Origin of the sequence: Atlanticothrix silvestris CENA357, from assembly GCF_016056295.1 — a bacterium.
Taxonomy (GTDB): Bacteria; Cyanobacteriota; Cyanobacteriia; order Cyanobacteriales; family Nostocaceae; genus Atlanticothrix; species Atlanticothrix silvestris.
In genome coordinates, this window is the sequence record NZ_JAECZB010000049.1 from 1 (window position 1) to 57,671 (window position 57,671).

General features: G+C 41.9%; 45 protein-coding genes, 1 tRNA gene and 1 pseudogene (1 of these 47 running past the window's edge). 26 read left to right on the forward strand and 21 right to left on the reverse strand.

The genetic code is table 11. The features are described from left to right. Both I8751_RS15775 and I8751_RS15780 read left to right on the forward strand, forming a co-directional pair. A pseudogene (locus tag I8751_RS15775) lies at positions 1–497 on the forward strand (photosystem II q(b) protein); the annotation flags it as partial. 65 nt (positions 498–562) lie between these two features. Next, positions 563–1,129 carry a GrpB family protein gene (locus I8751_RS15780; RefSeq protein ID WP_318780335.1) on the forward strand — a complete coding sequence of 189 codons (567 nt, stop codon included), beginning with the start codon at positions 563–565 and terminating at the stop codon, positions 1,127–1,129. 64 nt (positions 1,130–1,193) lie between these two features. On the opposite strand, the gene I8751_RS15785 is transcribed toward I8751_RS15780, so the two are convergent. From I8751_RS15785 to I8751_RS15800, 4 genes are all read right to left on the reverse strand, one after another. Beyond that, a complete protein-coding gene (locus I8751_RS15785; protein WP_214440240.1) occupies positions 1,194–2,171 on the reverse strand; it encodes a metal ABC transporter solute-binding protein, Zn/Mn family in 978 nt (325 codons plus the stop codon). 583 nt (positions 2,172–2,754) lie between these two features. Then, positions 2,755–3,027, reverse strand: coding sequence for a hypothetical protein (locus tag I8751_RS15790; RefSeq protein WP_214440096.1), 273 nt, complete (start codon positions 3,025–3,027; stop codon positions 2,755–2,757). Positions 3,028–3,107: 80 nt separating this feature from the next. Continuing rightward, positions 3,108–4,169: a WD40 repeat domain-containing protein gene (locus I8751_RS15795; protein WP_214440097.1), complete on the reverse strand. Its 1,062-nt coding sequence runs from the start codon at positions 4,167–4,169 to the stop codon at positions 3,108–3,110. 95 nt (positions 4,170–4,264) lie between these two features. Continuing rightward, positions 4,265–5,236 (reverse strand): CobW family GTP-binding protein, encoded by a 972-nt coding sequence (locus tag I8751_RS15800; protein ID WP_214440098.1) that lies wholly within the window; start codon positions 5,234–5,236, stop codon positions 4,265–4,267. Positions 5,237–5,421: 185 nt separating this feature from the next. Between I8751_RS15800 and crtD the strand changes: the two genes are divergently transcribed. The 12 genes from crtD to I8751_RS15860 all read left to right on the forward strand — a co-directional run bounded on the left by crtD (position 5,422) and on the right by I8751_RS15860 (position 22,008). After that, positions 5,422–6,933: a C-3',4' desaturase CrtD gene (crtD, locus tag I8751_RS15805; RefSeq protein ID WP_214440099.1), complete on the forward strand. Its 1,512-nt coding sequence runs from the start codon at positions 5,422–5,424 to the stop codon at positions 6,931–6,933. A gap of 234 nt (positions 6,934–7,167) precedes the next feature. Then, the gene (locus I8751_RS15810) at positions 7,168–7,941 is read left to right on the forward strand and encodes a ZIP family metal transporter (RefSeq protein ID WP_214440100.1); all 774 of its coding nucleotides are present in this window, start codon (positions 7,168–7,170) and stop codon (positions 7,939–7,941) included. Between the two features lie 52 nt (positions 7,942–7,993). Continuing rightward, on the forward strand, positions 7,994–8,389 hold the full coding sequence (locus tag I8751_RS15815) for a VOC family protein (protein WP_214440101.1): 396 nt from the start codon (positions 7,994–7,996) through the stop codon (positions 8,387–8,389). A gap of 25 nt (positions 8,390–8,414) precedes the next feature. Then, positions 8,415–9,131, forward strand: a complete 717-nt coding sequence (locus I8751_RS15820) for an SDR family oxidoreductase (RefSeq protein WP_214440102.1) — start codon at positions 8,415–8,417, stop codon at positions 9,129–9,131. 565 nt (positions 9,132–9,696) lie between these two features. Beyond that, positions 9,697–11,154, forward strand: a complete 1,458-nt coding sequence (locus tag I8751_RS15825; RefSeq protein WP_214440103.1) for a protein adenylyltransferase SelO — start codon at positions 9,697–9,699, stop codon at positions 11,152–11,154. A 577-nt stretch (positions 11,155–11,731) separates the two neighbouring features. Continuing rightward, positions 11,732–16,426: a PAS domain-containing protein gene (locus I8751_RS15830; RefSeq protein WP_225894185.1), complete on the forward strand. Its 4,695-nt coding sequence runs from the start codon at positions 11,732–11,734 to the stop codon at positions 16,424–16,426. Further along, positions 16,423–17,394, forward strand: a complete 972-nt coding sequence (locus tag I8751_RS15835) for a response regulator (protein WP_214440105.1) — start codon at positions 16,423–16,425, stop codon at positions 17,392–17,394. The genes I8751_RS15830 and I8751_RS15835 overlap by 4 nt, the downstream gene beginning before the upstream one ends. 576 nt (positions 17,395–17,970) lie before the next feature. Next, complete coding sequence (locus tag I8751_RS15840; protein WP_214440106.1) at positions 17,971–18,279, forward strand: RNA recognition motif domain-containing protein; 309 nt, start codon at positions 17,971–17,973, stop codon at positions 18,277–18,279. 114 nt (positions 18,280–18,393) lie between these two features. After that, entirely contained in the window at positions 18,394–18,582 is a 189-nt protein-coding gene (rpsU, locus tag I8751_RS15845; protein ID WP_214440107.1) for a 30S ribosomal protein S21, read from the forward strand. Positions 18,583–18,841: 259 nt separating this feature from the next. Continuing rightward, positions 18,842–19,078 carry a hypothetical protein gene (locus I8751_RS15850; RefSeq protein ID WP_214440250.1) on the forward strand — a complete coding sequence of 79 codons (237 nt, stop codon included), beginning with the start codon at positions 18,842–18,844 and terminating at the stop codon, positions 19,076–19,078. A gap of 647 nt (positions 19,079–19,725) precedes the next feature. Then, positions 19,726–21,141, forward strand: a complete 1,416-nt coding sequence (locus I8751_RS15855) for a sensor histidine kinase (protein WP_214440108.1) — start codon at positions 19,726–19,728, stop codon at positions 21,139–21,141. Between the two features lie 75 nt (positions 21,142–21,216). After that, complete coding sequence (locus tag I8751_RS15860) at positions 21,217–22,008, forward strand: response regulator transcription factor (RefSeq protein ID WP_214440109.1); 792 nt, start codon at positions 21,217–21,219, stop codon at positions 22,006–22,008. A gap of 228 nt (positions 22,009–22,236) precedes the next feature. On the opposite strand, the gene I8751_RS15870 is transcribed toward I8751_RS15860, so the two are convergent. Together I8751_RS15870 and I8751_RS15875 are read right to left on the reverse strand one after the other, a co-directional pair. Then, complete coding sequence (locus I8751_RS15870; RefSeq protein ID WP_214440110.1) at positions 22,237–23,430, reverse strand: S8 family peptidase; 1,194 nt, start codon at positions 23,428–23,430, stop codon at positions 22,237–22,239. A 251-nt stretch (positions 23,431–23,681) separates the two neighbouring features. Then, entirely contained in the window at positions 23,682–24,098 is a 417-nt protein-coding gene (locus tag I8751_RS15875) for a Nif11-like leader peptide family natural product precursor (RefSeq protein WP_214440111.1), read from the reverse strand. Between the two features lie 887 nt (positions 24,099–24,985). On the opposite strand from I8751_RS15875, the gene I8751_RS15880 reads away from it, so the two are divergent. The 7 genes from I8751_RS15880 (at position 24,986) to I8751_RS15910 (ending at position 36,585) form a co-directional block, all read left to right on the forward strand. Beyond that, on the forward strand, positions 24,986–26,554 hold the full coding sequence (locus I8751_RS15880) for a cache domain-containing protein (protein WP_225894186.1): 1,569 nt from the start codon (positions 24,986–24,988) through the stop codon (positions 26,552–26,554). A gap of 56 nt (positions 26,555–26,610) precedes the next feature. Next, a complete protein-coding gene (locus I8751_RS15885; protein ID WP_214440112.1) occupies positions 26,611–27,423 on the forward strand; it encodes a MinD/ParA family ATP-binding protein in 813 nt (270 codons plus the stop codon). Beyond that, positions 27,420–28,592: a DUF7005 family protein gene (locus tag I8751_RS15890; RefSeq protein ID WP_214440113.1), complete on the forward strand. Its 1,173-nt coding sequence runs from the start codon at positions 27,420–27,422 to the stop codon at positions 28,590–28,592. Before I8751_RS15885 ends, I8751_RS15890 begins: the two co-directional genes overlap by 4 nt. A 39-nt stretch (positions 28,593–28,631) precedes the next feature. Continuing rightward, positions 28,632–29,714 (forward strand): cyclic nucleotide-binding domain-containing protein, encoded by a 1,083-nt coding sequence (locus I8751_RS15895; RefSeq protein ID WP_214440114.1) that lies wholly within the window; start codon positions 28,632–28,634, stop codon positions 29,712–29,714. A 280-nt stretch (positions 29,715–29,994) separates the two neighbouring features. Further along, positions 29,995–31,440, forward strand: a complete 1,446-nt coding sequence (locus tag I8751_RS15900) for an NHLP bacteriocin system secretion protein (RefSeq protein ID WP_214440115.1) — start codon at positions 29,995–29,997, stop codon at positions 31,438–31,440. Further along, the gene (locus I8751_RS15905) at positions 31,427–33,667 is read left to right on the forward strand and encodes an NHLP family bacteriocin export ABC transporter peptidase/permease/ATPase subunit (protein ID WP_214440116.1); all 2,241 of its coding nucleotides are present in this window, start codon (positions 31,427–31,429) and stop codon (positions 33,665–33,667) included. The genes I8751_RS15900 and I8751_RS15905 overlap by 14 nt, the downstream gene beginning before the upstream one ends. 2 nt (positions 33,668–33,669) lie before the next feature. Next, positions 33,670–36,585 (forward strand): NHLP bacteriocin export ABC transporter permease/ATPase subunit, encoded by a 2,916-nt coding sequence (locus I8751_RS15910; RefSeq protein WP_214440117.1) that lies wholly within the window; start codon positions 33,670–33,672, stop codon positions 36,583–36,585. Between the two features lie 299 nt (positions 36,586–36,884). Here the strand turns inward: I8751_RS15910 and I8751_RS15915 are convergent. The 3 genes from I8751_RS15915 to I8751_RS15925 all read right to left on the reverse strand — a co-directional run bounded on the left by I8751_RS15915 (position 36,885) and on the right by I8751_RS15925 (position 38,650). Beyond that, positions 36,885–36,957 (reverse strand) — tRNA-Ala (locus tag I8751_RS15915). Between the two features lie 65 nt (positions 36,958–37,022). Then, positions 37,023–37,751 (reverse strand): HAD family hydrolase, encoded by a 729-nt coding sequence (locus I8751_RS15920; RefSeq protein WP_214440118.1) that lies wholly within the window; start codon positions 37,749–37,751, stop codon positions 37,023–37,025. Beyond that, positions 37,748–38,650, reverse strand: a complete 903-nt coding sequence (locus I8751_RS15925) for a class I SAM-dependent methyltransferase (protein ID WP_214440119.1) — start codon at positions 38,648–38,650, stop codon at positions 37,748–37,750. The genes I8751_RS15920 and I8751_RS15925 overlap by 4 nt, the downstream gene beginning before the upstream one ends. Before the next feature lie 278 nt (positions 38,651–38,928). Here I8751_RS15925 and I8751_RS15930 point away from each other — a divergent pair, with 278 nt between their 5' ends. After that, on the forward strand, positions 38,929–41,082 hold the full coding sequence (locus I8751_RS15930; RefSeq protein ID WP_214440120.1) for an RtcB family protein: 2,154 nt from the start codon (positions 38,929–38,931) through the stop codon (positions 41,080–41,082). Positions 41,083–41,161: 79 nt separating this feature from the next. Here the strand turns inward: I8751_RS15930 and I8751_RS15935 are convergent, their stop codons facing one another. Then, positions 41,162–41,335, reverse strand: coding sequence for a hypothetical protein (locus I8751_RS15935; RefSeq protein WP_214440251.1), 174 nt, complete (start codon positions 41,333–41,335; stop codon positions 41,162–41,164). Positions 41,336–41,344: 9 nt separating this feature from the next. Next, on the reverse strand, positions 41,345–41,857 hold the full coding sequence (locus tag I8751_RS15940) for a MarR family winged helix-turn-helix transcriptional regulator (RefSeq protein WP_214440121.1): 513 nt from the start codon (positions 41,855–41,857) through the stop codon (positions 41,345–41,347). Positions 41,858–41,940: 83 nt separating this feature from the next. Here I8751_RS15940 and I8751_RS15945 point away from each other — a divergent pair, with 83 nt between their 5' ends. Together I8751_RS15945 and I8751_RS15950 are read left to right on the forward strand one after the other, a co-directional pair. Further along, entirely contained in the window at positions 41,941–42,411 is a 471-nt protein-coding gene (locus tag I8751_RS15945) for a GNAT family N-acetyltransferase (protein ID WP_214440242.1), read from the forward strand. 20 nt (positions 42,412–42,431) lie between these two features. Continuing rightward, positions 42,432–42,593 carry a hypothetical protein gene (locus tag I8751_RS15950; RefSeq protein ID WP_214440122.1) on the forward strand — a complete coding sequence of 54 codons (162 nt, stop codon included), beginning with the start codon at positions 42,432–42,434 and terminating at the stop codon, positions 42,591–42,593. A 60-nt stretch (positions 42,594–42,653) separates the two neighbouring features. On the opposite strand, the gene I8751_RS15955 is transcribed toward I8751_RS15950, so the two are convergent. The 4 genes from I8751_RS15955 to I8751_RS15965 form a co-directional block, all read right to left on the reverse strand. After that, positions 42,654–43,670, reverse strand: a complete 1,017-nt coding sequence (locus tag I8751_RS15955) for a hypothetical protein (RefSeq protein WP_214440123.1) — start codon at positions 43,668–43,670, stop codon at positions 42,654–42,656. A 10-nt stretch (positions 43,671–43,680) separates the two neighbouring features. After that, complete coding sequence (locus I8751_RS29675) at positions 43,681–43,926, reverse strand: hypothetical protein (RefSeq protein ID WP_225894187.1); 246 nt, start codon at positions 43,924–43,926, stop codon at positions 43,681–43,683. A gap of 513 nt (positions 43,927–44,439) precedes the next feature. Further along, positions 44,440–46,323, reverse strand: coding sequence for a molecular chaperone DnaK (gene dnaK / locus I8751_RS15960; protein ID WP_214440124.1), 1,884 nt, complete (start codon positions 46,321–46,323; stop codon positions 44,440–44,442). Positions 46,324–46,495: 172 nt separating this feature from the next. Next, positions 46,496–46,963, reverse strand: a complete 468-nt coding sequence (locus I8751_RS15965; RefSeq protein WP_214440125.1) for an Hsp20/alpha crystallin family protein — start codon at positions 46,961–46,963, stop codon at positions 46,496–46,498. A gap of 380 nt (positions 46,964–47,343) precedes the next feature. On the opposite strand from I8751_RS15965, the gene I8751_RS15970 reads away from it, so the two are divergent. Further along, on the forward strand, positions 47,344–51,306 hold the full coding sequence (locus I8751_RS15970; RefSeq protein WP_214440126.1) for a PAS domain S-box protein: 3,963 nt from the start codon (positions 47,344–47,346) through the stop codon (positions 51,304–51,306). A gap of 41 nt (positions 51,307–51,347) precedes the next feature. On the opposite strand, the gene I8751_RS15975 is transcribed toward I8751_RS15970, so the two are convergent. Next, positions 51,348–51,746, reverse strand: a complete 399-nt coding sequence (locus tag I8751_RS15975; protein ID WP_214440127.1) for a hypothetical protein — start codon at positions 51,744–51,746, stop codon at positions 51,348–51,350. Positions 51,747–52,737: 991 nt separating this feature from the next. Between I8751_RS15975 and I8751_RS15980 the strand changes: the two genes are divergently transcribed. After that, on the forward strand, positions 52,738–53,985 hold the full coding sequence (locus I8751_RS15980) for an HhoA/HhoB/HtrA family serine endopeptidase (RefSeq protein ID WP_214440128.1): 1,248 nt from the start codon (positions 52,738–52,740) through the stop codon (positions 53,983–53,985). A 185-nt stretch (positions 53,986–54,170) separates the two neighbouring features. Here the strand turns inward: I8751_RS15980 and I8751_RS15985 are convergent, their stop codons facing one another. The 5 genes from I8751_RS15985 to I8751_RS16005 all read right to left on the reverse strand — a co-directional run. After that, positions 54,171–54,542: a TSUP family transporter gene (locus tag I8751_RS15985; protein ID WP_214440129.1), complete on the reverse strand. Its 372-nt coding sequence runs from the start codon at positions 54,540–54,542 to the stop codon at positions 54,171–54,173. Positions 54,543–54,566: 24 nt separating this feature from the next. Further along, positions 54,567–55,532, reverse strand: coding sequence for an acetamidase/formamidase family protein (locus I8751_RS15990; RefSeq protein WP_214440130.1), 966 nt, complete (start codon positions 55,530–55,532; stop codon positions 54,567–54,569). 89 nt (positions 55,533–55,621) lie between these two features. After that, positions 55,622–56,290: an AIM24 family protein gene (locus I8751_RS15995; RefSeq protein WP_214440131.1), complete on the reverse strand. Its 669-nt coding sequence runs from the start codon at positions 56,288–56,290 to the stop codon at positions 55,622–55,624. Positions 56,291–56,415: 125 nt separating this feature from the next. After that, positions 56,416–57,012, reverse strand: a complete 597-nt coding sequence (gene ureG / locus I8751_RS16000) for an urease accessory protein UreG (RefSeq protein WP_214440132.1) — start codon at positions 57,010–57,012, stop codon at positions 56,416–56,418. Positions 57,013–57,209: 197 nt separating this feature from the next. Next, a protein-coding gene (locus I8751_RS16005) for an urease accessory protein UreF (RefSeq protein ID WP_214440133.1) crosses the window boundary here: on the reverse strand, positions 57,210–57,671 show its 3' portion. It continues 228 nt past the right edge of the window; 462 of the gene's 690 nt are visible here — the last part of the coding sequence; its start codon lies off the right edge, out of view; the stop codon is at positions 57,210–57,212.

A 57,671-nucleotide genomic window follows, 5' to 3' on the forward strand; every position in this document is an offset into this window, starting at 1 on the left:
CCTTCCACATGTTGGGTGTAGCTGGTGTATTTGGTGGTAGCTTGTTCTCTGCAATGCACGGTTCTCTTGTAACATCTTCTCTAGTACGTGAAACAACCGAAAGCGAATCACAAAACTACGGTTACAAATTCGGTCAAGAAGAAGAAACCTACAACATCGTAGCTGCTCACGGTTACTTCGGTCGTCTAATCTTCCAATACGCTTCCTTCAACAACAGCCGTTCACTGCACTTCTTCCTAGCTGCTTGGCCTGTCATCGGCATCTGGTTCACAGCCTTGGGTGTAAGCACAATGGCATTCAACCTCAACGGTTTCAACTTCAACCAGTCTGTGATTGATTCTCAAGGTCGCGTCATCGCTACCTGGGCTGATGTCATCAACCGCGCTAACCTGGGTATGGAAGTAATGCACGAGCGTAACGCTCACAACTTCCCTCTCGACTTGGCTGCTGGTGATGTTGCTCCTGTTGCTCTAACCGCACCTGCCATCAACGGTTAATTCTCAAGTATTAAAACTGAATAAAAAAACGCCTCCCAGTTCTGGGGGGCGTTTTTTATGGGTATGTGGTAATTTTCTGTATAATTGCTACTTGGATTGCACAGATCATCATACCCATGAAAGTAGAAGTTGTGCCCCACGACCCGACATGGCGTGGCAAATTTGAGATTGAATCGAAGCTTGTGGCGTTAACGCTAGGTGAGAATGTAATTGCTATTCACCATATTGGCAGCACAGCAATTCCCAATATTTATGCCAAGCCGATCATTGATATTTTGGTCGAGGTAAAAGACATCGCTTTGGTAGATCAGTGTAATACTGCGATCGCAACGTTAGGTTACGAAGTCATGGGTGAGTTTGGCATCCCCGGTCGTCGATACTTTCGTAAAGACAACGAAATAGGTACAAGAACGCATCATGTTCATATCTTCGCCGTGAACTCACCAGATATAAAACGACATTTGGCGTTTCGAGATTATATGATTGCCCATCCGGAAGATGCACAGAAATACAGCGAATTGAAACGTCAGTTAGCAAACCACTATCCCCACAATATAGATAAATATATGGATGGGAAAGATGGTTTGATCAAGGAGATGGAGACAAAGGCATTGGAATGGTGGCGATACTAGAACCTTGATTGGAGAATTTGGTTAGGGATTCAGACGCACTACCAAATTCTCTAACTCACTTGAACTACTGACTATCTTTCGGTTCAAACATCAAGTACGTACCTCCCAGCCCTTCTACAATTGTGCGGGTATTGGCAATCATCATTTTCTGATAGGTGTCTGCTTCGCTTCCTGGTTCACCCAGTCCATCAGTCAGCAATTCTCTTTCGGAAACTTTCACTTGCGCTTCTCTGACTACAGATTGCACCAAATTAGAGTTCATTGTCGTCTCTGCAAAAATTGTCGGTACTTTAGATTGTTGAAGGTTTTTAACCAAGTTTTTCACTCGTGTATTTGTTGGTTTTTCGTTAGTGCTAAAACCTACTAATGAAATACCGTATGCTTTGGTGTAATAACCTAGTGCATTATAAGTTGTTACTAATTTGGGTTGCTTGATGGGAATGCTGGCAATTCTTGACTTGATCCAACTATCCATCTGGGTTAGTTCATTTTTAATTTGCCTGGCATTGTCGCTATAAGCAGGTGCATTGCTAGGTTCTAATTTTCCTAGGTTGCTACTAATTATCTCTACCATCTTGATAGCATTCTTGGGATTGTGCCAAATGTAAGGGTCAGTTACCTTTTGACCCTTTTTCTGAAACTGTTGTGGCTTGGGAACTGCTAGTTGACCAACAGCTATTTTGGGCGCAGAGTTTTTAGTTGCTTTAATTATTTTTATCAGCCCTGGTTCCAAATTATAGCCATTGTAGAGAATGAGATTTGCTTGGTCAATGGCTTGGCGGTCTTCTGGTTTTGGCTGATATAAATGAGGATCTGTACTAGGAGAAATTAAACAAGCGAGGTTAATTGTATTGCCCGCAACCTGTTTAGTTAAGTCACACAGCACACTTGTAGTTGCTACAACTTGAGGTAAATTTTCGTTTACTGTGGTGGTTTGAGTAAAAGAGGTGCTGGTTGCTTGATTTACACACCCCATAAATCCTATCGTCAAGGCAATAAAGCTAGCTCGTAAGGAATTATGTGATGGTGATTTTTCTGACATCATCAACTCCTGCTGGGTATACAAAAAAGATAATGGCGATCGCTAAAGAATTGGTAAGATGCTAAAGTTTTCAGACCGGGGGTACAAGCACAATCATGGGTGATGCTTCCGGTGAGTGATGTAATGCAAATCTCCTCACTGTCTGCTGAAGCATCAGCAATTACGCTAAAAGTCGCAAATATAACGACATGCTCAGGTGGTTAAATTGTGGAATGTAGTGAGGATGGGGCGTATTGCTCATACAGGGTGATTTCGCAAACCAAGTCGTGAACCTAAAGCAATTGTAGCGGTGGTTTTGCGAGGTGTGGACATCTGGTTGTGACGAAATTGGCAAATTGAGTGTTTTTTCGGAGAATAGCAGAGTTTATTGTAAAAGAGACTAGGGGCTAGGAATTAGAGGCTAGAGTGGTATATTCCATCTTTATGAAAATCGGTATACAAGACTAAGTTATGCTTTTTAGACCTGGGGACTGAAGATTTTAACCTCAACTAAATAAGAAGCTTCTTCTCGTTTGAGCATTCTCTCAATTAATAAAGGCACAGCTGTGCTGTGCCCCTAAAATATCTATAAATCGTAACTTTATCAAAAGCCGACAGATGGTAACTTGCCTTGTAGAATCTGAGATTTAGCCTGAACGCAACTAGCACAATTGCAACCAACTTGATCCATTATGGGATTAGATGCTTGAGATAACTTTGGTATCACCAAGTCGGTAGTTTGTTGCGTAGATACTACCGCAATTATTTGTGTAGCAGTTGCAGATTGAAAACTAGATGCTTTTGCCGGATTGGCGACTAGTAATATAGATGCGAGAATTACAGGACAGGCAAGCAAGATCAGTTTGGCTATGTTCATAATTAACACTATAGGTAGTAGTATTGATACAGCATAGCCAATTTTATCGGCTACCTTCAACCTTGATTATTAAGTGTTGGTTAAGTACGCCCAAATCCTTGTCCCCGTAAAACTTTTGACCAAATCAATAATTCACCCTTATCACCGCCTGCGGCAAGCAACCTGCCTTGGGGATGCCAAGCTAGGCTAGAAAACCCTGTTGAAACACCTGTAAGAATTTGCGATACTTGCTTGGCTCCCTTCCATAAACACAACCAGCCATCAGCAGCAGCAGAAGCGAGAAGAAAACTTTTGGGTGCAAAGGCGATCGCAGATATCACATCCACATGATTAGTTAAAACTTGTGCTTCCCAACCTAAAGAGTCATCCTGCAACTTTTCCCACACTACAATGCCTTCAACGCTAGAAGAAGCTAGCAGAGGCGCACCAAGTTTAGTGTTAGCTTCTGACCACGCAAGTTGGCGAATTTTACCAGGAAAGCCACGCATCACCCAAGGATCGGGGTTGTTCCATTCTAAAACGGTGACGCTACGATCCATATTGCCAGAAGCCAAAAATTTGCCATCGGGCGACCAAGCCATCGCAACACTGACACTTCGCATATCTAGGGTGTATGGTTCTTCATCCCAGTTTTGAGCGTGCCAAATCTTGATTCCCTTATAACCGCCAATAGCTAAGTATTGTCCATCGCTACGCCAATCAATACCCAATACCGATGAATTGTCGAAATTTAGCGTTACGACAATCTCACGAGTATCGGCATCCCAGACTTGGACATAACGCCCCAAACTGAAAGCTAGTTGGTTACTGGTGTGACTCCAGGCTAGCTTGTCTACCCATGCTGGGGCATTTTCTAAAGTGGCGATTAATTCAGTTTCCTGCCAAATTTTTACCTGTCCATCCTGGCCACCAACGGCTAAAAACTTGCCATCTGGGGAAAAAGCCAGACAGTCTACCGATTTACCGTTACCAGTTTGTAAGATTGTGAAGTCGCCATCATTCCACAGTACAACTTCCCCAGCGGCGGAAGTTGCTCCTAAGATTGTATTTTGTGGCGACCAGGCGATCGCGGTCACATAATCTGAAAGCGTCCCTGAATAGTGTTCTTCAAATTCCTTGGATTGGTTGATTGTGGATTTCATATTTGTTAGGTACTGGTTACTGGGTATTAGGAAATAGGGATTGGGACAATTCTTTTCTATTCCCTGTCCCCTGTTCCCTGTTCCCTGTTCCCTGTTTAAGCTAGACAAGCAAGAAAATCTTGTTTGAGTTTGGCTTCATCAAGATTACGACCAATAAAGACCAGTTCGTTTTTAGGAGTTTCGGTTGGTTTCCAAGGGCGATCGGGTCTACCATCAAATATCATGTGTACCCCTTGGAACACAAATCGATTATCTTCTCCAGCGATATTTAATATGCCTTTCATCCGAAAGATATCTGGGCCTTGAGTACGCAATAATTCAGACAACCAAGCGTTTAATTTTTCTCCATCAACTGCGCCTGCTTCTACTAAAGCTACAGAAAAGACACTTTCGTCGTGTACGTGAGCATCTTCACCTAAGAAATTTGGATCAATTTCTAAAGCGCGGTCTAAATCAAAAGCTTTTACACCCAAAAGCGCGTCCATTTCTAGTTCCGAGTTGTGGGTACGATAAATTTTAGCCATAGCATTCATCGCCCGAATCCGCTTTTCTAATTCATCTAACTCTGCTGGAGCTACTAAATCAGTTTTATTAAGTAAAATTACATCGGCAAAAGCAATTTGCTCTTGTGCTTCGTCTGCCTCCCAATGCTGCCAAATATGTTTGGCATCTACAACTGTTACTACCGCATCTAAAGATAGTTTTCCTTGTAAATCTTCATCGACAAAGAATGTCTGAATTACTGGTGCAGGATCGGCTAGTCCAGTAGTTTCAATTACTAAATGGTCAAACTTATAACGCCGCTTCATCAAATTATTGATAATGCGAATTAAGTCACCACGTACTGTACAACAGATGCAACCGTTGTTCATTTCAAAAATCTCTTCATCTGCATCAATAACCAATTGATTATCAATGCCCACTTCCCCAAATTCATTAACAATCACAGCAACTTTCTTGCCATGTTCGTAGGTGAGGATGTGATTGAGTAGGGTTGTTTTTCCTGCCCCCAAATAGCCAGTCAGAACAGTAACGGGAACTGAATTTGTAATTACGTCAGCTACCATACTCTAAATTCCTCTTAATCTCACCGTATGGATAATCATTATCACCTATCATAGTCTTTTTATGATTGTGGCGGTTTTCAGCCAGCATTCTTGTAAGTTTTTTCTCCAGATCTCAATTCAATTTCCCATCAATTACCCTGTAGAATTATGAATAGCAATATTAATATTTGTAAATTTAAGTCTCAATGCTTAATATTTCTATTGACAAAAGCCAAACCCGTATCGTCGTTATTGGTGCAGGAATAGGCGGACTCACTGCTGGGGCATTATTAGCTCGTAGAGGTTACAGTGTCTTAATCCTAGACCAAGCCCTTGTACCGGGAGGCTGTGCTTCCACGTTTAAACGGCAAGGATTTACCTTTGATGTAGGAGCAACTCAGGTGGCTGGGTTGGAACCAGGAGGTATTCATCATCGCATTTTCTCAGAATTGGCAATAGATTTACCAGAAGCAACTCCTTGTGATCCTGCTTGTGCAGTTTATTTACCTGGAGAAAGTACACCCATTAATGTCTGGCGTGACCCAAAGAAATGGCAAGAAGAACGGCAAAGGCAGTTTCCTGGTAGCGAACCGTTTTGGCAGTTAATGGCAACATTATTTAATGCCAGTTGGGAATTTCAAGGACGCGACCCCGTATTACCGCCGCGTAATTTGTGGGATTTAGGGCAGTTAATCCAAGCAGTACGTCCCAGTACATTTATTACCGCACCCTTTACCTTATTTACTGTAGGAGATGCCTTACGGTTATGTGGATTGGGAAATGATTACCGATTGAGAACTTTTTTAGATTTACAACTGAAGTTGTATTCCCAAGTGAATGCAGATGAAACTGCATTACTTTATGCCGCAACGGCTTTAAGCGTATCCCAATTGCCCCAAGGGTTATTTCACCTCCAGGGTAGTATGCAAGTACTAAGCGATCGCCTTGTACAAGCCTTAGAAAGAGACGGTGGCAAATTGTCTATGCGCCACACAGTCGAGCAAATCAAAGTAGAAAATGGCAAAGCTACTGCTGTAGTAATTAGAAATCAGAAAACTGGTGAAGTTTGGACACAAACCGCTGATCATATAGTTGCTAACGTCACTGTGCAAAATTTAACGCAACTATTAGGAGAACAAGCGACCTTTGGCTATAAAAATCGAGTGGAAAAATTACCCCAAGCATCAGGTGCGTTTGTGGTGTATTTGGGTGTAGATGCCAGCGCTATTCCCCTTGATTGTCCACCCCACCTACAATTTATGTACGATGCCAACGGCCCCATTGGCGAAAATAATTCCCTATTTGTCTCTGTCAGCCATGCTGGTGATGGTCGCGCCCCAGATGGTAAAGCTACAATTATCGCTTCTTCCTTTGTTGATCCTGCACCGTGGTGGCACGAAGATTATGAAGGACTCAAACAAAAGTATACCCAAGAGGCGATCGCTCGTCTTAACCAATACTTTTATTTGAAACCAGAAACAATTATTCATCAAGAAGCCGCAACACCACGCACCTTTGCTCGTTACACAGCTCGCGATCGCGGTATAGTTGGCGGCATTGGCCAAAGAATACCAACCTTCGGCCCCTTTGGTTTTGCCAATCGTACACCCATAAATCATCTGTGGTTAGTTGGTGACTCCACACATCCAGGGGAAGGTACTGCTGGGGTAAGTTATTCGGCGCTGACAGTAGTTAGACAAATTGAGGCTAGGGGTTAGGGGCTAGGGGTTAGAGGTTAGGGGTTAGTATGTCAAGTAATAATTGACGAATAGATTTGCTGTAAAGACGGCGATTTATCGCGTCTCTCCAACCGTCAAAATGAAAAGCGCTGTATCTTACTTAATTCAGTTGCAGATCAAAAAACCTGCAATTTATTCTTCAAATCACTTGTAACTCATAGTCATTTCGACTATGATTTATTTAAATAAATCTTTAGATAAACAACTCCAGCGATGGAAAGCCTTGTCATTGGTGTAATCGCCAGTTTAGGAGCAGGACTTGCCACAGTCATCGGTGCCTTACCGGTTTTACTGCCAATAAATCTCACACAGCGAGTGCAGGGAATTATGCTGGGGTTTGGTGGAGGAGTGATGTTAGCGGCAACATCATTTTCATTAATATTACCCGGTACAGAGGCAGCGATCGCCCAAGGTTATTCTCAAGCTAATGCCGCTTTAATAATGGTGGCAGGGATTTTATTAGGTGGACTATTTTTACAACTAGCCCATCGGTTTATGCCCCATGAACACTTTTTTAAAGGTAAAGAAAGCTGTCATGGCAATAACCTCAAACGAATTTGGCTATTTATTGCTGCAATTACTATTCACAACTTTCCGGAAGGATTAGCCGTAGGAGTTAATTTTGGCAATAACAATATTACTGATGGAATTCCTCTAGCTTTAGGAATCGGCTTACAAAACATCCCAGAAGGTTTAGTAGTTGCTTTATCTTTAGTGGCTGAGAAATATTCAGCAGGTTATGCTGTGTGGATTTCGCTACTTACAGGTTTAGTCGAGCCAATTGGTGGTTTGATTGGTGCAGGTGTGGTGAGTATAGCTAATTTTGTTTTGCCTTGGGCTATGGCATTTGCAGCAGGGGCGATGTTATTTGTAATTAGTGATGAAATTATTCCCGAATCCCATCGCAAAGGCTTAGAAAAAGAAGGAACTATTGGTGTAATGATTGGTTTTGTTGTCATGATGTTTTTAGATATTGCTTTGGGGTAAAAAGTTTTGACTTTTGAACGTTAAATTATTTCTTAATTACAAGGAGAGAAATATGAACTTTATTCGCTTTGAACACATCAACCTTGCTTGCCAAGACATTGAAGTCAGCAAGAAATTCTACCAAACAATTTTCCCTGATTGGTATGTACGCGCTGAAGGTGTATTTAATGGAGATCGCTGGATGCATTTTGGCAACGACCAATTTTATCTGACTTTGAATAACCATCCTGAACAACAGCGAGTGCATCAAGCATACGAAAGTATTGGTATTAATCACGTTGGTTTTGTAATTAAAGATGGCGAAGCTATGACCAAGTTGCTTGATGCTGAGGGCATCGAGTATTACACAATGACAGCATCTGAAACTAAACATAGAATTTATATCAATGACCCAGATGGTAATGAGATTGAGTTAGTTGAATATCATCCAGAATACGCACTTAAGTAATTGATTAGTAATAAGGAAAAACTTTATGAGTACAACTCAAAAAGTTGCAGTCGTCACTGGTGGAAATCGTGGTTTAGGATTTGAGACTTCTCGTCAATTAGCGAAAAAGGGATATCAGGTAATTCTCACTAGTCGGGATGAAGCAAAAGGCCAAGCTGCGGCTGAAAAGTTACAAGCTGAAGGATTAGATGTAATTTTTCATCTCCTTGATGTCACCAATCATGAAAGTAGTAAGCAATTGGCTGAATTTATTCGCCAGCAGTTCGGCAAAGTTGATGTATTGGTAAATAATGCAGGTATATATATCGATGATCAAGCAGGCGAAAATAGCATTTTTGATGCCAAAATTGACATTTTAGAGCAAACAATAGAAACCAATGTTTACGGTGCATTGCAAGTCACTCAGGCGTTAATTCCCTTGATGAATGAAAATAACTATGGACGTATCGTTAATGTTTCTTCCGGGATGGGACAGCTACATGATATGGATGGAGGTTCCCCAGCATATCGCATTTCTAAAACGGCTTTGAATGCTTTGACTCGAATTTTTGCTAGTGAATTAAAAGGCACAAATATTTTAGTTAATTCTGTGTGTCCAGGTTGGGTGAAAACTGATCTGGGTGGAGCAAAAGCACCACGAACTCCAGAACAAGGAGTTGATACAATTGTTTGGCTAGCAACCGCTGCTGATGGGAGTGCGACTGGAGGATTTTTCCGCGATCGCCAACCGATTAATTGGTAACAAAATATTTCACAATTGTTAAATTCTTCCGAAGAAGTCAAAATATAAAGTTTTCCTGACTACCCAAACAAAAACATATCCTAAAAAACAAAGACAGCTATGGTTCAGGCGATCGCATTTCTAGAAAACTCCCAAATTGGGGATCAAAATGTGTGGGCTGATACAATAGTTGTCAAATAACTGTTATAAGGTTTGAAAACCCTTTACTTTTACCCTTATAGTGGAATGTTCCGCTAAAGAAGCACCAGAGCGATAGGGAATTATTCTTAAACCAAGTACGATTGATATTCGTCAAACGTAACATTGGTAAAAGTGTAATTAATTTCCTCCGCCCTGGTGATTTATTTATTTGTGGCAGCTAGCCTAATACAATTCAGAAAAGCTTTTTTCGCGTCAATTGGTAAATAATTTTACTTAATGACTTGGTATCTTCGTGGTTAATCAATTTTGCTCGCTACAAAAACACTAAAAGTAATACTCTCAAATGGCGCTTTATAATCAATCCCAGCATAAACTCTTCTGCCAAGGGTAGGATGAAGGAAAGAATAAATTAGCTTTGCTTGTAATGAATCCGGCTGAAACTCACAACCAAAACAATTCTCATAATCCTTTTCTCACCCTCAACTACGAACCAGCTTTGGAGTCTTTGGGTAATGATTACTACGACGAAGTTGTAGCAGCGGAATTTCCTCAACACATCCTCCGCTGGCGTAATGACGCAGTGTTACCCTGTTTAGGACTAGACACTCAAAAAGTAACAAACGAAGATTTTATCACTGCCTTTGGTAAATTTCAGGGACGTAAGCCATTGTTAGCGCTGCGTTACCACGGCTATCAATTTGGTGAATATAACTCTAGGTTAGGTGATGGTAGAGGCTTTCTCTATGGACAAGTCCGCGCCACTGATGGCGAACTCTATGACTTTGGCACAAAAGGTTCTGGTACAACACCTTATTCTCGTGGTGGCGATGGGATGCTCACCCTTAAAGGCGGCGTGCGAGAAGTTTTAGCAGCGGAAGCACTGCACTACTTAGGGGTACGCACCTCCCGCTGTTTGACCATGATTGAAACTGGTTTAGCCCTGTGGCGGGGTGATGAACCTTCACCTACTCGCTCATCTGTCATGGTGAGGATGAGTAGTTCTCACATTCGTTTTGGTACTTTTGAGCGCTTGCACTTTTTCCGCCGTCCAGATTTAAGCAAAAAGCTATTAGACCATGTAATTGAGCATTATTACCGCCACTTACTGGGAGAAAAAGATAAATATGCTTTATTTTATGCAGAATTAGTCAAACGGATAGCAGAACTAGTAGCGCAGTGGATGGCTGTTGGTTTTTGTCATGCAGTACTTAACACGGATAATATGTCAATTACTGGTGAGAGCTTTGACTACGGCCCCTATGCATTTATTCCTACTTATGATCCATACTTTACGGCTGCATATTTTGACTATTACAGACGCTACTGTTACAGCCATCAACCAAGTATTTGTAAGTTAAATTTAGAGTTGCTCCAAGAACCGTTAAAGGCAATTATTGATCCAGGTGATTTGGCAGCAGGATTAGCAAGCTTTAATAAATATTATCAGGTAAAATATCGCTCCTTGATGTTGAAAAAATTGGGTTTCGAGGAGTTATGTTATTCAGAAGCAGATGAGCTTTTAAATCTAACGATTAAATTTCTGCAAGATAGTCAAATTGGTTATCACGAGTTTTTTTATGAGATGGCTCGTACCTTTTCACCCAAATGGCGAGATGAGCCTGCATTGGTAATGAGTACTTCTGATATTGTGCCAGCTTCAGGTACATCCCCAATTTTTGATGACTGGTGCGTACTGTATCACAAAATTTTGAATTATTTCGACCTTGAGCATTTAGATGTAATTTCTCAAACATTGACCAATCAAAATCCTCAAACTGCATTGTTAAGACCAGTGATTGAGTCAGTTTGGGAACCCATATTTCAGGAAGATAATTGGCAACCTTTTGATGAATTAATTAAAAAAATTCAGTCTGGAAGTTAGTCAAGATACAAGGACTATTAAGCTAATTTTAATTCAGCACTCTCAATGGAGAGCTTTACAAACATCCTATTGTCTATCGCAAAAGAGATAATACATGTAGATATCAAGCTAATAATTAACTAGATAAAACTCCGTTGGAAGAGTCTTCTTTCCTGTTGTCTGCTAATGAGCTAAGTGAGTTTATAAATCAAAGTGGGCTGATATATAATTTACTTCAAATAGCATAAATAAACAGATTTAATAGGTTTTAAATTCTAAAGTTATATAAAAGCTTCTTGCTGTTTTTCCACATATAAACTAATCTGGCTTTTGCTAACAAAATGATTTTTAAAAGCAGCTTTTTTTAGCTGTGTAAATAAATCTATTTAAGACATCTTTAGAATGGAACAATTCATTTATTTTTCAGAAAAAATTTACGTAATTGCATTATTGTGATTAATATTTTAATTACTTATTTTAAAACTTTACCAATAACATTTCAGTAAAATGATTACTGAATGTGCTGGAGGATGAATCAGTGGTTAGGCAATACAGATATTACCAATTCGGATCTGTAAACCTGTTCAGCAAACGAGGGTTGCTGCCACTGTTAATTGGTATTTTAGTTTCAATTGCAGTAATTATACTCTGGCAAAAACTAATAATAGAAGAAAAAACTGATATTAAGCAACTAATTCAACAGCAAGCGATCGCCATTAAAACTGAGTTAAATAGTGAACTAAATAGTCGAATTTTAGCGTTGGAGCGAATGCAAACACATTGGCAACGGCATAGAGGAATTTCTCAACAAGAATGGGAAGTAGAAGCAAGAGATTATTTTAAGGATTACGGAGGATATCAAGCAATTGAACGAGTTGACCCATCGTTTCGAGTACGCTGGATTGTGCCATTAACCGGGAATAAAGCGGCACAAAATTTTGATCTCAGCCAAGAGTCACGGCGACGGACTGCGCTAGAAATAGCTCGCGATCGCCGCCTTACCACTTTTACTTCTACAATTAACCTTGTCCAAGGTGGCAAAGGATTTCTTGCATACATACCTTTATTTGTCAGCGATCGCTTCGATGGTTTTATATTAGGAGTTTTTCGACATAAAACCTTGCTAGATTCAGTTCTGCATGTACCGAAAGGTTACAAAGTTAGGATCTTTGATGATCAAGAATTAATTTATAGCAATGATTCACAACTGCTAACGCCGTCACCTTGGCAACAAGAGCTGAACTTAGATTTATATAATATTCATTGGCGAATCCAGGTTTACCCAACTCCAGAGTTATTAACAAAACTGCATTCTCCCCTGCCAACAGTTGTATTGCTGGCAGGGCTATTAATTGCTGTCATGCTGACATTATCAATTTATTTCGCCCAATTGACTGAATTGAGCAACTGTCAGATAGTAGCAATCAATCAAAAGCTAGCCCAGAAAATTTTTGAGCAGGAACAAACAGAAATCGCTCTGCGTTCCAGTGAAACTCGTCTGCGACAGTTATTAGAAACAGTCAAAGTTATCCCTTGGGAATTAGATTTGAAAACTTGGCGATTTACCTACGTCGGCCCCCAGGCAGAGACTTTACTAGAATATCCCTTAGAACAATGGTACGAGGAAAATTTTTGGTTTAATCATTTGCATCCCCATGATCGAGAAAAATCTCTGAGTTTTTGCCAAGAAGTAGTTAGTAAGGGAGAAAATTACGAATTTGAATATCGGATGTTGGCAGCAGATGGACGAATTGTTTGGCTACGAGACATTGTAAATGTATTTCAGGAAGCAGGAACCCCCACCATTCTACGGGGGTTTATGTTTGATATTACCGACCTGAAATTAGTTGAAAAAACCTTGCGATTGAGAGAACGGGCGCTAGCTGCTACTAGTAACGGCATTATTATTGCCGATGCCAGACTGGCAAATAATCCAGTTATTTATGTCAACTCTGCCTTTGAGCAAATTACAGGTTATAGTGCTACCGATGTGATCGGGAATAGCTGTGGATTTTTACAAGGCACAGATATCAATCAACCAGCAATTGCTGAACTGCGCTCAGCAATTAAAGCTGGCATGAGTTGCAAAGTTGTACTCCGCAACTACCGCAAAGATGGCACCTTGTTTTGGAATGAATTAACTGTTTCTCCTATTCATGATGAAAACGGGCAACTAACGCATTTTATTGGCATTCAAAATGATATTAGCGAACAGCAAGCTGCGCTGCGCGAACGCCAACTTGCAGAAGCAGCCTTGAGAGAAAGTGAAGAACGTTGGCAACTAGTAATTCAAGCCAACCATGATGCAATTTGGGATTGGAACATCATCATTAATGAAATTTTTCGTTCAGCCCAATGGGCTGAACTAATAGGAGAACCAAAACATCAATTTATCAGTAACAACGATGATGATTGGGTTAACCGCATCCATCCCGATGATTACAACCGAGTCATGGCTATTAGGCAAGATTATCTCAATCGCCAAATTCCTCATTATGTCGTTGAGTATCGCCTACGCTGTAATGATGACACCTATAAGTGGGTGTTGGTACATGCGATCGCTCAATGGGATCAAGAGGATAATCCTGTGCGGATGGTTGGCTCAACCAAAGATATTACTGAACGCGTGCAAGCACAAGATGCACTAAAACGAGAATTAAATCGGACGCTGCTGCTAGAACACATCACTCACAAAATTCGTCAGAGTCTCGAAACTAAAGAAATTTTTGAAACGGCTGCTACCCAAATTGGACTAGCCTTTGAAGTTAGTCGCTGTTTAATTCACTCTTACATTAGTGAACCTATTCCTCGCATTCCCTTAGTCGCAGAGTATATTGTTTGCGGTTACTGCTCCATGCTAGACATGGAAATTCCCATAACTGGCAATGCTCATGCCCAAAAGACCATAGCACAAGATACAGCGATCGCTTCCCCCAACGTTTACATTGATCCATTGCTCCAAGCGGCCACACCTCTATGTGAAGAACTTGATCTGAAGTCCATGTTGATTATTCGCACCTCCTATCAAGGAGAACCTAATGGAGTCATTTGTCTACACCAATGCAGCCATTTTCGCCAATGGACTCCAGACGAAATTAAATTATTAGAAGCAGTTGCTGCACAACTAGGTATTGCATTAGCACAAGCTCAGTTACTGGAGCAAGAAACTCGCCAGAGAGAAGAACTCACCTGGAAAAATTTTGCCCTAGAAAAAGCAAAACGTCAGGCAGAATCTGCAAACCGGGCAAAAAGCGAGTTTTTAGCCATGATGAGCCATGAAATTCGCACCCCCATGAATGCCATTATTAGCATGACTGAGATGCTCCTAGATACTGACCTGACTCCGCAACAGCAAGACTTTGTGGAAACAGTGCATACTAGTGGAGATGCTTTGCTCACCATTATTAACGACATTCTCGACTTCTCTAAAATCGAGTCAGGCAAACTAGAACTGGAAGAAAAGCCGTTTGATTTGAGAATTTGCCTAGAACAGGTAATTGACCTGTTTTCGCCAACAGCAGCCCAAAAAAATATTCAACTGGCTTATTTAATTTATCCTCAAGTACCCGTGCAGATTATTGGCGACTTGACTCGTCTGCGTCAAGTCTTGATGAATCTCCTCAATAATGCCATTAAGTTTACCAAACAGGGAGAAGTTGTACTTTCTGTTCATGCCAGGCAAACTGCCAGTACAAAAGTAAAAAATAGTTGCGAAATTTTATTTGCGATCGAAGACACAGGTATTGGTATTGAACCAGAAAAAATAAAGCGTTTATTCCAATCCTTTACTCAAGCAGATGCTTCCACAACTCGACAATATGGTGGCACAGGACTAGGACTAGTAATTAGCAAACGCTTAGGTGAGATGATGGGCGGTAGCCTTTGGGTTGAAAGCCAAGGTTGTAGCGGTGGTAATCCCTCTTTTGGATGGCAACAACAAAAGCTAGTTGCATCAACATATCCTTCTCCAGGTTCTACCTTCTATTTCACCATTACTACCCAAGCAGTCGCTAATCAAAAATTAGATGAATCTTGCCATCTTCTGGCTCCACTTATGGGTAAGCGCTTGTTGATTGTAGATAAAAACCCCACCAATCGCCAAATACTAAGGTTGCAAACAGAGTTTTGGCAGATGCAAACTTGTACTGCCGAATCTGGTGAAGCCGCTTTAGCCTTAGTCAAGCATGAAACACAGTTTGATATTGTCATTCTGGATATGCAGATGCCTGATATGAAAGGCAGCACCTTAGCTCGTGAAATCCGCAACCACTCTGGCTATGAAACCACGCCCTTAGTAAGGTTAACTTCATTGGGTAAACAAGATGCTGAATTTGATTTTAATGATCTTCAATTGAGCGCCTGTTTGAGCAAACCAATCAAACAAACTCAACTTTACAATGTTCTTGCCCATGCTTGGGACAATCAGCCGTTTCCCGATGATGCCTATGATCCTCCCCAGGTTAATCCCAAATTGTCAGAGCAACTACCGCTGCGGATTCTGCTTGCAGAAGATATCGTAGTTAATCAGAAAGTTGCTCTTTTAATGCTCAAGAAAATTGGTTATCAGGCAGATTTAGCAACTAATGGGCTAGAAGTGCTGGCAGCATTACAACGTCAGCCCTATGATGTGGTGTTAATGGATATTAATATGCCGGAAATGGATGGGCTGGAAGCCAGTCAGAAAATCTGTCAGCAATGGGAAGTTAGTTCTCGTCCTTATATAATTGCCATTACTGCCAATGCCATGCGGGGCGATCGCGAAGCTTGTCTAGCTGCTGGTATGGACGAATACATTAGTAAACCTGTTCAAATTCAGGAGTTAATCGGTGCGCTCAGCAAATGCCGACCCCGAATTAGGGCAAACTTCAATGCCCAAGAGAAACGAAATCCAGAAACGAGTTTTTCCCATTCACTTAAAGTAGGGCAAAGTTATACACAACTTACTGTAATTGATGCCAAAATTTTACAATCTCTGCAAGATATGTTGGCAGGAGATGAAGCCGCATTTGCAGAACTACTCGAATGTTATCTGAGCGAAACTCCCAAGTTAATCCAAAATATTAGCACAGCAGTTACCAATCAGGATGCCCAAGCTATATGGAAGACAGCCCACAACCTCAAATCTAGCAGCGCTTCAGTGGGAGCCACCACCCTGACACAGCTTTGTAAACAGCTAGAAATACAGGGACGAAGCAACAATCTTCAAGAAAGTGTAGAAATTTATTTACAAATTCATCAAGAGTTTGAGCGAGTCCAAACTGCTTTACTAGTAGAACTGGAGAAGTTGGCATGATTACAAATACTCCTTCAGAATGCCAAGCTTTAGTTCTAATTGTTGATGATGAACCATTTATCCGCAAACAGTTGCGACTTTCTTTAGAGCGTGAAGGGTATCGAATAGTAGAAGCTCAAGATGGTAGAGAAGCTTTAGTTGTTTTTCAGCAACTTCACCCAGATATAGTACTCCTTGATGCCATCATGCCAGATATTGACGGATTCGAGTGTTGTACTCAGTTGCAGTCCCTTGAGGGTGGTCAACATACTCCAGTTTTAATGATTACAGGATTAGAGGATCAAGAGTCAGTTGATCGTGCATTTGCAGTGGGTGCAATCGATTACGTTACCAAGCCAATTCATTGGCCGGTTTTGCGTCAACGGGTACGACGCTTAATTGAGCAATTTCAAACGCAGCAAAAGCTGGAGGCTGCTAACCGAGAATTGCAGCGATTAGTGACGATCGATGGATTAACTCAAATAGCTAATCGCCGACGATTTGAAGAATATTGTATCCAAGAATGGCAGCGCATGGCACGAGAGCAACTGCCTTTGTCTTTGATTCTCTGCGACGTTGATTTTTTCAAATCTTACAACGATACTTACGGACACCAAGCAGGCGATCGCTGTCTTCAAGAAATTGCTAAAGCCATCCAAAATACTATTAAACGTCCTGCTGATTTAGCTGCTCGTTATGGAGGAGAGGAATTTGCTGTAATTTTACCGGCTACGGCCGCGGAAGGTGCTATTTTTTTGGCTGAAACAATTTGTTCTGTTGTCAGAACCTTAGCAATTCCCCATCGAAAGTCTCTAGTTAGTTCTTATGTAACTCTTAGTATTGGAGTTGCAACAGAAATTCCTCAACCCAATTCTGACTTTCAAACAATTATTGTTGTAGCTGATCGGGCATTGTATGAGGCCAAAACAGCAGGACGCGATCGCGTTAAGCCTTATAATAAGCAATCAACTGCCATAATCGGTTTTTGACCTTAATTTCATCAAAGCTGTAGAGCGACAAATTATTTGTAACAAGATTTCATTAACTATAAATCCACATATATCAATGGCTTTGAGGAATTAAACCCGTAAAAAACTAATTCAGGCTTTTACGACAAATTAAGCGTCTTTTTTTAAGATTTGCGACTAATTAGATGATAATTGTTAATTTAGCGATAGACTAAATGTCAATTATTCGCAATTTTATAGTAATATAGATGTACAAAAAATAATCGATGAAATATTAGGCGTTGCATAATGACGGGATAATTTAACTCACCCAGAGGCAAGGTAGCGCATTGGCGAGGCAGTCATCAGCGCATCGGCGATCGCTCTTACTACATCTAAACAGATGAGTTTCTGGTGTTGGGTTAACCTGAAGCAACCGTAGCCACCTCATCATCTCACGGGTTAACCATCTATTAACCTTTTAGTGAATGCAGAGAGTTGGCTTCTATGTCATCCTAAAAAATGAGAGTTAATTCGGTGACAGGGTTTGTTTTTAGTATTCACAGGCTTCTCTCCGAAATTTAAATCTCCACACGCTTATGATTTTGGAGAAAATTGATGTCGATTTATGTAGGTAATCTCTCTTACCAAGTTACAGAAGATGATATTAAAGGTGTTTTTGCCGAATATGGTTCTGTAAAGCGGGTTCAAGTACCAACTGACAGGGAAACAGACCGTCCGCGAGGCTTCGCTTTCGTGGAAATGGGAACAGACGCTGAGGAAACAGCTGCCATTGAAGCTCTTGATGGTGCTGAATGGATGGGTCGTGCCCTCAAAGTTAACAAAGCCAAGCCCAGAGAAGACAGAGGTTCTTCTGGTGGTAATCGGGGGGGATACGGTGGAGGCGGTGGACGTAACCGCTACTAAGTTGTGAAATCTAATAATTTTACAAGCTAGTCTTTAGTTAGACAATGAGTCTGTCTCTTTTTGGACTGTTACTCCGAAAAAGCCATTGGTTAAGTCAATTTAGTAGGAAAGATAATGACCCAAGTAATATTAGGCGAAAATGAACACATTGAGTCAGCATTACGTCGATTTAAGCGAGAAGTTTCCAAAGCTGGGATTTTTCAAGATATGAGGAAGCATCGTCACTTTGAAACGCCTATTGAAAAATGCAAGCGCAAAAAACTTGCTTTGCAGAAGCAGAGCAAAAGACGGTTCCGCACTTAAGGAATGACATATATATAAATGGAAATGGATGCCTTCATAGAATTTATGAGGGCTTTCTTTATGGTTTTTTGATACAATTAAGCAACAAAATTTTTGAATTTATAGCAGTTGCCACTTAGTTTAACGTGAGTTCGACAGACCTCTCCCTCCCGGCCTCCCTCGCCTTTTAGGTTACGGTGTACACACAGTAGACTGTAGGCATCATGCACAGAGGACAATACCGCTATTAGCGACTATATCTGCGGCGAAACCTCAACCCTTGACTACAGCAATCTCAACATCAGTATCAGCATCCAAGAAACCTTCGCGGCCATTACTCCGACTGGTCAAAACAACCGACAAGCTTCAACAAGCCGTAGCGATCGCAGCCCAAGAAAAGCTCTTTCCTACAGCTGCCGATTTCGCCAAAGCAGTCCAACAGGTTGCACCGCGAAAAGCCAAAAAATCAAAAACGCAATTGCCTAATACCAATTCTCTAAAATTCGGCTACAGATAAAGCCACCGAAATATATTGCCTTCGGGCAATAGATACAATAATACCAATTCTCTAAAATTCGGTAACAAACTCAAACCTCGAACTACGAATTACGAACTACGAACTACGAATTACGAATTACGAATTACGAATTGGTATTAGGCTACTGATTTTTACCCTCTTTGCAAAAAATTGGAATGCTCCCACGAACAACCTCCTGATGAGCAATTCCAAGCAAAAAACTGATTTTTGCTTAAAAAAATAAGTATACTTTTGTAACGAAAATCCGATATTCGTGTAAAAAAATTTGTAGTAGCAAGAGAAATAAATAGGATCTGTATCGACATTACATAGGTTATGAGTATGAAAAACTCCACCCACAAGGGGATGAAGTTTTTGGGCATGGGGAAGGATTACCAATGTTCCATGCCCAATGCCCCAAGCGGTGGCGGGAGTGACCACTCACAAGGGGATGAAGATTTCTGCCGCCTTCTATGAATTTGAGAAAACAAAGCCTGACTTAAAGGATTGAAATGCTTCCATAAGTTTCCCGGAAGCCGCAATTCAGGTTCAATTCGACAAAAGCCGTATTAGACCAAATGTAACCAGCAGCTTAGTGATGAAAGTCATTTTTAAAAGCTTATTCAGTAATTGCAGTAACTTGAACTATGGTTATTAACAACCGCATTTTAGAGCAAAACAACTTCCCAATCAGACTGCTACTAGAAAAAGAGTTACAGCATACTAAGCCCATAATTGTTGATATGGAAGATGCAGTTTTTTGGGTAAAGCCAGATGCGCGGTTTCTCTACGCTAATGATGCAGCGTGTAATTTGGTGAGATATTCTCGTGAAGAATTACTCTCTATGACTATGCACGATATTAAACCAGACTTTTCGCCAGCAGTTTGGTCAAAGCATTGGAGAACTATTAAAGAGCAGGGCTACCTATATTTTGAATCTTTATATAGAACTAAAGAAGAGCAGACCCTCCCTGTAGAAATTACTATTATCTATTTGGAATACAACTCTAGCGAATATGGCTGTATCTTGATCCGCAACATCAGTCAACGCCAGCAGGCGTCTATGGTCTTACAAAAGGTTAATGAAGTATTAAATTGCAAAGTGCAACAGCTTGTAGCTGAATTAAGAAACGCTAATCAGCAATTATACCGCGAGAAAGTTTTGCGCCAGCAGATAGAGACAGCTTTAGAACAAGAAAAACTACTGACTGAACACAGAGCGCACTTTTTCTCTATGCTTTCTCATGAATTTCGCACTCCGTTAAATATCATCTCACTATCCGCTAGTTTACTGAAGCGTCATGTTCATCGGTGGACTGAAGAGAAAAAATTACAATACTTGCAACGCTTGGAAATAGCAGTTGAACAAATCAGCCAATTGATGGATGAAATTTTCCTCAACGGTAGAGCAGAAGCAGGAAAGCTCAAGTTTGAGCCAAAACCACTGAATCCGATCCAATTGTGCAGTGAGATATTGGCAGAAATGAATTTGAACCCAATCAACGCCACTTGCTTGATGCCGGGAAACCCTTTTGACATTTTCTCCTGGGAAGAATCACGCCAGTTGCTACTACACAGAGAATCTCCCTCTCCTAAGGGAGAAGTTTCGAGCAAAGGGAGCCTCTGCTCCCACAACTCTGGGCAATACAATAGCTTCCCAATACCTGCGTCACGGGAGACCTCTGAGTACAGAGTCACTTTAATTAGTCAAGGTGATTGTACAGTCTGCGTAGATCCAAAATTGCTACAGCCTATTCTTAGGAATTTGCTCTCAAATGCAGTCAAGTATTCTCCAAACGGCAGCACGATTGATTTGTTAGTTTCTTGTTGGGATGAAAAAGTGATTTTTCAGATTAAGGATCGAGGAATTGGCATTTCTGTAGCAGATCAACAACGACTATTTAAGCCATTTCATCGCGGTATGAATGTCGGCAATATCCCCGGTAATGGATTGGGATTAGCACTTGTCAAAAAGCTTGTAGACCTGCATGGTGGTCAAATTTCAGTTGCCAGCGAGGTTGGAGTAGGTACTACATTCACAATTGCCCTGCCGGCGCAGTGACATCTCTGTAACAGGACAGCCAGAAAGTCTATGAATATTCATAATTCACCTGACGCTTAACATCAAGGGGACACTATGACTAAAATTCTAGTGATTGAAGATGAGCCAGAAAGCCGAGATATATTTTTAGACAGTTTACAAGCAGAGGGGTTTGAAGCGATCGCTGCAGAAAATGGTCTTGTTGGTATTCAGCAAGCACAAGAACACTTGCCTGATTTGGTGCTTTGCGACATTCTGATGCCAGAATTAGATGGTTATGATGTCTTGACTACGTTGCGCCAAAACCCTTTAACGGCAATAATTCCCTTCATTTTTCTCAGCGCCAAATCTACTAAGACTGAGGTTCGTCAAGGGATGAATTTGGGAGCTGACGACTATCTTACTAAGCCCTCAACAATAGAGGAATTATTGGAAGCGATCGCAACTCGACTAGAAAAACAAGCAACCATGCGCCAGTGCTATGTTGCTCAGTCTCCACCAGTCCCAGAACCCCAAAGTACTGACACAGGCACATCGACAGATACCCAATCACTCTTGCCTACTTGCCCTCAACTCAAAGAGGTTTTCGACTTTATCGAAGCCAACTATTCTCAATCGATTACTCTGTGTGATGTAGCCCAAGCAGTAGGTTACTCTCCAGCTTACTTAACCGACTTAGTGCGACGCCAGACAGGAAAACCAGTGAATCATTGGATTGTCGAGCGCCGGATGGCAGCAGTGCGTACCTTACTTTTAGAAACCGACCAATCTGTAAATCAGATTGCTGAGGCTGTGGGTTATCAGAATGAGGGGCATTTCTACCGCCAGTTTCGCCAATATCATAGGACTACCCCCCAAGTTTGGCGGAAGGCCCAGCGCATCCAGTAGTTAATCCAAGTTGCTAGTTACTCTGATGGGCGATCGCTTTGGGACAGTTAAGCAATAAAATGCCCTCCAAGAAGAAAATTAGGAGGGCTATATGTTAAACGAAATAATTGCCATATATGCTATTACAGACGATTTGTTAAAGGCGATTGGGCATCAGTCGATAACCCGCAACTTGGGTTAGTTAAAAGCTGAACTAGCGTCTCAGTAATCGTAAAACCCTTTTGCTGCTCAAACTAAAGGCTTTGAAGTCTCACCTCTGACTGAGCTTAACCATAATCTTGAACTTCTGCTAAGGGGTTTCAGGCGCAAACCAACAATTAGAACACCAACACCTAGCAAGCCTAAAGTTGCAGAAGGTTCGGGGACTGGTTTGGGTTCCACACCCAGTGCTACAATAGCCTCGTCTGCCTGGATCAGTCCGAAGCCAAGTCTGGAGTCAAAGCCTAACGAAGGGCTGTCAGCCGTATCTCTTAGAGCATTATAGATTTCAGTAGGTGTTGCGCTTGGATCGCCCTCTAGTAAAAGTGCTGCAACTGCGGCTGTGAAAGGAGCCGATGCCGAGGTACCTAAGAAAGTGTAAAAGTCGGGGTTGGCATCAAGAGGAGAACCTCCACCTAAGTCAAAGGAAATTGCTAGCCCATCCGGAGCCACAACATCCGGCTTTAAAGAACCTGGGTTGCCTTCCGAAGAGAATGGTTCTAGCTGCCCCTGCTTTACAACAACATCGAATGTTTTGCTTGAGTAGGATTCCGCGTTCCCGTAGTACACTGCTCCAACGGTCAGTGCATTTGGGTTATTTGGATGCCCGTATATTGGAATACCAGGCACTTGGCTATTGGGGGGAAGATAATTATTATCAGCACTAGTGAAATAAGAAATCCCCTGGTTAACTACCGCGTTAATCGCCTGGTTAATTGGGCCGTCCGGAGGCTCCAAATCTAGTAGATTTAAAGGTGTATCAGGAGGAGCGATCGGAGGGTAAAAATAGCCCCAATCATCTACAATTATGTCTGCCCCGGCAGCCGCTAGAGCCTGAATGCCTTGACCGAAGGTATCCGTGGTGTTCAAGCTTGTGTGAAACGCTAAGTTAGCTCCTGGAGCCACAGCATGAATGATCTGCAATAAAGCGCGACCCTCATCCGTGGTACCAGGTTTAGCATAGTCCTTTAGCACGTTAACATTAGATGGTAAGTAGCCATCGGCTATATTGGTGGCATAAGTATCCTGATTGTTAGAGGCATCGAAGGTCTTTGCTGTGGCGAAGCTATCTGATAGTACGCCGATGGTGATTCCAGTGCCATCTAGACCGTAGCGATCGCGCAAAACATCAACCCCTGTAGCTTGGGCTGCTGCTTCAATTGGTAGGGTGAAGGTAGCCGCCTGAACCTTGGCAACAAAGCTCCCAAGTGCAGCAGTTGTCACAATCATCCCTGACGTAACGATTGTTTGGAGGAGTTTCAAATCTTTCGGAAAGGTTTGTACGATCTGTCTAAAATTGCTAAACTTTCCTGATCTGAAGGTAATATTTTTGTTTAGATTCATTGAGAGAAACTTTTACTTCCAAAAGTTACGTTGAGAGTAAAGAGCAGCTAAACAAGTATACTTAGCTGCTCTTTAGCTTTGGTTATTATTTAGAATTTACCAGAGTAGAACTATTATCTGGGCTGATGGAGCTATGCTGGACCAACAGCCCCACCAACAGCCCCACCAACAGCCCCACCAACAGCACCTGTAACTGGATCATCCCCAGTGATCGCTCCGTTTATTGCCCCACCAACAGCCCCGCCAATACCAGTTGCGGCACCAGTTACAATCGCACCAGGAGGTCCTCCTACTATTCCTCCTAGTATTCCTCCTGTTATTCCTCCAGAGACTGCTTCTAGTTCAGCCTCACTTAGACTGCTACCAATAGCTGCTGCTTCAGTAATTTGATTCAGTAACTGCTGAGATTCTTCTGGAGTGAAATCATATCCTGCCGCTCTTATAGCTACAGCACGTTCCTCATCAGTTTTAGGGCTTTGAAGTTGGCTTCGGAAATTATCATCCGTAATGATCGCATTAAAAAACGCCTTGGCATCTTGAATAGACATATCTTTCTCCTTCAGTAAATAACATTCAGTTTGGTTACAGATTGAGCTATTAACTCTAAGTTGCATTTTGATCACTGTTCGTGATTTTCAGCAAACTTTGCTCAGACATTTCATCCTTTTATGCTTTAGCAATCAAGTTAGAAATGCTGAACTTGTAAAAAGACTAACTGAGTTTTGAAGGTAATTACCATACACTATCTTTTGATGGAACTAATATTTTTTTTTGATATCAAGGTAAAAATAAATGTTAGTTTTACACAAATATTGTGCATTATATTTAGCTTCTGGATATCCTAATTTATTAGATGTCAATCTAAACCTTCAGTTCGTTTAAATAAAAAAGTTGATAAATTCAATGAAACTAAAAATGATTAATTAACTTTAGTCACCGATAGTATTTCGATGAAGTACACTAAAAAATTCCAAGGGAAAATATACCATGATAAAGAATCCAATTAATCCTAAAAATAAAATTGATTCCCAACAGCAATATAATGAGTTATCTGATGAAGAGCTTATTTGGTTTCCGGTGGTATAGAATTAGGCAAAGTAGTAGACAGTCGCTAAGGACTTTGTTACTGACGTTTACAAAGAGGGCAAAGACTTAGTTTCTGATATTGGGGAAAACCTTGATAGACATTTCTAAAGTAATTCAATTAAATGTCTTAAAACTCAATATCTGAATATTTAAAGACCTGACTGTCAAATAAAGCAAAATAACTTTCAGGCATCTTGATTTTGAGGAATTTTTTTACCAAACTAAAGTTGAGTTAATGGTAATTGGTAATTCAAACTTCTCTTCTATTGAATGTAGCGATTCGCATCCAGTGGTCAGATCACTGGCAGGATGAACCCAAATCTACTTACGCCCTAGCAAGAGGTGTAATATGAGCAAAACAACAAGTAATTCTCCTGCTTCAGAGAAAGAATCACTTCCTAACCAAGGAATCGACAATGTTTCGGATGCTCGGTTTCCTATCCTACCGCGTTCTGGTTGGCAAAATCGGCGAGCCTTTTTAAAGGTTCTTGTTAAGGCGAAGCAGTCCCTGTTTAACCCCTCTGCCTGGTCTATCAGAACGAAACTCTCGGTAGCACTGCTTGCAGTTGCCCTCATACCGATGAGCTTCACCACCTATCACAACCTCCAAGAGAGCCTCAAGAGTGCAGAGGACAGCGAATACCGCAAACTGGAACTTTTAGCCACCAGTAACGCTAGTCGCCTCGACCAGCTAATTATCGATATCCAGCGCGTTGCCGTCCAAGTCAGCACTGATAAGGATGTAGTGGGTTTTCTGGCTGCTACTAATCCTCAGAAGCAAACAGCCTTCCGCTCCTCAATGCAACGAACGTTAGATAACGTCTTTCGCTCTAATCCCGACTATGATGTTGTCTACATCATAGATACAAAGGGGCGCTGCCTTGCTGCCACCGACCCTACATTCATTGCTCAAAACTACGCTTTCCGTGAATATTTCCGCTTTAGCATTCAGGGACGCCCTTACGTTTCCAGCGTTATAGTTGGTACAACGAGTGGACGACCGGGCATCTATTTCTCCAATCCTGTACGGTCTGAGGGCGGCAAGATTGTCGGTGTAGCGGTCTTAAAAATCAAGGGGGAAGATATCTGGGCGATTGTAAATGCGTTGCAGGCTGGCTCTCAAAGTTATGCCTTCTTGGTTGACGAGCGTGGAGTCATTATCAGCCATCCTGATAAATCGCTGCTTTATCATAGCCTAGTCCCCTTGCCAGCTAACAAACAACAGCAGAGCGAAACCGATAGGCTTTATGGTGTCGATCAAATCAAAAGCTTGGACGTTCCAGAGTTAGCATCTGCGATCGTCCAAGCTAAAGAGATAAGTCACACCAGCTATTATTCCCCAATTGAGCAGACACGCCAAATGATCGGCTTTGCCCCCTTACAAGAGCAACCTTGGGTGTTAGGGGTGAACAAAGCCCACGCACAGTTTGATGCTCCCTTAAATGAACTCATTTGGCAGAACAGCTACAGCTTACTGGTAATAGGAGCGATCGCAGCAATTATCGCCTTGATCTTAGCGCAAAGTATTGCCAAACCGATTCGTGTGCTAACAAAAGCAGCACAATCACTGGTAGAGCAGGATGATTTTAATACTCATCAGTTAGCTAAAGTGTCTGACGCGAATGATGATATTGGTCAACTGGTACGTGTTTTCCTGCAAATGGCCCAAGAGGTGAAGGCGCGAGAGCAAAAGCTCAAACAGCAAGTGATGGAATTAAACGTTGAAATTGACGAAGCGAAAAAGGCGCGTCAGGTAGCTGAAATCACACACACAGATTATTTCCAGGAACTGCAACAAAAAGCGCAAAAAATCAAGGAGCGAATGCCCAAAAATGATGAAACAGAAACCGATTACTTCCAACAGTTACACCAAAAAGCACAAAATCTTAAAGGTCGCGTTGTAAAAGTAGCTGATTGAAAAAATCCGCAGCTAGCAACTATATCGAGGTTTTCACATAACTGGGGTATGACATTATGTCCAAAATTGTGTCTATTCACTCGTTTCGTGGTGGTACAGGCAAATCAAATTTAACTGCAAACTTAGCCGCTACTATTGCGCGTCAAGGAAAACGTGTAGGTATTATTGACACCGATATTCAATCACCAGGGATTCATATTATTTTTGGTCTAGACGAGGAAAAGATGAATCGCTCCCTCAATGATTACTTGTGGGGACGATGCGTGATTCAAGATGCTGCCTACGATGTCAGTCATACTTTAAACCTGGAAGGGGAGACATCTAGAGCAAATGGCAGCCTCTACCTGATTCCTTCCAGTATTAAGGCAGGGGAAATTTCCCGTATCTTGCGCGAGGGTTATGACGTAGGCAAACTCAACGATGGCTTTGAGGATCTAATCCGCTATCTCAACCTGGACTATTTGTTGATTGATACTCACCCTGGTTTGAATGAAGAAACCTTACTAGCGATCGCTATTTCTGATATCTTAGTCGTCATCCTACGTCCAGACCGCCAAGACTTCCAGGGTACTGCGGTAACGGTGGAAGTGGCGAAAAAATTAAAGGTGGACAAAATGCTCCTGGTAATTAATAAGGTGCTACCAGCAATGGATTTCAACGCTCTCCGACAACAAATGGAGACAATCTACAACACTCCAGTGGCTGGTATTGTACCTCTTTGTGAAGAGATAATTCAGCTAGCCAGCAGTGGTTTGTTTTGCCTGCGTTACGCTGACCATCCTTTTAGCCGGACGGTGCAAGAAATTGCTCGGCAGATTGAGGAGCGAGTTGAGTTAAAGAAGGTATTGGTGGGAGGCGATCGCTTTTGAGTAATCAACACCAACTTCGTGCTAATGTACTTGCCTCCTATGGTGCTACGGCCTTGGAAACAGAAGAATTGCTTGCCTACAATCAAAACATTTTTGATCGCAGTTTTTCAACACTAAGCGTCAAGTTTCCGCTTCCACCCGAACCCCATGTAGCCGCCTGGGAAGAATACGCCACTTTTGCTCAAGAGGTAGGAGTCTTTCAAGCTTTATCAACCAAGTTGGTACAATTACAGTTTCCCATACTCGAAGGCATCAGCCAAACAGAGGCGTACCGCCTTGCTACCCGTAAGGGTGTGACAGTTGATGGTATGGCTGAAGCGACTGGTCTGATTTTGCAGCAACCTGAACAACTCCAGTTAATGCTAAATCAAAGTTTGGCTGGAGTCATCCCGGTTTTGCTCACTAACAACCGAGAAGATTTTGTTTCTTTAGTACAGGCGTTAACCATGCGGAATGAACCCAAACCAGTCCCTGCTTCTATGGGAGCGTGCATAGTTACTGGTTTCAACAACTGGGATCGGGTTCGCCAGTATCGCCAAAAGTGGGCAGCTAAAAATTTTGGTAACTGCTCCGAAAGTGATTGGTTAGAGGAATTTAGGCGACTAATCCCGCAAAAGCAGCTCTATCAAGATCGGTTGATGATTTTGAGTGACGGTTTCTATAGTAATGTTTCAGCCAGCGACATCGGGCTTTTGGAACCCGAATGGCGGCGTATCTCCCTCACCATTCGGTTGGAACATGAATGTACTCACTACTTCACACACCGCTTATTTGGCTCGATGCGGAACAATCTACTCGACGAACTGATTGCTGACTACAGAGGTATTGTGGCGGCTATAGGACACTATCGGGCTGATTGGTTTTTACGCTTTCTAGGGTTGGAGTCGTTTCCAGATTACCGAGAAGGAGGCAGATTGCAAAATTATCGAGGTCAACCGCCGCTTTCAGAGGGTGCATTTAAGATTCTACAAGCATTGGTGAAGTCTGCTGCTGAGAATTTGGAACGCTTTGATGCTAAACATGGAGGCAAGTTAAGAACTCTTAATAGTCAACCGATTATGTTAATAGCTTTAACTTATTTGACATTAGAAGAATTGGCTGACTCTCAGGCGCATTCCTATATCCAAAAAATTCTAGACCAATGGCTGACAACTCTCACAAAGAAGTAAGCAAAGCATCCAGAAACTGAACTTAAATTTATATGAGTTATGACAGAAGTTCTACTTAAGGAATTGAGTAATAGCGACATCAATTGGATGATCGCTACGGGTCAAAAAAAGGAAATACCTGCTGGCACTATCCTTGCACAGCAAGGGAAAGCCCTCGATACCCTACACATCATACTGGATGGAACATTTACAATTAGTGTTTCGCAAGCTGCAAACAATCCTCTGGATAAAGCTTTTGCAGCTATAGAGGATAGCGAAACATTAGAGAAAGAGATTGCTAGATTATCAAGTGGTGAAATAGTAGGAGAAATCCCATTTATTAATGTCCGCCCAGCTGCTACCACTGTTGAAGCAATTGAAAAATCGGTGGTAATATCGATTTCTCGCCAGCAGTTGACGGCAAAATTGCAGCAGGACGTTAGTTTTGCATCTCGATTTTATCGAGCGATCGCTATTCTACTTGCAAACAGAATTACTCAACTTGGATATAGCAAACTTGTTAAGAGCAAGACGCTCAGAGATATGCTGTTTGTTTTGGAACAATTGCATGATAGTGACATTGATTGGCTGATTGCTATAGGTACTAGTCAAAAAATTGCCCCTAATACAGTACTCATCCGTGAAGGAGGGCCTGTAGATGCACTGTATATACTACTGGATGGAACAATGACAGTTTCTGTTTCTGAGGATGAACGTAATCCTTTAACTCGTGCTTTTGCGGCTCTAGAGGGTGAAAAAACTAGAAGCAGAGAGATAGCAAGATTATCAAAGGGCGAAATCGTCGGAGAAACAGCTTTCATTGATACCAGTTTACCTTTTGCAACTGTCAAAGCTATTGGAGACTCGCTTGTATTGTCAATTCCTCGACAACAATTAGCAGCAAAATTACAACAAGATATAGGTTTTGCATCTCGATTTTATCGAGTAATTACTACACTGCTTGCAAATCGATTACAGGAAATGTTCAGCCGAGTTGGTTATGGTAGACGCGTTTATAGCAAAGGTCAACCACTAGATGAAAATGTTGAATATGAGGATGAATTGGATTCTAATATTTTAGATAACATGGCATTAGCCGGAACCAAATTTGATTGGATGTTAAGCTGTTTAAGAAGAAATTAAATTTATCGTTATATAGTGTAAAGTGTAGGTTTTTGACTGCTTTATTTACACTGGATATTAGATCTAAAAACTAATTGTATTTTTTACTTTTAAATAAAGTAAGACTTACGCACTATTTACGGAATAACGTAGACACGCTAGTGGCTTGCCGCAGGCTACCGCAGAGGCACAGAGGGCACTGAGGAATGAAAGTTTGAGAGATATTTTGCGTAAGTCCTGTAAAGATATTTGCAATTTATTTAAAATAATCTATTTTCATGATTTAACAAAAGGAGAGTAAATGGTCAAACAGAAGCAAAACCTATTCCGAAAAAAGTCATTAGAGCGTTTATCTTCACCTGAAAAACTAGATCAATTAATGCAGGTGGTTAGTCCTAAAAGCTGGCTGCCTTTAACTGCCTTGGGTTCCTTAGTAGCAGTTGCCGTGGTCTGGAGTATTTATGGACGAATTCCCATTACTGTGGAAGGTCAAGGTGTACTAATTTATCCACGCAACGTTTTGCCATTGCAATCGAAAGGTGCAGGGCAGTTACTTGCTCTAAATGTCAATGTTGGGGATGTGGTCAAGAAGGGAAACGTACTAGCAACGGTTGACCAAGTTGATCTGCGTAAACAATTACAACTAGCGCGAGCTAAACTAGCCCAACTGGAGGATCAAGATCGCAACGCTAGTTTGTTACAAGGGCAGCGTCAGCAGCTTGACACAAAGGCAATCCAAGAACAACGCTTAACTCTTGAGCAAAGACTCAAGATTGTGCAGGATTTAACACCCGTGTTGAGGGAGAAAGGGCTGGTGTCAATCGGGCGCGATCGCCTAAATCTACAGCGGCGCTTACAAACACTCCAAGGGCTGCTTCCTACTCATAAAAAGAGGCTAGAAAACCGCCAGAAGCTATTGAAAGAAGGGGCGATTCCTGATGATGTGGTGTTAGAAGCACGGCAACAATACGATGATGCGCGTGCAAGTATCGATGAGGCTGAATCTCAGTTGAAGCAATTAGACCTAAAGGAAGCAGATGCACAACAGCAATATCTTTCAAATCTGAACGAAATCAAAAACATCCAAACCCAGTTGCAAGAACAAAACAGTAAAGTAGCTACTCTCGCTCAAGAAGACCTGCAAACTACAACTACCCGCAAAAACGAGATTCAAGAAGTCAAGCGAGAGGTTGCCAAACTAGAACAGCAATTAGGCAATAACAGCCAGATTATTTCTCAACACTCAGGACGTATTCTCGAAATCACTGTGACAACAGGGCAGGTCATTAATGCCGGAACCCGTTTAGGGAGCATAGATGCAGAAAATCCATCTAGCAAAATGGTTGGCATTACCTATTTTCCGGTTGGAGAGGGCAAAAAAATTCAACCAGGTATGACGCTGCAAATTACACCCCAAAACGTGAAGCGAGAACGCTTTGGCGGTATTGTCGGTAAGATTACCACTGTCTCATCATTTCCGATTACTAGAGAAGCTGCCGCTAGTGTAGTGGGTAATCCTGAAGTGGTGACAGGTTTGATGGGTGAGAAGCAGGAGGCTGTTATTCAAGTATTTGCTGACTTGCAGCCAGATTCTAATACTTTCAGTGGCTACAAGTGGTCTTCTTCTGATGGCCCTCACGTAAAAATCTCTTCTGGAACGACTACATCTGTGCGAGTCAAGGTAGAAGAGCGATCGCCTATTACATTTGTTTTACCTATTCTGAGGTCTGTCAGTGGTATCTACTAATTCATCATTAGTGGCACCGATTAATCCTTTGCAGTACCTGCAAAACCTGCTGAAAAATTCAGGCAAGCGGGTAAAGACACCTACGCTTTTGCAAATGGAGGCAGTAGAATGTGGTGCCGCAGCTTTGGGAATTATTTTGGGTTACTATGGTCAAATTGTGCCTTTGCCAGAACTGCGTGGAGAATGTGGAGTCTCCCGCGATGGCAGCAAAGCTTCTAACGTCCTCAAAGCTGCCAGAAGCTATGGACTGCAAGCAAAAGGCTTTAAGAAAGAACTGGATCAACTGCCAGAACTAAGCCCTCCCTATATTGTGTTTTGGAACTTCAACCATTTCTTAGTAGTAGAGGGATTTAGTTCTAGTTGGGTCTATCTTAATGATCCAGCCACTGGCCCGCGAAAGGTGTCTCAACAGGAATTTGACGAGGGGTATACCGGAGTAGTGCTGGTTGTAGAACCAGGGCCAGAGTTTGAAAAAGGGGGACGTGAACCTAGTCTGATTTTATCGCTGTGGTCACGGCTAAAGGGTGCTACTGGTGTCTTAACTTACTGTTTGCTGGCAGGATTTTTGTTAACACTCGTCGGGCTGGCAGTACCAGTATTTAGTCAAGTGTTTGTAGACGAAATCCTGGTGCAAGGACGACAGCACTGGTTGCGTCCGTTGTTACTAGCAATGGCGATCGCAGCGGTCTTACAAGGAGTATTAACACTACTGCGGTTGCGTTATCTACGCCGCTTGAAAGTCAAGCTGTCTGTGGGAATGTCCAGTCGTTTTCTGTGGCATATCCTGCGTCTACCAGTTAGTTTTTACGCTCAACGGTTTGCAGGTGAAATTAGTAACCGCACCGGTCTCAACGACCAAGTTGCTGATGTGCTTTCGGGGCGATTGGCGACTACAGTCATTGATGCAGTGATGGTAATTTTTTATGTCCTAGTCATGCTCCAATATGACTGGGTACTGACTTTGCTGGTAGCTAGTTTTGCTGCTGTAAATGTCTTAAGCTTGCAGTGGATCTCCCGTCAACGCGTCGATGCTAATCAGCGATTAATCCAAGAGTATGGTAAAGCTGCGGGCGCATCTATAGCGGCTCTCCAAAGTATAGAAACTCTCAAAGCATCAGGGTTAGAATCAGATTTCTTTTCGCGGTGGTCAGGGTACTACACCAAGGCGATCAATTCTCAGCAAGAACTGGGGGTGACAAACCAGACTTTCTCAGTATTACCTGCACTTTTGTCTTCACTTTCATCAATGGCTTTATTAGTTGTAGGTGGTTTACGAGTCATGGATGGACACCTCAGCATCGGTATGCTTATAGCGTTTCAAGGGCTAATGCAAAGCTTTCTGTTGCCTGTAAACAATCTTGTGAACTTCGGTAGTACCCTCCAGGAAATGGAGGGTAATTTGATTCGCCTAGATGATGTGTTGGATAACCCAATTGATGGAGCAGGAGAAGCAGGGAAAGAAAAAATCTCTTTATCTACCTCATCTCCTCTGCCTAGATTACAGGGATACGTCGAACTAGAGAATGTCACATTTGGTTATAGCCGTCTAGATCCACCCTTGATTGAAAACTTTAGCCTCTCGGTCAAGCCTGGAGGGCGAGTAGCTTTAGTAGGTGGTAGCGGGTCTGGCAAATCTACTATTGCCAAACTGGTAAGCGGACTCTACGAACCTTGGGAGGGAGAAATTTGTTTTGATGGTCAACCTAGAAACCAGATCTCACAATCGATATTAACTAACTCTGTTGCTTTGGTGGAGCAGGATATTTTGATGTTTGGCGGAACTGTCCGAGAAAATTTGACTTTATGGGATACTACAGTACCAGATAAAAATCTAGTGCGGGCTAGTAAAGATGCTGCCATTGATGATGTAATTTTCTCCATGTCTGGCGGATTTGATGCAGAACTAATTGAAGGAGCGGCTAATTTAAGTGGAGGTCAGCGACAGCGATTAGAAATAGCTCGCGCTTTAGTTAATAATCCTTCAATCCTGATTATGGATGAAGCTACCAGCGCCCTAGATTCGGAGACGGAAAAAATTATTGACCAAAATCTACGGCGACGTGGGTGTACCTGCCTGATTGTTGCACACCGATTAAGTACGATCCGCGATTGTGATGAAATCATCGTCCTTGAACGGGGAAAAGTAGTGCAACGAGGTACTCACGAGGAATTGTGGCAAGTAGAGGGGGTGTACTCACGGTTAATCAGCAGTGAAGAGGAAGCTTAATTATGGTTATCAACCAAGTTAGAATCAAAGACTTGCAGGGGCAACTATACAGCCTTAAAGGAAATGAACCAATACTGCTAGACGACCCACAGACCATTTGGGTGGTGCAGTCCGGCTCTGTAGCGTTGTTTGCTGTCACAATTAAAAATGGCACCACAGAAGGAACTCGCCGTTATTTGTTCACTAGCAATCCCGAAGAAGCACTTTTTGGAACAGCTTCTGACTGTATTCATCAGCACCGCCAACTTTTAGTAGTGCCGATGGGAGAAACAGAATTGCTGAAGGTAGACCGAGAATACTTTGAGGAATTAGTTGCTGATGGGGATACCAGAATAGTTGCTTTGGTGGAGGGTTGGATCGAGCAAATCAACACTACACTTTCCCATATCGCCACCCCAGCAATTCAAGTCCGGGCAGCAAGAGAAGCGCGATTTTCTCTAATTGATGGTCAAACTCTCCAGCCAGAACCCCAGGCGATCGCCTGGGTACAAATTCAGCAAGGAAATGTCCAATGGATGGGGCTTGAGGAACTAACTCTAGATCCGACATCGGGAATTTTCCCCCTCAGCGATGGTATATGGTTACAAGCTGTGGGGGAGATTCAGCTTGCCACTCAAACCACAAGCGCTATCCGCAACGCAGATATCCTGCTTGAGGGACTTTCCCAGTTTCATACTCAACTACTGCAATATATTAACTTTCTAGAACAGCAGGAAACCCAAGAAGAACTGCAACGGCTGAGTGATCAAGAACGTCTCAATCGTCAGGTGACAGCAGAAGCTCTAGGCGAACTAGCATCTTCTTTAGGAACTCAAGAAGCAACTTTTTTCCTGGAAGGTGCGCCGTTGTTAGTTGTTGCTGGTGCTGTGGGTAGGTGTTTAGGTGTGAAAATTCGCCCCCCAGCTAAGTCAGAGAACCTGAAGCTGGTGAAGGAGCCATTGGAAGCAATTGTTAGAGCTTCACGGTTAAGGATGCGACAGATTTTATTGCGGGACAACTGGTGGGAAAAGGACTGTGGCCCTTTGGTTGCCTACACCCAAGAGGATAACCGACCAGTGGCACTCCTGCCCATCTCTGCTACTCGCTACGAAATCTTTGATCCAAGCGATTGCACTCGTCATCCTGTAGATGCCCTTATTGCTTCGACACTAGCGCCCGTTGCTTATATGTTTTATCGGTCTTTGCCCGATAAAGTTCTTAACGCTAGCGATTTATTTCGGTTCGCGCTTAAAAATCGCGGCAGAGATATACTAATCGTTTTTTTAACTGGTATTGCCGCGACACTGCTGGGTATGCTCACACCCCACGCCACTGCCATTTTAATTGACAACGCCATTCCAGATAGCGATCGCGGATTGCTGCTACAAGTTGGTTTGGGGTTACTGGTTTCAGCTTTTGGAATAGCAGTATTTCGGCTGGCTCAAGGATTTGCGCTCTTGCGCGTGGAAACGATTTCAGATGCCTCTACTCAAGCTGCTGTGTGGGATCGACTACTAAACCTACCAGTATCCTTTTTCCGTCAGTATACTACAGGGGATCTTCAGTCGCGTGTGACATCAATTAGTACAATTCGTCGTTTACTAAGTGGCACAACCCTGATTACTCTGATCACTGGTCTGTTCTCATTATTAAACTTGTTGCTCTTGTTTTACTACAACTGGAAATTAGCTTTAGTTGCTGTGGCCGTAGCAGTAGTTGTGATCGCTGTTACTACACTCTCTGGTATGCTTCTCGTCCGCAAAGTTCGCCCACTGCTGGAAATAAAGGGAAATATTTTTGGGCAAACGGTACAACTAATCAACGGCATTTCCAAACTGCGTGTGGCTGGGGCCCAGGAGCGCGGTTTTGCTTCTTGGAGTAAAAATTACAGTCGGCAAATAAAACTGGAACTAAGTACCCAAAACGTTGAAGACGGTGTGGCAGTTTTCAATACAGTCATGCCGACGCTAACTTCTGGCGTTCTGTTTTGGTTTACTATCCAACAGCTTCAGGAGTCCCAGACTACAGGTGCAATCGGACTGACGATTGGGACTTTTCTGGCTTTTAACAGTGCGTTTGGTACTTTTATCAAAGGTGCCACAGACGTAAGCAATACAGTTACTGGCACTTTGCAAGTTGTCCCTCAGTGGAAGCGCGCACAACCAATTTTAGAAACTATACCAGAAGTCGATCTCAATAAAACCGATCCTGGTAAGCTCATGGGCAAAATTGCTGTAGATCGTGTTACATTTTGCTACCGACAAGATGGTCCTTTAACGCTAGATGATGTCAGCCTGTATGCCGAGCCTGGGGAGTTCATTGCACTTGTAGGCAGTTCTGGGAGCGGTAAATCTACTATATTTAGATTGCTATTGGGGTTTGAGGCTCCTGAAGATGGCACTATTTATTATGATGGTCAAGATTTGTCTGGGTTGAATGTTGAGGCAGTGCGCCGACAGTTGGGTGTCGTCCTGCAAAATGGCCGGATTATGTCAGCTTCTATTTTCGACAATATTGTTAGCGGCGCTCAGATTACACTCGATGAAGCTTGGGAGGCAGCGCGTATGTCTGGGTTTGCTGACGATGTTGCGGCTATGCCCATGTCTATGCATACTGTGATTAGTGAAGGAGGTGGCAATCTCTCTGGAGGACAACGACAACGGTTATTGATTGCTCGCGCTTTAGCATTAAAACCCCGTATTTTGTTATTCGATGAAGCTACTAGTGCGCTAGATAACAGAACCCAGGCGATTGTCAGTGAAAGCTTGGATAAGTTACAAGTTACTAGGATTGTGATCGCTCACCGACTTAGCACTATCCGCAATGCTCATCGCATTTATGTACTTCAGGCAGGCCGGGTTGCACAACAAGGAACTTTTGAGGAACTTGCTGCTGTTGAAGGTCTATTTGCCCAGTTAATGGCTCGGCAAATGGCCTAGTTACCAAGAAGGGGTAAAGGGTAAGGGGTAATACCAATTCGCAATTCGCAATTTGCAATTCGCAATTAAAGAACTTAGATGCAGCAAAGTTTTCAGGGTTTACATCCATATCATATTTTTCGTGAAATAGTATTAGATTTACCATCTGTCGCATTCTTTTTTCAAATTGGTATCATCTTGATATTCTTTAAAACTGATTTGGTTACTGAAAGCCACGAAAATACGTAATTTATGTCTCTAAACTTCGTAAAATTGGACAAAAATTCTTTAAAACTAACAATAATTATTTAATGTACAAGTGGAGAATAACGGATTTGAACCGATGGCCTCTGCGGTGCGATCGCAGCGCTCTACCAACTGAGCTAATTCCCCTTAATCGGTACTGAGTCAAGAGTAATATTACTCATTAACTCCATATATTATCACCATAAAGTATTTTAACATTCAGTTACCGATGGCTGAGGCTGTTTTTGAGAATAAACTTCCTGCACGCGTTCTAGTTCCAAATCAGTCAGATAATCTACAGTCCAGTTACAGCAGCGCTGAAGCATGTGAAATGGGTAAGTATTCGCCACACCCACAACTTGCATCTGCGCTTGTTTCGCCGCTTGGATACCAGCTGGTGTATCTTCTATTGCTAGGCATTCTTGTGATTGCAGATTTAATTCGGGGTATTTTTGTTTAAGGCGTGAGACTGCTAATAAATAACCATCGGGTTTGGGTTTACTGGTAGTGATATCGTCACCTGCTACGATAACTTTAAAATGTTCAGCCAGCTTGGCGCGGTGGAGTACTAGTTCTATTTCTTGGCGAATCGCACCACTAACTAAACCGAGTTTCAGGTTTCGCGATCGCACCTGATATATTAAATCTTCTACACCTGGATACAAAGGCAGTTTTTCTAATTTCTCTATTTCCAGCACATAAGCTTGTGCCTTCCGGTGCAGCAACTGAGTTAAATATTCCTCAGTACCTACTCTACCGCGATTAGCGAGCAGTTCTTGAAAACAAGCGCGATCGCTACGTCCCAAAGAAGCTTGACGCTCACTTACTTTTTGGGGTTGGAGATTTTCTTGAACGAGAATTTCATCTATCAGTTGTAGGTGGATGGACTCATCGTTAATGATTACACCATTGAAATCAAATAAAACTGCCTTTAAACTCATGCCCTTATGCCAAAAACTGGAGATCCTAAGTCCTCCAAATCATTATTATCTATTACTGGTATATATTGTCTGACTTTTGCTTGAGCAGCTGTATCTGTTGCAGAAATGGGTTTAACACCGCTAGTTATCTGATTGAGCCACCACACATCCTGAGTTCGCACTGCTTCAAACCCAGCTGCACCCATACTCGCGTCTAGGCTACCAGCAGCATACTCACGAATATATGGCTCCTCAAAAACATTATTGAGCCAATCTAACTGACGTAGAGCATTTTGATTACCATCTAAAACCAATACTTGTCCACCAGCTACCAGCAACCGGAAACTTTCCTGCAAAATTGCCTGAGATACTACAGTTGGTGTTTCATGAAATAGCAAAGAAGCTGTTACTAAATCAAAAGAAGCGTCTTGATAGCTTGTTTTCTCTGCATTTCCGTGTCGCCAAAGAATTTCTAAACCAGCAGTTCTGGCTTTATCTTCTGCTCTCACTAACATGTAAGGCGATAAGTCCAAACCAATGACTTCTGCTTTGGGGAAGGCTTGCTTTAGCATCAAAGTTGTGGAACCTGTGCCACACCCTAAATCAAGTATGCGTCGCGGTTTAACTTTTACCGCATCAATCAAAGCTTGACGTACTACAGTTTCATTAGGTGGTAGAACATATTGGGTAATCGGATCATAGGAAACTGCTGCACCAGAGTTGAGATATCCGCCCTCAATTCCATGAAAGTTTTGGCTACTGTAGTAATAGGGAATTATGACATCATTTCGCCGGAAGCGATCGCTTTCTTTTTCCCAGTCGATGCTATCCGCATAACGTTGCAACTTCTCCTCGTCAATAAAAAAACGTACTACAGGAGATAAAAAATTGTCCCAGATTGTATTTTGACGAATTGCCATAAAATCAAACGCAGTCTTTTATTTACAAATTTTAAAGTATTGTTCGGCGATCGCGTTGACACTCACAGCAATTACATACTACAAATGTAGTATGTAGTAAAAAACTAAGCTGATGCGCGTCTAAAGTATATAAACACTCTTGACGTTAACTGTTGACGGTTAACAGTCATCAGTCATCAGTCATCAGGTAAATGTACAAATTAAATGCGTAACAGCTTAAGCCAACTCATAATGACAGTTATCCTTACCTAATCCACATTTTTGCAACAGAGAAAATTATGCCTTACGAAAAACTAGAAATTACTACACCAACACCTGTTTTATCCTGGGCAAATCACCCTTTAGGCTCAGAAGAAACCAAGATGGCTAAGAATGTAGCATCACTACCTTTCGTGTTTAAACATGTAGCTTTGATGCCAGACGTTCACTTAGGAAAAGGTGCTTTAGTTGGTTCTGTAATTGCTACAAAAGAAGCAATCATACCCGCTGCTGTGGGTGTAGATATTGGCTGCTTTGTGGGAGATACTTTAGTTCCTTTAGTGGATGGAAAATCTTATCGTATTCAAGACTTAGCAGCGCAGGGTAAAAAATTTATTGTCTATTCTTGCACCCCTACTGGGAAAATTGTCGCTGCTCAAGCAACCGCTAAGCTAACTAGACACAATACTTCACTCGTAAAAGTTATTTTAGATAACCGTGAGGAAATTATTTGTACTCCCGATCATCAATTTATGCTGCGGGATGGAACCTATAAAGAAGCCGAGTTACTTCAAACAGGAACTTCTTTAATGCCCTTTTATGCCCAGACTGATAAAGATGGCTATACCTTGATTGCTCAGCCATACTCTGGTATGTGGCAAAAAGCACATTGGATTATAGCGAGATCAGGTTTACTCGGCAAAATACCTAAATTTGAAGGGCAAAGAACAGTTATTCATCATCGTAATTTCCAACAATCTGACAATTGTCCACAGAATCTTGAATTTATGGGTGATTGTGATCATTCTGCTTATCACCGTTCTTTAATAGATCGTAATCAACACTGGCAGTTTCCCGAATTTGAGAATAAAAGAGTTACTTCTCTTGCTCAAAAAGCACAAACTCCAGAAGGTTATCAATATCAATACTATGCAGAACGAGGAACTAGAAATATTCTTCAATATATGCAGCAGCAACCAGAACATTTTAAAAATGCAGTTGCAGATAATGGTCTTCGGGGTAAGCAATATTTAATTGCATACAATCAAAGTGATAAAGGTAAAGCAAAGTCTAAAGAAATTGCCAATAGATACTACACCTGTGAAATTTGTGGAGCAGAAGTCAAAACTCCAATTGGGCTTCACAACCACTGCAAAAAAGAACATCAATGCAATCATCAAGTTGTAGCAGTGATTCCTCTAAATCATACTGAGGATGTTTACTGTCTCACAGTACCGGAGTACAGTAATTTTGCACTAAAAGCCGGAGTATTTGTACACAACTGCGGAATGTGCGCTATCAAAACGCCATTTACTGGTGAACAATTAGAAGGCAAGTTAAAGAAAATTCGCCTAGATATTGAAGCAGCAATTCCTACTGGATTCAACGAAAACAAAGATATTGAAAAATCTGCTGCCAATTGGCAACGCTGGCGTGATTTTCCAGATTTACATCCAGGTGTGCAAGATTTGCAAAGCAAAGCGATGAAACAAATGGGTTCTCTGGGTGGAGGAAATCACTTTATTGAGGTGTGCTTCGATACAGAGAACCAAGTATGGTTGATGTTGCATTCTGGTTCGCGCAACATTGGCAATAAATTGGCTCAGTGCCACATTCACACAGCCAAAGAATTAGCCAAGATGGCAGGTAATTTATTACCTGATCCTGATTTATCTTATTTTGTGGCTGGTACGCCAGAATTTCGGGCATACTGGAACGATTTGCAATGGGCACAAGACTATGCACGTTTCAACCGTGATGTGATGATGGCACGATTTAAGCACATCGTTGAAAAACATCTGGCTGGTGGTAAGGCGGTTAAACCTTTATTACAAGTCAATTGTCATCACAACTACGCTGAAAAAGAAGTGCATTTTGATGAGGATGTGTACGTTACCCGTAAGGGTGCAGTTCGTGCCCAAAATGAAGACTATGGCATTATTCCCGGTTCAATGGGAGCAAAATCCTTCATTGTTAAGGGTAAAGGTAATGCCCACAGCTTCTGTTCTTGTAGTCATGGTGCGGGACGTTTGTTGTCTCGAAATAAGGCGAAAAACGTTTACACACTTGATGATTTGATTGAACAAACACAGGGTGTAGAATGTCGCAAAGATACAGGTGTTTTAGATGAAATTCCTGGTGCTTATAAACCTATAGACCAAGTGATGGCAAATCAAGCAGATTTAGTCGAAGTTGTAGCCACACTTAAGCAAGTTGTTTGTGTTAAAGGTTAATTTTTTAGGGTGGTAAGTTGCCACCCTATTTTTTTATAGAAAGTAAAAAGGTATCAGATCAAAATTTCGGGGTAGAGATTTATTCAGGCTGCCACGACCAACCAAATGGGTTAGAAGAAGACTTCTCTCGAATAATATTACTCAAACAGGGAATATCACCGAGTTGCAAAATTCGGTCACGCATATACTCAAAAAAGCTAATACCTAACTTACGAGTAGTGGCAACAAGGGACATTTTTTGCGAATTCTGCATTCGCTCGTGTTAAGTCAATTCACTGTAACGTTTACCCACTGGACAATTCAGACAGTTTGTTTCATCACATAAGCGGCAGATAGTTAAGGCGCTATCCTTCGTTTTTGTCAGGGAAAATAAGATTTGGTTACTGATGCGGCACAAATGTAGGCGGTCTTTTGAAGATAGAGAAGCGATCGCTTCCTCAAGTGCCAAGAGCCGCGCTTGATGGATCTTACTCACCAGAGCTTCCCCTTCTGGGGTCAATTTCAACTCCACAGCTCTGCGATCAACAGAGCAACGTTCACGGAGCATCAATCCTTGTTTCTCCAGTCGCTCTACAAGCCTCACTGCACCTGGATGCGACATTCCAAGAGCGCGGCGCAATTGTTCAATCGGTATCCCAGGTGCATGTCTTACCAAGCAAAGAGCCTCGGCAGCCGGACCTGCATCATCGATCATTTGCTCCGCCGACTGGGCAACCGAATCTGTCAAGGCAAGGGCTAAAGCCCCCACTAAATTCGCAAGGTTAGAGTTTTCCATAACTCAATTATATGCGTCATGCATATTGACATCAAGCAAATCTGGTAGTTATTATATGCGTCATGCATACAATTAAGTTCTCCATGATCCGACCTACAAAACCCGAAGATGCAGCGGCGCTGATTGCCGTAGCCAACACAATCGGTTTCGAGCCGAACGAACTCGAGGATCTCGGTAAAATGCTAGCTGACTACTTCGGTGGTAACACCGACAGCGATCCCTTCTGGATCACCGACTACGATGACAAAGACGGACCGGTGGGAGTCGCCTACTGTGAGCCTGAACGGATGACCGATCAGACATGGAACCTACAATTGATCGCCATTCGTTCCGATCACCAAGGACAAGGACGCGGTGGAAAATTGATGCGTTACGTTGAAGAAACTTTGAAGGCGCGTGGTGGACGAATGCTATTGGTGGAAACCTTAGCAAGCTTAGAGCGCACACGGACGTTCTACGCGAAGTGCGGCTACGAGGAGGAGGCTTGCATCCGGGACTTCTACACGGCCGGCGCTGATAAGATTGTGTTTCGTAAAGTCTTGAATGCGGACTAGACTTAAAAAATATTTCGCTATTGATTGATGTTCAAGATTTAGAAGGGAAGGCGATCGCCAAGTTTGACATTTTCCAAGAAAAGCTCATGCACTTGATTATTGTCAGTGTTGATAGTACATCAACGCAGGAGCGTCACCCCGTTCGCGATAGCATCTCCGCAGGAGAAGGGGTTAAAGGGTAAAGGATGAAGAAACAAACCCTTTACCCTTCTTCCCCATGCCCAATCCCCTATACCCCTAGTTCAAACTGACCTGGCCTCTAGTTTCAGATTGGAGTCCCAGGTATAAAGTCCGATTTGTTCAGGAACCCTAGAGAATCTTCCTGTCCGATGACCTCGTGATAACTCATTCAACACCTTGCTTTTGATCTCTCTAACTTCCTCAGCATCTAGTTCTCCATAAAGCCCAGCGATAATTTCAGCGACAGTAAAAATTTTCCTTGGATTTTGCTCAAAGAAAGACGAAAGGGCATCTATCAAAAACTGACCCTCAAATTCTTTCAGCATTGGAACTACATTTGTCTGCAAAGGTGCGATAGGTCTGTTCTTTTTGTGTTTGGCGGCTTGAGAATGACCATTATGAGTGCGATTGGACTTGACTAGACTTAAATCCAGAGTGTAACAACCAGGCTCGTCAGGAATAGCTGACCAAGCATTCCTTTCCCTACCCTGCGTCAATGAGGATTGAACTCTACCTTTGACTACTTTGAAGACAGGTTGTTCTAAGTCACCATAAAGCGATCGCACGATGAAATCAATATGACATACAGTACCCGAATGTTCTTCCAATAGCTTTTTGATAGCTTCCATCCGAGATAGAGGATGATGCTGGGGTAACATCGGAATATCAATCCCCTTAATTGAGTTTTCTTTGCTCTCTAGGGATGTATCTATAGCTGGAGATGTGGTCGATATTTGAGGCTTGTTGGTATCTTCAACCACAGTAGAAGAATGATCTATCTGCAAGTTATCTGAATTTCCAACTTCAGACTGGATAGAGTTTACCGAGTCAATACCAGAGTGAGAAATGCTATCAGGCAGAGATAGTTGATGATTTATTTCAGCTGTTGACAACCTACCCTTAATATCTGAGTCAGAAGACCAGTTAGATAACAAAGCTTCTACATGGTTGAGATGCGATCGCGCCTGTGTATACAATTGTTCGTACTTTTCTACGAGGCCAGCATAGTGGTCTCGTAATTCCAACAATGGAGAGAAAAAGGCTTGAGGAGGAGGTTCTAATTGCAATTGATGATTCATAAACTTCAAATTAACCTAAGTTGGTATCACTGGTGTAAGTCATTGGTCTAGGTTTTGCTTTGCGAGATGACTGTTGGGGTTTTTTAGGCGGTTGGGGAGGTCGGCATCTTTCACAATATAATGGACGAGGCCCAAAGGTCTCACGTTTTGTAGTCTCATTACACTGCTTACAGACGAAGTGGAAAACACGAGTGTGAATTTCTCGTTTATGGGCTCTGACAGTATATTCTCTAACATCAATTAACTTACTAGCCATAGTCAAGAATGGTAAATCTTAATCCTATCAATATAGCTATTCAAGCAAATGAAAATAGATCAGTGTGTGTTTAGTTATAAGTTTTATTCAAATCAATAATTTGGCGCAAAGTATCAGACAAATATTTCCATGAGGATAATTGTAGGGGTAATTCCTTGGCTATTCTCTCGGCTCATAGTTCATTATCAACATCTCTTTGTTATTTTCTCTATATCTCTGGGCTGTTAAATTCCAAAATATAGATATCAGTTTGTTCTGAATCATCTCTACAAAAATTTATGACAAACTGGCTGTAATGTTCATGTTGTACTTTAAAATATTGATTTTTGCTCCTGAAGTTTGATCAAACCGCCTCCCAATTAATAGAAGACGGTTTGCATAGCTGATATAAATGCTCGATATCGCAGATAAAAAACAATCTTGGGGAAGGGTACAGGATAAAGGATGAAAAAATAAACCCCTTAACCTTTCCCCCTTTCCCTTTACCCTTCTTCCCAATACCCATACCCAACATTACTTGTTTTCTACAAAATCAGCATCAATCACATCTTCATTGCCGCGTTCGCTTGGTTGTGCGCCATTTGTTGGGCTTGCTGCTTGGGCATAGACAGCGCTACCCACTTGCATCAGGGCTTGCTGTAACTCATTTGTGAGGAATTTAATTCGCTCAAAGTTATCTTGATTAATTGCCTCGCGTAAATTCTGTACCAATCCTTCGACACGAGAGCGATCGCTTGCACTCACTTTATCACCCAAGTCTCTCAGTTGTTTCTCTGCTTGATAGACTAAGGAGTCTGCCAAGTTCTTGGTATCAATTTTTTCACGACGTTCATGATCTTCTTGGGCATGGGCTTCTGCGTCCCGCACCATGCGTTCTACATCTCGCTTATCGAGAGTAGAAGCACCTGTAATCGAAATCGATTGTTGTTTATTTGTAGCCTTATCTTTAGCGGTAACTGAAAGAATACCGTTGGCATCAATGTCAAAAGTGACTTCGATTTGTGGTACACCTCTGGGTGCTGGGGGAATGCCATCTAGGCGGAAATTCCCTAAACTTTTGTTATCTCTAGATAATTCCCGTTCACCTTGGAGAACATGGACTTCTACATTTGTTTGACCATCTGCTGCTGTGGAAAAAATTTCTGATTTTTTCACAGGGACTGTGGTATTACGAGGAATAATTCTAGTCATCACACCACCTAGGGTTTCCACACCTAGAGATAAAGGCGTAACATCAAGCAGCAAAATGTCTTTGACTTCACCCGCTAAAACACCTGCTTGAATAGCAGCACCAACGGCTACAACTTCATCTGGATTAACACCTTGGTTGGGGCTTTTGCCCGTTATTCGCTGCACTAAGTCTTGAACGGCAGGAATGCGAGTGGAACCACCAACTAGTACAACTTCATCAAGTTCAGCATTGCTCAATTTAGAGTCTTGCAATGCTTGTTGCACTGGCTTGCGGCAACGATCAAAAAGATCTGCACACATTTCCTCAAATTTACCCCGTGTTAGGGTCATGTCGAGGTGTTTCGGGCCTTCTTGGGTAGCGGTGATGAAGGGAAGATTTATATTGGTCTGAGTCGCGCTTGAAAGTTCGATTTTGGCTTTCTCGGCTGCTTCAGTCAGTCTTTGTAAAGCTTGTTTATCTTTACGCAAATCAATACCTTCGTTACGCTGAAATTCATCAGCTAACCAATCCACAATCTTCTTATCGAAGTCATCACCACCTAGGTGAGTGTCTCCACTGGTAGCTTTGACTTCAAATACACCATCACCCACTTCCAAGATAGAAACATCAAAAGTTCCACCACCAAGGTCAAAAACCAAGATAGTTTCATTTTGCTTTTTATCTAGACCGTAGGCTAGGGCTGCGGCTGTTGGTTCGTTAATAATGCGGAGGACTTCTAAACCCGCAATTTTTCCGGCATCTTTGGTAGCTTGTCGCTGGGAGTCATTGAAGTAAGCAGGAACTGTAATTACTGCTTGAGTGACTGTTTCTCCTAAATATTTGCTTGCATCGTCAACCAACTTCCGCAGAACTTGGGCAGAAATTTCTTCGGGTGCAAATTGTTTCCCGACTGCGGGACAGTCGAGTTTGACATTACCGTTACTATCCCGGAGGATTTTGTAAGTGACTTCTGTAGCTTCATGAGTGATTTCTTCGTATTTACGCCCAATGAAGCGTTTGACAGAATAAAAGGTGTTTTCTGGGTTCATCACTGCTTGCCGTCTGGCAATTTGACCAACCAAGCGTTCACCTGTTTTGGTGTAAGCCACTACCGAGGGAGTAATGCGCTGTCCCTCAGCATTGGCAATTACTAATGGTTGCCCTCCTTCCATGACAGCAACACAGGAGTTTGTTGTGCCTAAATCAATTCCAACTACTTTTGCCATACAAGTAAATTCCTCTTTTGTTTTGGCAATAGGGAAAAGGGAATGGGGCGTGAGGAAGAAGGGGGAAGGGTTAAAGGGCATCCTTTACCCTTTAACTTTGTCCCCTCTTGTTACCCCCTGCCTCCCCTGCTCTCTAATCCCTAGTCTCTAGCCCCTAATTCCTAATGTTGAATTAACCGAGATTAATTTTTACAGTTTTGTGTTTTTCTGATTCCGCTTTTGGCAGGGTAAGGCGGAGAATACCATTTTGGTATTCAGCTTGCACTTTATCGTTTTGAATTTGTGAAGGTAACGGAATTACCCGTTGAAATTTGCCATAACGGAACTCAGAACGAGTGACACCATTTTCTTCAGTTTTGGTTTCAGATTTACGCTCACCACTAATCGAAATTGATTCGGAAGTCGCTTCTATATTAAAGTCTTGTTTTTCTAAACCAGGTACTTCTAGTTTTAAATGAATCGCATCTTCGGTTTCTTCAAGCTCAGCGGCAGGAGTAAAGGCAAAGCTCATGCTTTCTCCGCCATCAGTTGGCATTAATCTATCAAATAGGCGATTCATTTGCCGCTGTAAAGTGTCAATTTCACCGAATGGTTCTAAGCGTTCGATGTCTCGAAATGGTTGCCAACGAATTAGTGCCATAATATCACCTCTTAAATCCACTACTTGTTTTAGGAGGCTCAATCTCAAGCTTCTTAGCTGACAGCAAGACAGTAGACTTTACTGCATAAGTATTCAATTTTTTTAAGCTTAATCTTAAGCTTCCTAATTAACACATTAGATCAATATTAAATGTTAGGATGTTCGGTTTTGTGTCATAAACGATCGCAATAACCGTACCCTAATTATGGTTCATCATTAGTTACAAATCTAGCCAAAAAATTAAGTAATTAAGCAATATTATCTATAGCCATAGAACTTTTATCTATTTTGAAGTCAAAACATCACTCTTAAGACAGATCCTGATTAGAAGTAATTCAGATTGAATAAAAAAGACCGTGTATGCATACGGATGAATCTTCATGAAGCGCGATGTCAATGGTAAGTTTGTCAGCAATTGGGACTCAGAAACGAAAAAACGAGTAAGCATATCTCTTACCAATACAGCATGGCGATCGCTGGATGAGGAAGCTCAAAAGCGAGGAATTTCTCGTTCGGAAGTAATTGAACACTTTGCCCGTAGCCTGGGAAATGAAACTGGAACAAATGCTGAAAACGCTCTACTACAAGCACAAATTATTGAACAGCAGCAAGAAATTGCAAACTTGCAGCGTCAAAAACAAGAGTTGTCAGCCCTACTAGAAAACGCTCCAGATGCGATCGCCCGTTTCGATTCGCAAATACGTTACCTGTATGCTAACCGTGTTGCCGAGCAAGCCCTAGGATTTTCACGAGATGCTCTACTAGGCAAATCCATGTCTGAATTTATGTCAGACCCAATTTACCTGTTCTGGGAAGAGCATTTACGCCAGGTGTTAGCGACGGCTCAACAACAAGAAATTGAATTTGAATTTGAAACTCCTTTTGGTGTACGCTTCTATCAAGCTCGGTTAGTTCCAGAATTAGATGCCGAAGAAACACCTGTATCGGTTGTAGTCATCAGCCGGGATATTACCGAAACTAGGCAAGCCCAGCAACAATATACCCAACTTATCACTACCCAAGAAACTGAACGTCAGGTAGCAATGATCCTGGAAAGTATTACGGATGCATTTGTTGCCTTTGATCGCAATTGGTGTTACACCTACATCAATCAAGCGGCGGCGGCCATTCTGCACAAAACCCCAGAAGAACTACTCGGAAAACACGTTTGGAACGAGGTGTTTCCTGAACTTTTAGGTGGAGTAGCATACCAAAAATTGCATCAAGCAATAACAGAACAAGTGTCGGTTGCTTGGGAGGAATTTGGAGAGCCTGTTCAGCGGTGGTTAGAGATCCGTGCTTATCCATCTGCTGAGGGTGTAGCAGTCTATTTTCGTGATATCACAAAGCGCAAACAAGCTGAAGCAGAACAGGAACGGTTGCTATATGAACTAGAAACTGAACGCACTCGATTTGAAGCAGTTTTGCGACAAATGCCAGCAGGCGTGATGATTGCCGATGCAGCATCTGGCAAGTTAGTTTTGGCAAATGAGCAAGCCAAACAGATTGTTGGGTACAGTTATGAACAGTTACTTAAGCTGGAAGACTATAAACTCATTATTCCATTTGAAGCCTTTCGCTCTGACGGACAGATTTACACCGCTGATGAGTATCCATTGGCGCGATCGCTGCAAACAGGTGAAGTAGTTTATAACGAAGAAATAGAGCTACATCAAAATGATGGCAGCCAAATTTTGATCAATGTCAATTCTGCACCTATTCTTAACCATCAAAATCAGATTGTGGCAGCCGTTGTCATCTTTGAAGATATCACCGAGCGCAAACAAATCGAAGCAGAGCGATCGCGCGCCGAAGAAGCACTACGAGAAAGTGAGGCTCGGCTGCAACTGGCGCTGAAGGTTGGCCGCATGGGAATATGGAATTGGGACATGCAGACTGGCAAAATTCTTTGGTCAGAAAATCACTTCACAATTTTAGGTCTGCAAGTAAATGAGCGCGAACCCAGTTACAAACTTTGGGCAGATCAAGTGCATCCTGACGATTTAGCTACAACAAAGGCAAAAATTAAAGAAGCGATCGCCGAAAAAAAAGAATATCACCACGAATATCGTCTGCGTTGGTCAGATAATTCTATTCACTGGGTAGAAGTCAGAGGACACTTTACTTACGATTCTCAAGGAAATCCTCAACATTCAACTGGTGCTGTAATTGATATTACAGAACGTAAGCAAGCAGAACAAGAACGGGAACAATTGTTAGAGCGAGAATATATTGCTCGGACTCAAGCAGAAGCTGCACAACGTCAACTGACAAACATTTTTGAAACCTCACCAGTGGGAATTGCTCTGTTAGATGCCCAGCAGCGGTTTATTGCCATTAATGAAGCATTAGCCCAAATCAACGGATTAACCCGTGAACAACATTTATGGCATTCAATTCCAGAAATTTTTGGTCAATCCGATCCCCAATTAGTTGCAGTCTTTGACGACATTTATACTACAGGTAATTCCTTTATTTCACCCAACTTTGCTGTCAACGTTCCTGGACGTAGCCATCGCTCCCCCGGCTACTACAACGTTTACTATCTGCCAACAATCAACTCCAACCATCAAGTGGAAGACGTTTTAATATATGTCTTAGACGTGACAGAGCGAGTACGGTTAGAGCAGGGGCAACGCTTTTTGTCAGAGGCGAGTGCAGTTCTGTCCTCTTCCCTCGATTATCAAACTACCCTAGAGCAAATAGCACAGCTAATTGTTCCCGAATTAGCGGATTGGTGTACGGTTCATATCGTGGAAGAGGATGGTTCAATCGAACAAATTACTGTTGCTCACATTGATCCTGCCAAACTCCAATGGGCGCAACAAATCAGCCGTAAATATCCTCTTGACCCTGATGCTGTTCGCGGTGCTGCATTGACATTACGGACAGGAGAATCGGATATCTTGCCACATATTCCAGATGAATTGCTCGTGCAGGCAGCCCGTGATTCAGAACATTTAGAAATTTTGCGGCAGGTTGGGTTTAAATCGGTCATAACAGTGCCACTACGAACCCAAGCGCGAATTTTAGGTGTAATTTCCTTTATTTCAGCTGAATCTGGGCGGCAATATGATTCAACTGATTTGCAATTAGCAGAAGAACTAGCTCGCCGTGCCTCCTTAGCGATTGATAATGCCCAGTTATACTGGGTAGCGCAACGCGATCGCACTAAAGCAGAATCTGCCAACCGAGTTAAAGACGAATTTCTAGCCGTACTCTCCCATGAATTGCGATCGCCTCTCAATCCGATTCTAGGCTGGACAAAAATGCTACGAAGTAAGCGGTTAGATGCCGCAAAAACTGACCAAGCTTTAGAAACAATTGAACGCAATGTGAAACTGCAAGCGCAATTAATTGAAGACTTATTAGATGTCTCACGTATTCTGCAAGGAAAAATGACGTTAAACGTCGCTCCTGTGAATTTAGCGGCAACAATTGCAGCAGCCTTAGAAACGGTACGACTGGCAGCAGATGCCAAGAGCATTCAAATTAAAACTAATCTTAACTCAGTTTCCGGAACGGTTTCAGGCGACATGAACCGTTTACAACAGGTTATCTGGAACCTGCTTTCTAATGCCGTGAAGTTCACACCATCTGGAGGACGAGTCGAGGTACAACTAAGGCAAGTTGGTATGTATGCTCAAATTCAAGTTAAAGACACAGGTAAAGGCATTAACCCAGAGTTTTTACCATACGTATTTGAGTACTTCCGCCAAGAAGATGGCACAACAACACGACAATTTGGCGGATTGGGATTAGGATTGGCGATCGTCCGCCATTTTACTGAACTGCATGGAGGAACTGTTGAGGCCAGCAGTCCGGGACTGAATTTAGGGGCAACATTCACCGTTCGTTTACCGTTAAATGTTACTGAGCAGCAGCTATTGTCTGATGACAGCGATTTAGAAACTGTGACAGATCTGGCAGGTATTCGTATATTGGTTGTGGATGATGATGCAGATATCCGGGAGTTGTCAGCATTTATCCTCACACAAGCTGGCGCACAAGTTACAACAGCCGCTTCGGCAGTACAAGCATTGGTACTATTAAATCAGTCTGTCCCTGATCTATTACTGTGTGATATTGGTATGCCAGAGATGGATGGCTATGCTCTAATTCGGCAAATTAGAAAGTGGTCACATAAACAAGGAGGAACCCTTCCAGCGATCGCACTTACTGCTTATGCCGGAGAAATAAACCAGCAACAAGCTTTAACTGCGGGATTTCAAATGCATATTCCAAAGCCTGTTGAACCAGAAATGTTAATGCAGGCGATCGTCCAATTGCTTCATCCCATTGAGCAAAACAAATCATTAGCAAGTGACAACTCTGACTGCTAACTGCTTGCAGCTTAGCGAAAGCAATTGTTATTTTCCTTTGCTCATCTCCCCAGTCCCAAATCCCTTTCTGCTTCTTTCATTTTTTCTGTTACTGGCGGCAGTTGCTGGTCGTAGCTGGTGTTTTGCTGGGTCATAGTAATCATGCTTAAAAGAATTGCACTTCCCACAGCCAGAGCTAACACAGGACGTTTAAGAAGGACAAAATCTCTTATAATGCGAGCTACAGGGCTACTTTGGCGGCGTAGTGCCGACGAACAGATCATTATTTGTTTAAGAGTAAACGGATCACGGACATAATGACCGCTGCGACAGACTACGAGTCGTTCTTGGCAATACGGACAGCTAAATAAGCCAATGCAGGTCTTGATTGGTTTTGGCCTCGCATTTCTTTGGCAAATTGGGCAAGTAACATAATGATTATCAAAGGTGTGTATATTCATTTACCTCGTCCGCCTAGTCCATTTACTCGCTCTATAACAATAGCTATATGTAATTTTCGATGCTTAGTAGACTTACCAGTATGGTGTGACCTCAGCTATCTATCACACATACAGTTTAATTCTTACCAAGGATAACTTAATAGTAGCAACACGAGTATAGCTAGATTTAAGTGAGAATGTCTCCTGTTTGCTGCTTACTTATGGCATTTCCATTGAGCTTACAGATATTTTGTTTTCTATATACAGAATTAAGTCCACATTCATTCGCACCTAAAGGCGATCGCTAGTCATTATTTGTATAATTCCCTCCCATTTAACCATTCTCTTCATAAAAATTTTGAATAGCAAAATTTTTTTAACAAAAACTTTGTAAATCAAGAAAATTGAATGTCAGTCAACCAAAAAGTTTTTTATGAATGGCGATCGCCAACATTAATGCACGTAGCCTCAAGTGCTATAAAACACTTAAACTATTATTTATACTTATCATAACTCTAACTATTGATTTAGTAAAATTGGTATTATTTCCTCCATGATCCACTGGTTTAAATTCTTCGCTATCTTCCCAAAGTTAAGTTGAGTTCTACCAGTATTCTAAGCGATCGCAGTATAGACGATTCGGTCGAGATCATAATTGTTAAAGTTTAGATCACAACTTTCTACTTCAAGTTATCGCCACATCTAAATCTTTTTTATGCTTCAAATATACTCAGGGATGGTATATTTTTTGCTTAAAACCATCTTTTCATGAAAAATTGCATTAATAAATATACAACTTTACAGTTTGAAAAATCACAAAATATATTTATGAACTACAATTTCTATAATTGGTTATTTAACAAATAAATAAATACTTTATACTTCAAACACTGCCATACTTACGAGTTGAGTAAAATATCAAACATTTCACACCAATGCAATATCGCTGCAACAAAACTGTCATAACTACTGTCTACATTAGTAATACATTTAAATATTTTTCCAGATAGCAATGAAAAACCAAGTACGCGACGGAGATCAATCTTTAATTAATCCTAAATACAATAACAATACACCCTGGAAAAAGGCAGCGGCTTCTTTATCATTGGTGCTGCTAGGATCAGGTATGACATTGGCAGGTGGTTATTTAGCTGGAAATAATCAGCAATTATCTGAAAGTGCTTCTAAACTGGCAGTGAGTAGAGTCAATGCTGCTCCTCCATTACCAGCCGCTACAGATCCTAATTTTGTGATCCAAGTGGTACAAAAAGTAGGGCCAGCCGTAGTAAGGATTGACTCTTCTCGAACAGTTCAATCTAGGATACCAGCAGAATTTAACGATCCATTTTTCCGCCGCTTTTTTGGTTCTCAATTACCACAACAAGGACAACGGGTAGAAAGAGGTACTGGCTCAGGTTTTATTATTAGTGGTGATGGACGGATTCTCACCAACGCCCACGTTGTAGATGGCGCTGATACAGTGAGAGTAACGCTCAAGGATGGGCGTAGCTTCCAAGGTAAAGTATTGGGGAGAGATACTTTAACAGATGTAGCGGTTATTAAGATTCAAGCTGAGAATCTCCCATCGGTAACATTGGGTAATTCAGATCAGCTGCAATCAGGAGAATGGGCGATCGCGATCGGTAATCCTTTAGGATTAGACAATACTGTTACTACAGGAATTATCAGCGCAACTGGACGCACCAGCAATCAAGTTGGCGCACCTGATAAGAGAGTTGAATTTATTCAAACTGACGCAGCAATTAATCCTGGTAACTCTGGCGGGCCTTTGTTAAATGCCCGTGGTGAAGTAATTGGTATGAATACAGCTATCATTCAGAGGGCACAAGGATTAGGCTTTGCCATTCCCATCAATACAGCGCAACGCATTTCTACCCAGCTAATAGCTACAGGGAAAGTGCAACATCCCTATTTGGGTATTCAGATGGTGGGATTAACGCCTCAAATCAAGGAAAATCTCAACTCAGACCCCAATAGCGGTTTAAGCGTCAATGAAGATAAAGGTGTCTTAGTTGTCAGGGTTATGCCCAATTCACCTGCTGCTAAAGCCGGAATACGTGCTGGCGATGTCATCCAAGCGCTGAATGGTCAATCTGTTACAGATGCTAGCGGTGTACAAAAGGCAGTAGACAACAGCCAAGTTGGAGGTAATTTGCGTTTAGAGTTACGACGCAATGGGCAAAGTATCAATTTAGCTGTGCAACCTGGTGCTTTCCCCACTGAACAAGCGCAACTATAATTGTTGCTGAAAATGTGCGTTAACGCGCACCTTACTAGCGTAACCGGACTAATTTGAGGCAAAAAAAATTTGTAGGTTGGGTCGAAGAATGAAACCCAACATCCTCACTAGTGTTGGGTTTTGCTTTGCTCAAACCAACCTACATTAATGCACTATTTTAGCTGTGTCAGTCCACTAGGGAATTATTAACGTCCGACTAAATACCGTAGGCCAATAAGTAACAAAAAGATGCCATATAGCTTTTTCATCATTTCACTACTAATAAATGGCTGATTAGCAAATAGCGCTCCAAATAAATTACCAATCACTAGACCAACGGCAATCATAACAGCATACTTAATGTTAATATTGCCGCTACGATAGTAAACTGCTGCTCCTAAAATGCCAATTGGTAATATTTGTGCAGCGATAGAAGTACCAGTCGCAAATTTTTGATCTAGTCCAACTATTAGCACCATTGCTGGCACTATAATTGCACCACCGCCGATGCCAAACATCCCACCAGCAACGCCAGCAACCAGACCAATGAACAACATTTGCAGAAGTATATTAGACATACAAAACTATTTTTTTCTTGGTAGTTATAAATTGATTTTATGTGACAGTATTGATTTGGGTAGCATCCCATGAACACCTTTTTGGGGGCTGTTGACGACTTGAGTGATGCGAAAATTCACGGCTAAACTACACAATACATAAGCATCTTCTGCGGATAAGTTTGCAAAACGTTCCAAAAAATCAATCATATTTTTCACAGCTATTTCTAAAGCTGCATCTAAAGTTTGGGCAAACCCCATTGTGATGATATCAGTAGCTGTTTCAGCAATAGGTGTTGACAGTTGCAAATCCTTGCGAAGTGTGAGTACTATTCTTCCATTCATCGAAGTTTCAATAGCAGTCACATTAACTTCGCCATCTCCCTGTGCTGAATGTCCATCACCAATAGAAAATAATCCACCTGGGACGAAAATAGGCAAAAATACACGAGAGCCTGTTTGCAATTCACGGTTGTCAATATTACCACCATAACAACCAGGCGGAATGGAAATTCGAGAAGTTTCTGGGGTAGCAACACCAAGAATACCAAAAAAAGGTTTGAGGGGAATTTTAATGCCGCTACCTGTAGGAAATTCAGCGATATTATGGATTAAATCAAGGGGAATAAATCTGAGAGCAGGTTGAGTAAATTTCTGCGGTAAAGCTCCCCAACCTGTACGAATTGCATTGAAGCCGACTGGTAAATTTGGTGCGATCGCTTCTAATCTTACTTCTAAAACATCCCCCGGTTCCGCATCTTTTACGTAAATTGGCCCTGTTAGTAAATGAGGCCCCGCTGCAACTTTACGTTCTGGTGATAGATTTTGACAGATATCAACAAATTCTGGTGTAAGAAACTCTGGCGGTGCTTTGTCGTAAACATAGTAACCAGTATAAGTTTCTACATCAACTGTGTCACCGGAATCTATAGTAAGTGCTGGTTCTAGCTTATGAGAGAAACCACCGAGATGTACGGTTTCTTTAGTGGCTTTTAAAATGTGGTGAGTCATCGCCGAGGTTTTAATTACTCATTTTTCAATTAAAAAAGGAATTAAACTATATAGCAAATGTTTAATTCCTTTTTTGAAATGAATGTATTTCAACTAGAAGTTTTGGGGATAGCTGCTGTAATTTGCCGTAGCATCATCACTTGCCAATAAGGAACAGGAGCTAATAATACAGTACCAGTTCCTTCAAAAGTATTAACTAAAAATTCACCAGAAGTCATTGAGCCTAAAAGTGATTTTGTGGCTTTTTCAACGCGATAATTTAAGGTATTTGTACGAGCGATCGCAAAGTTACCATCAACTACTAATCGGTCATTTCGTAGTTGTACTACTTCTACAGGCCCTTGAGCAACCATGACCACTTTTCCTCTACCTTTGACTTTGGTTTGAAATAAACCTTCGCCACCAATTAAGCCAGAAATCATTTTATTACGTTCAATTCCCACTTCTACAGAGCCATCACTAGCCCAATAAGCCCCACTGTCCAAAATCCATTCGTTGCCGTCTAGTTCTAAGATATGATATCCAGATAAAGCAGGTTCTAAATATAATTCGCCTGTGCCTGTATAAGTAGGGCGAAAAATATTTTCACCAGTAGCTAAGGATTTTAAAAATCCACCAGCCGAGGGGGTTTTAGATTGCATGGTAATGTTGCCACGTATATAGTACATCGCACCAGATTCAGTACGTACTGTTTCGTTTTGCAACGTTATTTTGACTAAACGTAGGCTTTCTCGCTCAATAATTTCAAAGTTTGCCATTGTGTGTCTTTATAATGGTGTAAAAAGTTGTACTCTAACTAAAAGCCAGAATTTACATCCATTTTTGGCATCTATTTTTCTAGATGGCAAGTAAAAAATGTTTTACGAAAAATAGTAAATATTACTTAACAAATATTTGTAGAGACAAACTGAATCACGTCTGCTAATCCTTCTCGTGTTTTCAAATTTGTGAAAATAAAAGGTTTAGTACCACGCATTTTTTTGGCATCTCGTTCCATCACATTTAAATCTGCACCAACATAAGGTGCAAGGTCAGTTTTATTAATTACTAACAAATCAGATTTAGTAATACCAGGGCCACCTTTGCGGGGAATTTTATCACCAGCAGCGACATCGATAACGTAAATTGTTAAATCTACTAATTCGGGACTAAAGGTAGCTGCTAAATTATCACCACCACTTTCCAAAAATACCAAGTCTAAATCAGTGAATTGCAACTCTAATTGTTCAATAGCAGCCAAATTCATCGAAGCATCTTCACGAATTGCAGTGTGAGGACAGCCGCCAGTTTCCACACCCAAAATGCGATCGCTCGTCAACGCCTGAGAACGCACCAAAAACTGTGCATCTTCTTGAGTATAAATATCATTTGTTACCACGGCAATCTGATACTGCTCACGCAACGCCTTACACAAAGCATCCACTAAAGCAGTCTTTCCAGATCCCACCGGCCCAGCAACCCCAACTCGAAATGCGTTCATAAGTAATGTAGTCAGTTGTTAGTTGTTAGTTGTCAGTTGTTAGTTGTTAGTTGTCAGTTGTTAGTTGTTAGTTGTTAGTTGTTATTGTCCTTGTCTCCTCTGCTTTCCTGACCAGTACAGCACGGCATAAATAAAGCTACCATGTCAAATGTCTAAAACCCTTGCAAAAAGTGAATTACGAATTACGCACAGCGGTACTAGCTTCTAAATAACCTTGTATACTGGGTTTCATGCTGCATACTTGCTAATGATAAGCCCCAACTACAACAGCTGAGTTCATCATCCTCTAAATTGATAACTTCTAATGCCGCAGCGCTAAGTAATGGTTGCAACTCTAGTAATAACTCTTGTCCTGCTGTTTGACCAAGGGGGATGAGTTTGATTCCAGCAGTAATCAAATTACTTGCCCAACTATGCAGATATGCTAATAAAGCAGCTTTGATATTAATTTGCCAATGGGCACTAGCAATGCCAAAAGCGATCGCATAATTGCAAGGATTACCCACAGCATTCACTAGAGGTATGATTTCTGGTTGTAGTTTACCAAGTAACTGCATCAGCGATCGCCCCATCTGCCAACTAGAAGCACGTAATTCTTGTGTTTCTCTAGCAGCGGATAACCACATATTCCAACGGCATAAAGTTTCTACATCACCGAG

Bases quoted from the DNA above. Each gene is read 5' to 3' on its own strand.
- I8751_RS15785 (WP_214440240.1), bottom strand. From the start codon at position 2,171: ATGTCAGAAAAATCACCATCACATAATTCCTTACGAGCTAGCTTTATT.
- I8751_RS15790 (WP_214440096.1), bottom strand. From the start codon at position 3,027: ATGAACATAGCCAAACTGATCTTGCTTGCCTGTCCTGTAATTCTCGCA.
- I8751_RS15795 (WP_214440097.1), bottom strand. From the start codon at position 4,169: ATGAAATCCACAATCAACCAATCCAAGGAATTTGAAGAACACTATTCA.
- I8751_RS15800 (WP_214440098.1), bottom strand. From the start codon at position 5,236: ATGGTAGCTGACGTAATTACAAATTCAGTTCCCGTTACTGTTCTGACT.
- crtD (WP_214440099.1), top strand. From the start codon at position 5,422: ATGCTTAATATTTCTATTGACAAAAGCCAAACCCGTATCGTCGTTATT.
- I8751_RS15810 (WP_214440100.1), top strand. From the start codon at position 7,168: ATGGAAAGCCTTGTCATTGGTGTAATCGCCAGTTTAGGAGCAGGACTT.
- I8751_RS15815 (WP_214440101.1), top strand. From the start codon at position 7,994: ATGAACTTTATTCGCTTTGAACACATCAACCTTGCTTGCCAAGACATT.
- I8751_RS15820 (WP_214440102.1), top strand. From the start codon at position 8,415: ATGAGTACAACTCAAAAAGTTGCAGTCGTCACTGGTGGAAATCGTGGT.
- I8751_RS15825 (WP_214440103.1), top strand. From the start codon at position 9,697: ATGAATCCGGCTGAAACTCACAACCAAAACAATTCTCATAATCCTTTT.
- I8751_RS15835 (WP_214440105.1), top strand. From the start codon at position 16,423: ATGATTACAAATACTCCTTCAGAATGCCAAGCTTTAGTTCTAATTGTT.
- I8751_RS15840 (WP_214440106.1), top strand. From the start codon at position 17,971: ATGTCGATTTATGTAGGTAATCTCTCTTACCAAGTTACAGAAGATGAT.
- rpsU (WP_214440107.1), top strand. From the start codon at position 18,394: ATGACCCAAGTAATATTAGGCGAAAATGAACACATTGAGTCAGCATTA.
- I8751_RS15855 (WP_214440108.1), top strand. From the start codon at position 19,726: ATGGTTATTAACAACCGCATTTTAGAGCAAAACAACTTCCCAATCAGA.
- I8751_RS15860 (WP_214440109.1), top strand. From the start codon at position 21,217: ATGACTAAAATTCTAGTGATTGAAGATGAGCCAGAAAGCCGAGATATA.
- I8751_RS15875 (WP_214440111.1), bottom strand. From the start codon at position 24,098: ATGTCTATTCAAGATGCCAAGGCGTTTTTTAATGCGATCATTACGGAT.
- I8751_RS15880 (WP_225894186.1), top strand. From the start codon at position 24,986: ATGAGCAAAACAACAAGTAATTCTCCTGCTTCAGAGAAAGAATCACTT.
- I8751_RS15885 (WP_214440112.1), top strand. From the start codon at position 26,611: ATGTCCAAAATTGTGTCTATTCACTCGTTTCGTGGTGGTACAGGCAAA.
- I8751_RS15895 (WP_214440114.1), top strand. From the start codon at position 28,632: ATGACAGAAGTTCTACTTAAGGAATTGAGTAATAGCGACATCAATTGG.
- I8751_RS15900 (WP_214440115.1), top strand. From the start codon at position 29,995: ATGGTCAAACAGAAGCAAAACCTATTCCGAAAAAAGTCATTAGAGCGT.
- I8751_RS15910 (WP_214440117.1), top strand. From the start codon at position 33,670: ATGGTTATCAACCAAGTTAGAATCAAAGACTTGCAGGGGCAACTATAC.
- I8751_RS15920 (WP_214440118.1), bottom strand. From the start codon at position 37,751: ATGAGTTTAAAGGCAGTTTTATTTGATTTCAATGGTGTAATCATTAAC.
- I8751_RS15925 (WP_214440119.1), bottom strand. From the start codon at position 38,650: ATGGCAATTCGTCAAAATACAATCTGGGACAATTTTTTATCTCCTGTA.
- I8751_RS15930 (WP_214440120.1), top strand. From the start codon at position 38,929: ATGCCTTACGAAAAACTAGAAATTACTACACCAACACCTGTTTTATCC.
- I8751_RS15935 (WP_214440251.1), bottom strand. From the start codon at position 41,335: ATGCAGAATTCGCAAAAAATGTCCCTTGTTGCCACTACTCGTAAGTTA.
- I8751_RS15940 (WP_214440121.1), bottom strand. From the start codon at position 41,857: ATGGAAAACTCTAACCTTGCGAATTTAGTGGGGGCTTTAGCCCTTGCC.
- I8751_RS15945 (WP_214440242.1), top strand. From the start codon at position 41,941: ATGATCCGACCTACAAAACCCGAAGATGCAGCGGCGCTGATTGCCGTA.
- I8751_RS15955 (WP_214440123.1), bottom strand. From the start codon at position 43,670: ATGAATCATCAATTGCAATTAGAACCTCCTCCTCAAGCCTTTTTCTCT.
- I8751_RS29675 (WP_225894187.1), bottom strand. From the start codon at position 43,926: ATGGCTAGTAAGTTAATTGATGTTAGAGAATATACTGTCAGAGCCCAT.
- dnaK (WP_214440124.1), bottom strand. From the start codon at position 46,323: ATGGCAAAAGTAGTTGGAATTGATTTAGGCACAACAAACTCCTGTGTT.
- I8751_RS15965 (WP_214440125.1), bottom strand. From the start codon at position 46,963: ATGGCACTAATTCGTTGGCAACCATTTCGAGACATCGAACGCTTAGAA.
- I8751_RS15970 (WP_214440126.1), top strand. From the start codon at position 47,344: ATGAAGCGCGATGTCAATGGTAAGTTTGTCAGCAATTGGGACTCAGAA.
- I8751_RS15975 (WP_214440127.1), bottom strand. From the start codon at position 51,746: ATGAATATACACACCTTTGATAATCATTATGTTACTTGCCCAATTTGC.
- I8751_RS15980 (WP_214440128.1), top strand. From the start codon at position 52,738: ATGAAAAACCAAGTACGCGACGGAGATCAATCTTTAATTAATCCTAAA.
- I8751_RS15985 (WP_214440129.1), bottom strand. From the start codon at position 54,542: ATGTCTAATATACTTCTGCAAATGTTGTTCATTGGTCTGGTTGCTGGC.
- I8751_RS15990 (WP_214440130.1), bottom strand. From the start codon at position 55,532: ATGACTCACCACATTTTAAAAGCCACTAAAGAAACCGTACATCTCGGT.
- I8751_RS15995 (WP_214440131.1), bottom strand. From the start codon at position 56,290: ATGGCAAACTTTGAAATTATTGAGCGAGAAAGCCTACGTTTAGTCAAA.
- ureG (WP_214440132.1), bottom strand. From the start codon at position 57,012: ATGAACGCATTTCGAGTTGGGGTTGCTGGGCCGGTGGGATCTGGAAAG.